48 protein-coding genes and 1 pseudogene are annotated in these 51,549 nt (G+C 73.2%); 13 read left to right on the forward strand and 36 right to left on the reverse strand.

Annotated elements, in window-relative coordinates; all coding sequences use genetic code 11:
* Nucleotides 1–285 precede the first annotated feature (285 nt).
* Nucleotides 286–840, forward strand: a complete 555-nt coding sequence (locus tag ACSNOG_RS08910; protein ID WP_436752017.1) for a F0F1 ATP synthase subunit B — start codon at nt 286–288, stop codon at nt 838–840.
* A 129-nt stretch (nt 841–969) separates the two neighbouring features.
* Here the strand turns inward: ACSNOG_RS08910 and pepN are convergent, their stop codons facing one another.
* From pepN to ACSNOG_RS08930, 4 genes are all read right to left on the reverse strand, one after another.
* Entirely contained in the window at nt 970–3,519 is a 2,550-nt protein-coding gene (pepN, locus tag ACSNOG_RS08915; RefSeq protein ID WP_436752018.1) for an aminopeptidase N, read from the reverse strand.
* Nucleotides 3,520–4,342: 823 nt separating this feature from the next.
* Complete coding sequence (locus tag ACSNOG_RS08920) at nt 4,343–4,648, reverse strand: chorismate mutase (RefSeq protein WP_436752019.1); 306 nt, start codon at nt 4,646–4,648, stop codon at nt 4,343–4,345.
* A gap of 11 nt (nt 4,649–4,659) precedes the next feature.
* A complete protein-coding gene (locus ACSNOG_RS08925; RefSeq protein WP_436752020.1) occupies nt 4,660–5,550 on the reverse strand; it encodes a helix-turn-helix domain-containing protein in 891 nt (296 codons plus the stop codon).
* 61 nt (nt 5,551–5,611) lie between these two features.
* Nucleotides 5,612–8,746, reverse strand: a complete 3,135-nt coding sequence (locus ACSNOG_RS08930; protein WP_436752060.1) for an endo-alpha-N-acetylgalactosaminidase family protein — start codon at nt 8,744–8,746, stop codon at nt 5,612–5,614.
* A gap of 241 nt (nt 8,747–8,987) precedes the next feature.
* Here ACSNOG_RS08930 and ACSNOG_RS08935 point away from each other — a divergent pair, with 241 nt between their 5' ends.
* Entirely contained in the window at nt 8,988–9,368 is a 381-nt protein-coding gene (locus tag ACSNOG_RS08935; RefSeq protein ID WP_436752021.1) for a VOC family protein, read from the forward strand.
* A gap of 55 nt (nt 9,369–9,423) precedes the next feature.
* Here ACSNOG_RS08935 and ACSNOG_RS08940 read toward each other — a convergent pair whose 3' ends face one another.
* From ACSNOG_RS08940 to ACSNOG_RS08955, 4 genes are all read right to left on the reverse strand, one after another.
* Nucleotides 9,424–10,575 carry a sensor histidine kinase gene (locus tag ACSNOG_RS08940; protein ID WP_436752022.1) on the reverse strand — a complete coding sequence of 384 codons (1,152 nt, stop codon included), beginning with the start codon at nt 10,573–10,575 and terminating at the stop codon, nt 9,424–9,426.
* Nucleotides 10,572–11,249 carry a response regulator gene (locus ACSNOG_RS08945; RefSeq protein ID WP_436752023.1) on the reverse strand — a complete coding sequence of 226 codons (678 nt, stop codon included), beginning with the start codon at nt 11,247–11,249 and terminating at the stop codon, nt 10,572–10,574. The genes ACSNOG_RS08940 and ACSNOG_RS08945 overlap by 4 nt, the downstream gene beginning before the upstream one ends.
* A 113-nt stretch (nt 11,250–11,362) precedes the next feature.
* The gene (locus ACSNOG_RS08950; protein ID WP_436752024.1) at nt 11,363–12,106 is read right to left on the reverse strand and encodes a hypothetical protein; all 744 of its coding nucleotides are present in this window, start codon (nt 12,104–12,106) and stop codon (nt 11,363–11,365) included.
* A gap of 266 nt (nt 12,107–12,372) precedes the next feature.
* Complete coding sequence (locus tag ACSNOG_RS08955; RefSeq protein ID WP_436752025.1) at nt 12,373–13,176, reverse strand: S1 family peptidase; 804 nt, start codon at nt 13,174–13,176, stop codon at nt 12,373–12,375.
* A gap of 233 nt (nt 13,177–13,409) precedes the next feature.
* On the opposite strand from ACSNOG_RS08955, the gene ACSNOG_RS08960 reads away from it, so the two are divergent.
* Nucleotides 13,410–14,300 (forward strand): hypothetical protein, encoded by an 891-nt coding sequence (locus ACSNOG_RS08960; protein ID WP_436752026.1) that lies wholly within the window; start codon nt 13,410–13,412, stop codon nt 14,298–14,300.
* Between the two features lie 37 nt (nt 14,301–14,337).
* Here ACSNOG_RS08960 and ACSNOG_RS08965 read toward each other — a convergent pair whose 3' ends face one another.
* Nucleotides 14,338–15,393, reverse strand: coding sequence for a glycoside hydrolase family 113 (locus tag ACSNOG_RS08965; protein ID WP_436752027.1), 1,056 nt, complete (start codon nt 15,391–15,393; stop codon nt 14,338–14,340).
* A gap of 23 nt (nt 15,394–15,416) precedes the next feature.
* On the reverse strand, nt 15,417–17,231 hold the full coding sequence (locus tag ACSNOG_RS08970; RefSeq protein WP_436752028.1) for a DUF2334 domain-containing protein: 1,815 nt from the start codon (nt 17,229–17,231) through the stop codon (nt 15,417–15,419).
* Nucleotides 17,232–17,554: 323 nt separating this feature from the next.
* Between ACSNOG_RS08970 and ACSNOG_RS08975 the strand changes: the two genes are divergently transcribed.
* The 4 genes from ACSNOG_RS08975 (at nt 17,555) to ACSNOG_RS08990 (ending at nt 20,977) form a co-directional block, all read left to right on the forward strand.
* On the forward strand, nt 17,555–17,788 hold the full coding sequence (locus ACSNOG_RS08975) for a hypothetical protein (protein ID WP_436752029.1): 234 nt from the start codon (nt 17,555–17,557) through the stop codon (nt 17,786–17,788).
* A complete protein-coding gene (locus ACSNOG_RS08980) occupies nt 17,785–19,044 on the forward strand; it encodes a glycosyltransferase family 2 protein (protein WP_436752030.1) in 1,260 nt (419 codons plus the stop codon). The genes ACSNOG_RS08975 and ACSNOG_RS08980 overlap by 4 nt, the downstream gene beginning before the upstream one ends.
* A gap of 80 nt (nt 19,045–19,124) precedes the next feature.
* Nucleotides 19,125–20,315: a non-hydrolyzing UDP-N-acetylglucosamine 2-epimerase gene (gene wecB / locus ACSNOG_RS08985; protein ID WP_436752031.1), complete on the forward strand. Its 1,191-nt coding sequence runs from the start codon at nt 19,125–19,127 to the stop codon at nt 20,313–20,315.
* On the forward strand, nt 20,312–20,977 hold the full coding sequence (locus ACSNOG_RS08990; protein ID WP_436752032.1) for a family 16 glycoside hydrolase: 666 nt from the start codon (nt 20,312–20,314) through the stop codon (nt 20,975–20,977). The genes wecB and ACSNOG_RS08990 overlap by 4 nt, the downstream gene beginning before the upstream one ends.
* A 78-nt stretch (nt 20,978–21,055) precedes the next feature.
* Here ACSNOG_RS08990 and ACSNOG_RS08995 read toward each other — a convergent pair whose 3' ends face one another.
* From ACSNOG_RS08995 to hisI, 14 genes are all read right to left on the reverse strand, one after another.
* Nucleotides 21,056–22,516, reverse strand: coding sequence for a glutamate synthase subunit beta (locus tag ACSNOG_RS08995; protein WP_436752033.1), 1,461 nt, complete (start codon nt 22,514–22,516; stop codon nt 21,056–21,058).
* Nucleotides 22,509–27,074, reverse strand: a complete 4,566-nt coding sequence (gene gltB / locus ACSNOG_RS09000; protein ID WP_436752034.1) for a glutamate synthase large subunit — start codon at nt 27,072–27,074, stop codon at nt 22,509–22,511. The genes ACSNOG_RS08995 and gltB overlap by 8 nt, the downstream gene beginning before the upstream one ends.
* Before the next feature lie 353 nt (nt 27,075–27,427).
* Nucleotides 27,428–28,159 carry a VIT1/CCC1 transporter family protein gene (locus tag ACSNOG_RS09005; RefSeq protein WP_436752035.1) on the reverse strand — a complete coding sequence of 244 codons (732 nt, stop codon included), beginning with the start codon at nt 28,157–28,159 and terminating at the stop codon, nt 27,428–27,430.
* Between the two features lie 241 nt (nt 28,160–28,400).
* On the reverse strand, nt 28,401–29,318 hold the full coding sequence (gene lgt, locus ACSNOG_RS09010; protein ID WP_436752036.1) for a prolipoprotein diacylglyceryl transferase: 918 nt from the start codon (nt 29,316–29,318) through the stop codon (nt 28,401–28,403).
* A 79-nt stretch (nt 29,319–29,397) separates the two neighbouring features.
* Nucleotides 29,398–30,177, reverse strand: coding sequence for a DsbA family protein (locus ACSNOG_RS09015; protein ID WP_436752037.1), 780 nt, complete (start codon nt 30,175–30,177; stop codon nt 29,398–29,400).
* 65 nt (nt 30,178–30,242) lie between these two features.
* The gene (trpA, locus tag ACSNOG_RS09020) at nt 30,243–31,058 is read right to left on the reverse strand and encodes a tryptophan synthase subunit alpha (RefSeq protein ID WP_436752038.1); all 816 of its coding nucleotides are present in this window, start codon (nt 31,056–31,058) and stop codon (nt 30,243–30,245) included.
* Nucleotides 31,058–32,299, reverse strand: coding sequence for a tryptophan synthase subunit beta (gene trpB / locus ACSNOG_RS09025; RefSeq protein ID WP_436752039.1), 1,242 nt, complete (start codon nt 32,297–32,299; stop codon nt 31,058–31,060). Before trpB ends, trpA begins: the two co-directional genes overlap by 1 nt.
* Before the next feature lie 47 nt (nt 32,300–32,346).
* On the reverse strand, nt 32,347–32,499 hold the full coding sequence (trpM, locus tag ACSNOG_RS09030; RefSeq protein WP_436752040.1) for a tryptophan biosynthesis modulator TrpM: 153 nt from the start codon (nt 32,497–32,499) through the stop codon (nt 32,347–32,349).
* 7 nt (nt 32,500–32,506) lie between these two features.
* A complete protein-coding gene (trpC, locus tag ACSNOG_RS09035) occupies nt 32,507–33,316 on the reverse strand; it encodes an indole-3-glycerol phosphate synthase TrpC (protein WP_436752041.1) in 810 nt (269 codons plus the stop codon).
* A 172-nt stretch (nt 33,317–33,488) separates the two neighbouring features.
* The gene (locus tag ACSNOG_RS09040) at nt 33,489–33,908 is read right to left on the reverse strand and encodes a DUF2752 domain-containing protein (protein WP_436752042.1); all 420 of its coding nucleotides are present in this window, start codon (nt 33,906–33,908) and stop codon (nt 33,489–33,491) included.
* 118 nt (nt 33,909–34,026) lie between these two features.
* Nucleotides 34,027–34,260: an HGxxPAAW family protein gene (locus tag ACSNOG_RS09045; protein ID WP_436752043.1), complete on the reverse strand. Its 234-nt coding sequence runs from the start codon at nt 34,258–34,260 to the stop codon at nt 34,027–34,029.
* 109 nt (nt 34,261–34,369) lie between these two features.
* The gene (locus tag ACSNOG_RS09050) at nt 34,370–34,957 is read right to left on the reverse strand and encodes a TIGR02234 family membrane protein (protein WP_436752044.1); all 588 of its coding nucleotides are present in this window, start codon (nt 34,955–34,957) and stop codon (nt 34,370–34,372) included.
* A gap of 47 nt (nt 34,958–35,004) precedes the next feature.
* A complete protein-coding gene (locus ACSNOG_RS09055; RefSeq protein WP_436752045.1) occupies nt 35,005–36,546 on the reverse strand; it encodes an anthranilate synthase component I in 1,542 nt (513 codons plus the stop codon).
* Nucleotides 36,547–36,557: 11 nt separating this feature from the next.
* Entirely contained in the window at nt 36,558–36,926 is a 369-nt protein-coding gene (gene hisI / locus ACSNOG_RS09060) for a phosphoribosyl-AMP cyclohydrolase (protein ID WP_436752046.1), read from the reverse strand.
* 74 nt (nt 36,927–37,000) lie between these two features.
* On the opposite strand from hisI, the gene ACSNOG_RS09065 reads away from it, so the two are divergent.
* The 3 genes from ACSNOG_RS09065 to ACSNOG_RS09075 are packed head-to-tail and all read left to right on the forward strand — an operon-like array spanning nt 37,001 to nt 39,110.
* Complete coding sequence (locus ACSNOG_RS09065) at nt 37,001–37,840, forward strand: hypothetical protein (RefSeq protein ID WP_436752047.1); 840 nt, start codon at nt 37,001–37,003, stop codon at nt 37,838–37,840.
* 46 nt (nt 37,841–37,886) lie between these two features.
* The gene (locus ACSNOG_RS09070) at nt 37,887–38,519 is read left to right on the forward strand and encodes a TIGR03085 family metal-binding protein (RefSeq protein WP_436752048.1); all 633 of its coding nucleotides are present in this window, start codon (nt 37,887–37,889) and stop codon (nt 38,517–38,519) included.
* Between the two features lie 39 nt (nt 38,520–38,558).
* Nucleotides 38,559–39,110 carry a DoxX family protein gene (locus ACSNOG_RS09075; RefSeq protein ID WP_436752049.1) on the forward strand — a complete coding sequence of 184 codons (552 nt, stop codon included), beginning with the start codon at nt 38,559–38,561 and terminating at the stop codon, nt 39,108–39,110.
* Between the two features lie 29 nt (nt 39,111–39,139).
* Here the strand turns inward: ACSNOG_RS09075 and hisF are convergent, their stop codons facing one another.
* Genes hisF through hisD form a run of 8 tightly spaced genes read right to left on the reverse strand, consistent with a single transcriptional unit; the run spans nt 39,140 to nt 44,871 of the window.
* Nucleotides 39,140–39,895: an imidazole glycerol phosphate synthase subunit HisF gene (hisF, locus tag ACSNOG_RS09080; protein WP_436752050.1), complete on the reverse strand. Its 756-nt coding sequence runs from the start codon at nt 39,893–39,895 to the stop codon at nt 39,140–39,142.
* Nucleotides 39,892–40,293 (reverse strand): RidA family protein, encoded by a 402-nt coding sequence (locus ACSNOG_RS09085; RefSeq protein WP_436752051.1) that lies wholly within the window; start codon nt 40,291–40,293, stop codon nt 39,892–39,894. The genes hisF and ACSNOG_RS09085 overlap by 4 nt, the downstream gene beginning before the upstream one ends.
* Complete coding sequence (gene priA, locus ACSNOG_RS09090; protein ID WP_436752052.1) at nt 40,290–41,015, reverse strand: bifunctional 1-(5-phosphoribosyl)-5-((5-phosphoribosylamino)methylideneamino)imidazole-4-carboxamide isomerase/phosphoribosylanthranilate isomerase PriA; 726 nt, start codon at nt 41,013–41,015, stop codon at nt 40,290–40,292. Before priA ends, ACSNOG_RS09085 begins: the two co-directional genes overlap by 4 nt.
* On the reverse strand, nt 41,012–41,656 hold the full coding sequence (gene hisH / locus ACSNOG_RS09095) for an imidazole glycerol phosphate synthase subunit HisH (protein ID WP_436752053.1): 645 nt from the start codon (nt 41,654–41,656) through the stop codon (nt 41,012–41,014). The genes priA and hisH overlap by 4 nt, the downstream gene beginning before the upstream one ends.
* A complete protein-coding gene (locus tag ACSNOG_RS09100; protein ID WP_168091272.1) occupies nt 41,653–41,820 on the reverse strand; it encodes a hypothetical protein in 168 nt (55 codons plus the stop codon). Before ACSNOG_RS09100 ends, hisH begins: the two co-directional genes overlap by 4 nt.
* Nucleotides 41,817–42,410, reverse strand: coding sequence for an imidazoleglycerol-phosphate dehydratase HisB (gene hisB, locus ACSNOG_RS09105; RefSeq protein WP_436752054.1), 594 nt, complete (start codon nt 42,408–42,410; stop codon nt 41,817–41,819). The genes ACSNOG_RS09100 and hisB overlap by 4 nt, the downstream gene beginning before the upstream one ends.
* Complete coding sequence (locus ACSNOG_RS09110; protein ID WP_436752061.1) at nt 42,407–43,522, reverse strand: histidinol-phosphate transaminase; 1,116 nt, start codon at nt 43,520–43,522, stop codon at nt 42,407–42,409. The genes hisB and ACSNOG_RS09110 overlap by 4 nt, the downstream gene beginning before the upstream one ends.
* A 5-nt stretch (nt 43,523–43,527) precedes the next feature.
* Nucleotides 43,528–44,871, reverse strand: coding sequence for a histidinol dehydrogenase (gene hisD / locus ACSNOG_RS09115; RefSeq protein ID WP_436752055.1), 1,344 nt, complete (start codon nt 44,869–44,871; stop codon nt 43,528–43,530).
* A gap of 146 nt (nt 44,872–45,017) precedes the next feature.
* Here hisD and ACSNOG_RS09120 point away from each other — a divergent pair, with 146 nt between their 5' ends.
* From ACSNOG_RS09120 to ybaK, 3 genes are read left to right on the forward strand one after another with little or no spacing between them, the layout of a single operon-like run.
* Nucleotides 45,018–46,619, forward strand: coding sequence for an oxidoreductase (locus ACSNOG_RS09120; protein ID WP_436752056.1), 1,602 nt, complete (start codon nt 45,018–45,020; stop codon nt 46,617–46,619).
* A 44-nt stretch (nt 46,620–46,663) separates the two neighbouring features.
* Nucleotides 46,664–47,401, forward strand: coding sequence for an LON peptidase substrate-binding domain-containing protein (locus ACSNOG_RS09125; RefSeq protein ID WP_436752057.1), 738 nt, complete (start codon nt 46,664–46,666; stop codon nt 47,399–47,401).
* 17 nt (nt 47,402–47,418) lie between these two features.
* Nucleotides 47,419–47,919, forward strand: coding sequence for a Cys-tRNA(Pro) deacylase (gene ybaK, locus ACSNOG_RS09130; protein ID WP_436752058.1), 501 nt, complete (start codon nt 47,419–47,421; stop codon nt 47,917–47,919).
* A gap of 402 nt (nt 47,920–48,321) precedes the next feature.
* Here ybaK and ACSNOG_RS09135 read toward each other — a convergent pair whose 3' ends face one another.
* The 4 genes and pseudogenes from ACSNOG_RS09135 to ACSNOG_RS09150 all read right to left on the reverse strand — a co-directional run.
* Complete coding sequence (locus tag ACSNOG_RS09135; RefSeq protein ID WP_436752059.1) at nt 48,322–48,942, reverse strand: ABC transporter permease; 621 nt, start codon at nt 48,940–48,942, stop codon at nt 48,322–48,324.
* 56 nt (nt 48,943–48,998) lie between these two features.
* On the reverse strand, nt 48,999–49,835 hold the full coding sequence (locus ACSNOG_RS09140) for an ABC transporter permease (RefSeq protein WP_436752062.1): 837 nt from the start codon (nt 49,833–49,835) through the stop codon (nt 48,999–49,001).
* A gap of 67 nt (nt 49,836–49,902) precedes the next feature.
* The gene (locus tag ACSNOG_RS09145; protein WP_436752063.1) at nt 49,903–50,874 is read right to left on the reverse strand and encodes an ABC transporter ATP-binding protein; all 972 of its coding nucleotides are present in this window, start codon (nt 50,872–50,874) and stop codon (nt 49,903–49,905) included.
* Nucleotides 50,875–50,983: 109 nt separating this feature from the next.
* Nucleotides 50,984–51,549 (reverse strand): annotated as a pseudogene (locus ACSNOG_RS09150) (NYN domain-containing protein); the annotation flags it as partial.

Below are 51,549 nucleotides of genomic sequence, written 5' to 3' on the forward strand. Positions count from 1 at the left end.
GGGCGGGGGTGCGGTCTGCGGCGTCGTGGGGGGAGGCGACGGTGGGGCCGGCGGGCGCAGGCATCTGACTTTGCCCCTTTTGGGTTGACTTCGAGCGCGTGCTGTGGTGTCGGACCGGGCTGTGACGAGCGGCAACTGCAACAAGTTACGTGGAGCGCACGTTCGGTGACCGGCAGAGGGGCGGGGTTCGCTCGATGGTGGTACGGCGGCGCAACGGGGGTGAGATGTGTCTGCTAATGGGGTCCGGGGCGGACGCACCCCGTTCCGTCGACTAATCTGCACCCCATGGCCATGAACTTTCTCGCTCTCGACGTAGGGCCGCTCAAGCCCGAGCCCGCGCCGCTCGTGCTCGGCGCCGTGCTGTTCTTCATCGTCTTCGCCGTGATGGCGAAGGTGCTGCTGCCCCGGATCAACAAGGTCCTCAACGAGCGTGAGAAGGCCACCGAAGGCCGCTTCGACGAGGCGGAGGAGATCCGCGCGGAGGCCGCGCGCGTCCACGCCGAGTACCAGGAGCTGCTGGCCGAGGCCCGGCACGAGGCCGCACGCCTGCGCCAGGAGTCGCTCGAGCAGGGCACGGCGATCGTCGCCGAGCTGCGTGCCGAGGGCCAGCGCCAGCGCGAGGAGATCATCTCCGCGGGTCACGCGGTGATCGACGCCGAGCGTGCGGTGGCCGAGGCCGAGCTGCGCGAGCAGGTCGGCGTGCTGGCCACGGAGCTGGCCGGCCGCATCGTCGGCGAGGACGTCGCCCAGTCCGCTCGTGACAACGGCACGGTGGACCGCTTCCTGGAGGAGCTGCGCACCGCGCAGGCCTCCGACGCCGCCCGCGAGTCGCGCGGCTGACAGCGGCGGGCCGCAACCGGCGGCTGCCGCCGGGACCCATCTCGGACGCCGAAGGCTCCGCACCCTTTCCGGGTGCGGAGCCTTCGGCGTTCTCCGGGTTTTCCCGAGCGGGTTACCCCAGCGCGCGGGTTACCCCAGGCTTTCCCTGATGCGCAGGGCGCGGCGCAGGTCGTCGAGCTGGTCGTCGAGACGGCGGCGCAGGGCCGGGGTCGGGCCGGTGGTGCGCAGGCACGCTTCGCCGAGGTCGAGGGTGTGCTGCTCGACGTGGGGCCGGGGGAAGCCGGCGGTGCCGGCGGCCGCGGCCAGGGCGGGGCCGCGGCGGGCGGCGAGGGCGACGGCGGCGGGGTGGTAGCGGTCGAGGTAGGGGCGGGTGAGATCGAGCTGCTCGGGCTGCCAGAAGCCTTCGGCGGTGGCGGTGAAGAGGTAGTTGGAGAGCTCCGGGTGGTGCTCGGGGTCGTACATGGCCCGCCAGGCGGCTTCCTTGGCCGCCGGGTCGGGGAGGGCGGCCTTGCAGCGGGCGGCGCCTTCCTGTCCGGTGGCGCTGGGGTCGCGGGCGAGCTCGGCGTCGACGGCTTCGGCGGTGGTGGCGCCGAGGACGGCGAGGCGGGCGAGGGCGCGCCAGCGCAGTTCGGGGTCGAGGGCGGGGCCGCCGGGGACGGTGCCGTCGCGGAGCCAGGCGTCGAGGGTGTCCGGGGTGGTGGCGCTGTCGATGAGGGTGCGGACGGCGGTCAGGCGCAGGCCCTGGGCGGCGCTGCCCTCTTCGTGGTCGCGGGTGCGGTCGAGGAGGTCCTGGGCGAGGGCGGTGAGGCCCTCCAGGGCGGCGGGGCGGTCGGCCGGGGCGAGGTAGCGGTCGGCGATCTGGCCGCGGGCGAAGGCGAGGACGGCCCGGGTGAGGGCGACGTCGCTCTCGCGGGGCAGGTGGGTGCGGGCGGCGTCGAGGTAGCCGGCGGGGGCGAGTTCGCCGTCGCGGACCATGTCGCGGGCGGCGTTCCACAGGACGGCGCGGGTGAGGGGGTCGGGCAGTGCCGACAGCGAGCCGAGGGCGGTCCGCCAGGAGGCGGGGTCGAGGCGGACCTTGGCGTAGGTGAGGTCGCCGTCGTTGAGCAGGAGCAGGTCGGGGCGGGTGCCGGGGAGGACCTTGACGTCCCTTCCCTGCGGTACGTCCAGCTCGAAGCGGTCGCGGAGGACCAGGCGGGCGGGGTCGGCGGGGTCGCGGTCGTAGGCGCCGGCGGCGATGCGGTGGGGGCGGGTGCCGTCCCGGTCGACGGTGAGGTGCCAGTAGCCTTCGGCCTCGCCGATCGCCGGGGTGAGCGTGTCGACGCCGCTGGTGCGCAGCCAGCGGTCGGCCCAGGCGTGGACGTCGCGGTCGGTGTGGCGGGCCAGGGAGTCGAGGAAGTCGGCGAGGGCGGCGTTGCCGAAGCGGTGGCGGGCGAAGTGGTCGTTGATGCCGGCGAGGAAGGCCTTCTCGCCGAGCCAGGCGACGAGCTGGCGCAGGGCGGAGGCGCCCTTGGCGTAGGAGATGCCGTCGAAGTTCAGCAGCGCGGAGGCGGTGTCCGGGACGGCGTCGGGGTCGGGGGCGACGGGGTGGGTGGAGGGGCGCTGGTCGGCGTCGTAGCCCCAGCCCTTGCGGGCGCAGGCGAAGTCGGTCCAGGCGCCGTCGAAGCGGGTCGCTTCCGCGAGGACCTGGTAGCCCATGTACTCGGCGAAGGACTCGTTCAGCCAGATGTCGTCCCACCAGCGGAGGGTGACGAGGTCACCGAACCACATGTGGGCCATCTCGTGGGCGATGGTCACGCCGCGGGACTGGCGTTCGGTGTCGGTGACGGCCGAGCGGAAGATGTACTCGTCGCGGAAGGTGACCAGGCCCGGGTTCTCCATGGCGCCGGCGTTGAACTCGGGGACGAACGCCTGGTCGTAGGAGTCGAACGGGTACGGCTCGTCGAAGATCTCGTGGAAGCGGTCGTAGCAGCGGCGCGTGATGTCGAGGAGCTCCTCGGCGTCGGCGTCGAGGTGCGGGGCGAGGGAACGGCGGCAGTGCAGGGCGAAGGGCAGGCCGGCGTGCTCGGTGCGTACGGAGTGCCAGGGGCCGGCGGCGAAGGCGACGAAGTACGTGCTGAGCGGCTGGGTCGTGGCCAGCTGCCAGTGGCCTGCGGCCGGCTCGCCGGTGGTGGTGGGGGTGGCGAGGGCGGTGCGGGTGGCGACGGCGTTGCCGAGGACGGTCCAGTGGGGCGGGGCGGTGACCGTCGCGTCGAAGACCGCCTTGAGGTCGGGCTGGTCGAAGGCGGCGAAGACGCGCTGGACGTCGTCGATGAAGGTCTGGGTGTAGACGTAGGTCTCGCCGTCGGCGGGGTCGGTGAAGCGGTGCATGCCCTCGCCCGTGCGGGAGTAGCGCATGTCGGCCTCTATGAGCAGCTCGTGCTCGCCGGGCGTGAGGGCGAGGGCGAGACGGTTGTCGGCGAGGGCGGCCGCGTCGAGGGGGTGGCCGTCGAGGACGGCGCGGTGCAGGGCGGCGGGCCGGAGCTCGACGAAGGTGTCGCCCGCGTGGCGCGCGGTGAAGTGGATGCGGGTGGTCGACCCGAACAGCTCGTCACCACGGGTGAGATCGAGGTCGACGGCGTACCGGTGAACGTCGAGGAGACGGGCGCGGGCCTGGGCTTCATCGCGTGTGAGTACGGGCATGGGCCTCATGCTGCCGTATCGCCGGCGCTGTGCCGAAGCGGGTTTTGGGCGGTTCGGGGTGCGGTCCGATGCGAGCGCATCACCCGGGGGTCTCCCCCGCCACGGAAGCCGGCGGTGCCGGGGCGGCCTGCAGGGCGGTACGGCACCGCCGACACGCACCGTCCCGGCTGAGCACCGCCGCGGCGGAAAGAAAGGCGCGGGCTGATCCCAGGCCCGTCCGCGCGCGGCCCGCGGCTCTCCCCGCCGCAGCAGTGAGCCACCCCCACGGCGGACACCGGCAGCCCGGGACGGCCCGCAAGGCAGTACGGCACCGCCGGCACGCACCGCCCCGGCTGAGCACCGCCGCGGCGGAAAAGAAACGCGGGCCGCCCCCTAGGCCCGTCTGCGCGCGGCCCGCGGCTCTCCCCCGCCGCGGCGGTGAGCAACCCCCACGGCGGACACCGGCGGTGCCGGGGCGGCCTGCGAGGCAGTACGGCACCGCCGGGACGCGTCGCCCCGGCTGAGCACCGCCGCGGCGGAAAGAAAGGCGCGGGCTGATCCCAGGCCCGTCCGCGCGCGGCCCGCGGCTCTCACCCACCGCGGCGGTGCCGGGACGGCCCGCAAGGCAGTACGGCACCGCCGGCACGCACCGTCCCGGCTGAGCACCGCCGCGGCGGAAAAGAAACGCGGGCCGCCCCCTAGGCCCGTCTGCGCGCGGCCCGCGGAGGCTCTCCCCGCGGCGGACGCCCGCGGTGCCGGGGCGGCCCGCAGGGCGGTGCGGTGCCGCCGGGACGCGGCCTCCCGGCTTACCGGGGCGCCGTGTGGGGCGGCCCCGCTGGGAGGGTTACGTGCGGGCGATCGTTTCGTGGTGGCGGATGACCTCGGCGATGATGAAGTTCAGGAACTTCTCGGCGAACGCGGGGTCGAGTTTGGCGTTCTCGGCCAGTTCGCGGAGGCGGGCGATCTGGCGGGCCTCGCGGGCCGGGTCGGCGGGGGGCAGTTTGTGGGCGGCCTTGAGGTGGCCGACCTGCTGGGTGGCCTTGAAGCGCTCGGCGAGCATGTGGATCACCGCTGCGTCGATGTTGTCGATGCTGTCGCGCAGCCGGCCCAGCTCGGCCCGTACGGACTCGTCCATGGAACTGTTGCTCATGGTCACCGAGCCTATGCGGAGGGGCGGGGTGCGATCACCGGTGGGTGGTCCGGGTCGGGGATGCGCGCGCTCCAGCCGCCGGGCACGGTGCGCTCCTGGCGGGCGCGGAAGCGGACGGGCGCGGTGCCGACGCGGCGGGTGAAGAGGCGGCTGAAGTAGGCGGGGTCGGTGTAGCCGACGCGGCGGGCCACGGCGGCGACGGGCAGTTCGGTGGCGGCGAGGAGTTCCTTGGCGTGGCCGAGGCGGATGCCGAGGAGGTAGTCCTTGGGGCTGCAGCCGGCGCCGCGGCGGACGGCGACGCGCAGTTCGGCGGTGGTCATGCCGTGCCGGGCGGCGTGCTGGGTGACGGTCAGGGGCAGGAAGGCGTCCCGGGCGAGGGCCTGCAGTATCGGTTCTCCGCCGTGTGTGGTGTCGGCGCGCGCCCGGCGCAGGGCGACGAGCAGTTCGTGGACGGCGGCGGAGGTCTCGAGTTCCAGGAGCGGATTGGCGCGGCGGGCGGCGCGGGCGATGCGGTGGACGACGGCGCGCACGGCGGTGGTGTCCGTGAGGGGGACGAGGGGCCGGTGGGGTTCGATGCAGCCCAGTTCCGTGTAGGCGGTGACGGCGGGGCCGGTGAAGTCGACGAAGCTCTCGTCCCAGCCGGTGCCGTCCGCGGCCCCGTAGTGGTGGGGGATTCCGGGGGCGAGCCACAGGAGCGCGGGCCCGGTGACGGTGCGGGTGTGCCCGTCGGGTGTGCGCAGCCAGCCGGTGCCGGCGTGGACGACGACGGCGACGTGGTGGTCGAGGGTGCGGGGGCCGACGGCGGGGAGCGCTCCGTGTTGCAGGCCGACGCCGAGGCAGACGAGGCCGAGGCGGTGGTGGACGGGGCCGGGGGTGAAGTAGCGCATCCATGTCTGGTACATGGGTCCCGGCCTCCCGCGGTGTCGGCCCCGTGTGCCGATCTTCGCGTATGGCGGCGGGCTTTCACCAGGGGGCGGCGGCACCCCCATCCGCCTCGTCCGCCCTGTCCGCCTCGTACACCGTGAACCCGTCGAGGACGAACTCCGCCGTGCCGCTGCCGCCCGTCTTGCGCAGCCCCACCCACGCCTCCCCCGCCCCCGCTTCCGGCGCGGTGAACTCGTACGTGTGCGTGGCGGGCGCGTGGGCGGCGGGCAGCGGGGTGCGCTGCAGTTCGCGGGGCTCCGGCGTGTCGGCGGCGGTGATCCAGGCGTACTGCCCGGCGGCCTCGTTCTCGTAGCGGAAGGAGACGCGGTAGCGGTGCCCGGGCCGGAAGCGGACGGTGTGCGGCACGGTGCGGTAGACGACGCCGGTGTTCTCGCCGCGCGATTTGAGGGACTGGGTGCCGTCGATGACGTCGTCGACGGCCTTGCCGTTCCAGCCGCGCTGGGTGAAGGGCGCGTGCCGCTGGGCGATGTGGGTGCGCGGGTCGGTGGCGCCGCCCGCGTCGCCCTTGACGAAGGGGCCCCACCCCTGGGGGACGTGCTCGAAGTCCTCGAAGACGAGCGCGCCGGCGCGCCCGGCCGGGGTGCCCGCGGGGACGACGCGCAGCGCGTCGAAGCGGACGCGCGCGCCGCCCTCGGCGACGGTCAGGGTGAGGGTGACGGGGCCGCCGCCCGGCGGCACGGTGAACCGGGTGAACATGCGCTGGAAGCGGGTGCCGTGCTTGCGGTCGGCGCCCACGTAATTGACGGCGGTGGAGGTGTCCGTCCAGTTGGCGGCCGTGATGCCGTCGGCGGTACGGACTTCCAGGCCGGCCCGGCGCCGCTCCCCCGCGGTGTCGCCGACTTCGACCTGGACGGACGCCGCGTAGGTGCCGGGCGCGAGCCGGGCGAGCCGCTGGCCCACCGTGGCTGCTGCCCCGGCGCGTACGACGAGTTCCCAGTCGCCCAGGGCGCTGCGCTCGACCCCCGCGGGTCCGGTGACCTGCCATCCCCCGAGGCCGCCGGAGTGGAAGCCGGGGTCGTACACGGGCGTGCCCTCGCCCCAGGCGGGCTGCGGTGACCGGCCGTGGCCGCGGGTGAGGACGTAGGGCTGCCCGGCCGCGGCCTCGATGGTGACTTCGCCGCTGCGGACGGGCAGGGCAAGGGCGTCGGCGCGGCCTTGGTCGGTGAGCCGGTGGAGGACGACGGTGCGCCGCCGCGCCCAGCCGAGCGGCAGGCGCCAGCGGGTGGTGCCGCCCTGCGGGTTGTAGTGGTAGAGCTTGGCGGGGTCGCGGGCCTCGCGCGGCTCCCAGGGCAGGAGGTAGGTGCCGCCGCGGTAGACCGTGCGCCCGTCGGTGGTGATGGTGCGCGTGCCGTCGGCGTCGCTCACGGCGGTGCGCTCCGGCCCCTCGAAGGTGATCTCGTGCTCGCCCCAGGTGCGGACGGGGCGCGCCTGCAGGTATTTGGCGGGGAGGTTCTCGGTCCACAGCAGGCGGTGGAAGGCCTCCCAGTCGGTCTTGCCCTGCCAGCCCTCGAACGTGCCGAGCTTCGCGGTGCCGAGGAGCGGCCATTTGTCGGCGAAGACGTCCTTGCGGTGGTGGTGGACGAAGCGGATGAGGCGGGAGTTGATGCCGCGCGAGGTGTCGGGCCCGTAGTCGGTCTCGCTCGCCCAGTGCGACCAGAGGCTGGAGCGCTCCAGGCCGTGGCCCCATTCGCTGGTGATCTGCCAGCCCTGCTCGCGCAGGGCGCGCTGGAGCCGGTCGGAGGTCCAGCCGGATTCGCGGAAGACGTCGATGTAGAGGGTGGTCAGGGCGGGGTCGGTCTCGTCGCGCAGCTGCCGGAAGCGGCGGACGACGTCGCCGGAGAGCAGGTCGCGGCGGGCGTCGATCTTGTACGACTGGTCGAGCCAGTCCCACTGTCTGTCGTTCTTGTCGACGAGGGTCTCGGAGAAGGCGTGGGCCACGGGGTAGGACTCGGTGGCGTTGACGTGCACGGCGAAGTCGCTGTTCCAGCGCTTTCCGGCGCGCAGGAGGGTGTTGAGGTCGGCGAGGCCGCCGGCGCGGGTGTTGTAGTTGCCGCCGTAGTCGGGGTGGGCCGAGTCGTGGCCTTCGGACTGGTAGCCCTTGAGGAGGGTGAACTGCCGCAGTCCGTCCGTGGCCAGGGCGATGCGCTTGACGTTGTCGAGGGTGGCGAGGAAAGGGTTGGTGGCCTGGCTCGCGAAGTTGAACGCGATGTGGGGGACGACGCGCAGGTGCTGTTCGCCGGCCCCGAGGGGCTCGGTGGTGATCTCGCGCAGGGCGATGGCCCCGTCCTGCCAGTCGGCGTCGCCGTCGCCGTTGCGGTCGGGGGTGAGGACGACGGTGGCGCGGGGCAGGGGTTCGGTGTCGGTGAGGGCGGCTCCCGCGGCGCGGTGGGTCCACTGGCCGCAGGTGAGCTCGGTCTTGGTGTGGCCGGGGCGGGTGAGGGTCTGGTGCCGGAGGCGGCCGTTCTCCCAGGCCGTGGCGGCGTCGGGCCGGTCCTGGACGGTGTTGGTGTCGACGGCGGCGGCGAGCCGGCCGGTGCTGACGACGGCGTAGGCGCAGCCGATGGGCGCCTCGTCGGCGGGCGTGTCCGGGCCGGGGCGGACGAGGGTGTCGCCACTCTTGGCCTTGTCGAGCTGGATGCGGGCGGCGAGGAGGGCGCCGCCCGGCCGGCTGCTGCGGACGCTGAGCAGGGCCAGGCCGGGGATGCGCAAGGTGCCCACGCGCAGGGCGGGGGTGTCGGCGATGCGGGTGATGCGCCAGTGGACGAGGAGGCCGTCGACGTGGATCTCGGCGTCGATGCGGGTGCCTCCGGGGAGGGTGAGGACGTAGGCGGCGCGGTCGTCGTGGACGGTGGAGGTGACGTGGGGGGTGTGTTCCTCCTCGTTCACGAGCAGGGTGGTGACGGGGTCCTCCTGGGCGTGGACGACGTCTCCGGTGGGGCGGTGGGTGTAGGAGAGGATGCGGGGGAAGCCGGTGTCGACGCGTACGTCGAGGTCGGCGGAGCGCAGGACGGCTTCGGCGGACGCGGCGGGGGTGGCGGCCTGGGCCGTCCCGGCGAGCCCGGTCGGACCGGCGGCTCCGGCCGCCGCCAGGCCTGCGATTCCGGTGATTCCGGCGATGCCCGCGATTCCCGCGAGGGCGCCGGTCGTGACCACGGCACGCCGGGTGGGCGCTGCGCTGCCGTCGTGCGAGCTGTACGGCTCGCACGGTTCGTACGTCTCGTGCGCCTGCGGCCTGTGCGGGGGCTGCTGCCGCGCCCCGGGGTCGGTGTCCACGCCGCGTTCCTCCTCCGTACCGGTGGTCACGGCCACACAGTGGAGGGCGGGGGCCGCGGCGCCCATGGACAAAAGTGCGGCGGCTCTTGGACTCCTGTCCGGGAGGAGGCAGGATCGTTCCATGATCGCAAAACTGATGTATCCCGTGATCGACTGCCCGGACCCGGCCGCTCTGGCCGGTTTCTACGCCGGGATCCTGGACTGGGAGGTGGACGCCTCCGACCCGTCGTGGGTGTGGCTGACGTCCCCCTCGGGCGAGCGGATCGCCTTCCAGGAGGCGAAGGACCACCGCCCGCCGCGCTGGCCGGACCCGGAGCACCCGCAGCAGTTCCACCTGGACTTCGAGGTCGACACGATCGAGGACGTGGAGCGGGCGCAGCGTGAGGTGATCGGGCTGGGTGCGACGTTCCTGCACGACAGCGGGGGCAAGCAGAAGGGGTTCCGGGTGTTCAACGACCCCGCCGGGCACCCCTTCTGCCTCTGCTACGGGCAGTGGCTCTAGGCCGCCCGCAGGCGGGGCCGGGCCGGTGCGGGCCCGCGCCGGCCCGGCCCCGCCCCTACCGCCTGCGGTCCGCGGGGAAGAGCGCCGTGACCTCCCAGCCGCCCTCCGGCGCGGGTCCCGCGCGCAGGATGCCGCCCATGGCCTTGGCCCGTTCGCTGAGGCCGACGAGTCCGAAGCCGCCGCCGCGGGCCTTGTCGGAGAGGACGGCCGCGTGCTTGCCGTCGTCGGCGATGCGCAGCTCGACGCCGGCCGGGACCCCGCGGACGCCGATCCGTACGGCCGTGGCGTCGGCGGCGTGTTTGCGGATGTTGGTGAGGGCCTCGCGGACGACGCGGTGGACGCCGGCGGCGACCTCGGCGGGGATCCACGTCTCCATCCCCTTCTCGATGTAGAGGGTGACGGGCGGCCCGGTGCGGGCGAAGGCCTCGGTGAGGGAGCGGACCTCCGGCAGGCCGGCGACGGGTTCGGTCTCGGCGTCGCCTTCGCGCAGGATGCCCACCAGGCGCCGCATGGCGCTGAGGGATTCGCCGGCCGAGAGCTCGATGCGTTCGAAGGCGGCCGCCGCCGCGGGCCCGTCGAGGGCGGTGAAGCGGGCGGCCTGGGCCTGGACGACGATGCCGGTGACGTGGTGGGCGACGAGGTCGTGGAGTTCGCGGGCGAGTTCGAGGCGCTCGGCGGTGCGGACGGCGGCGAGGTCGCGGACGCGCTGCCCGGACTGGTTGCGCAGCAGCACCGAGTAGACGGCGACGACGACGGTGAGGGCGCAGAAGACGGCGGTGAAGGGCCCGGGGTCGAGGTCGCGCATGGGGGCGGCGAGGCAGGCGAGGGCGAGCAGGGGGCCGAGGATCGCGGCGGCGCGCGGGGAGGCGGTCTGGAGGACGGAGGTGAGGAGGGCGAGCAGGGCGATGGCCTCGCCCATGCCCCACACGGTCTGCGGGTGCTGTCCCGTCATCAGGATGAGGCTGGTGCTCCAGGACACGGCGACGGCGACGGAGGCGCGGACGGTGAGGGGGATCCACTTGTAGGGGACGGCGCACAGGCAGACGGCGATGCCGGAGGCCAGGACCATGGCGTGGGGGCGGCTGGGCTGCCGGGCCAGGACGATGCTCTCGGAGACGACGAGGCACAGCAGGGCGACCGCGAGGCCGGCTTTCGCGACGGCGGCGCGGCGGGGGTGCCGGGCGGCCCACCCGGCCACTCTGTTCATGCGCTGCCCGTGGCCAGTCCGCTCTCCCAGGCCCATGCCGCGATCTCGACGCGGTTACGGGCGTCGAGCTTCAGCTGCACGTTGGCCAGGTGGGTCTTGACCGTGGACAGCGAGACGAAGAGCTCGGCGGCGATCTCGGCGTTGGTGGCGCCGCGGGCCAGGCAGCGCACCACGTCCGCCTCGCGGTCGGTGAGCGGCTCGGCGGGGGTCCTGGCGGAGCCCGCCGGGCCGGCGGGGGCCATGTCGCGCAGGAGGCGGACGGTGATCGCCGGCGAGATGAGGGAGTCGCCGACGGCGGCGGCGTGCACGGCCTCGACGAGCATGGCGGGGCTCGCGTCCTTGAGCAGGAAGCCGGAGGCGCCGTTGCGCAGCGCGGTGTGCACGTACTCGTCGAGGTCGAAGGTGGTGACGATGACGATGCGGGGGCGGCGGCCGAGTTCAGGGCGGGCGGCGGCCCGCTCGGAGAGGCGGCGGGTGACCTCCAGGCCGTCGAGCTTGGGCATGCGGATGTCGAGGAGGAGCACGTCGGGTTCGTGCTGCTCGACGGCGGCGAGGGCGGACTCGCCGTCCACGACGTCGGCGACGACCTCGATGTCGGGCTGGCTCTCCAGGATCATGCGGAAGCCGGTGCGGACCATCTCCTGGTCGTCCGCGATGACCACGGTGATCGCCATACTCGTTCCTTGCGCTGTGCCGGCCGTACGGGGCCTGCTGTGTACGGGTGACGGGCCGGTGGGTCCTCCGCCCTTCCATGTCAGCGGGGGCGCGGGGCCGCCGCAACCGCGGGTCAGGCGCCGGTGCGCGTGGCGCGGCGGGCGGCGAGGCGCCGCATGCCGTAGGCGCCGCCGCCGAGGGCGAGCAGCCCGGCGCCGCCCGCGAGGGCGGGGGTGCCGATGTCGTGGCGGCCCTTGATGACCTCGCCGGCCTCGACGACGCGCTTGACGGGGTTGCTGGAGGCGGCGTGGAGAGTGCGCGCAGGGGGCGTGGGCCGGTGGTCGCGGTCCTCGGCGGGGCCGTTGCGCACGGTGGTGACCACGCCCTGGGCGGCCGCGGCGCGCTGGTCGCCCTTGCCGCCCTTGTCGTGGCCGGCACCGCTGCCCGTGACCGTCGCGCCCTCGGCCCCGTCGGGGGTGTGCCGCAGCTTGCCGGAGGCGAAGTCGTAGTAGTTGGTCAGGCCGGTGCCGTCGAGGGAGGCGCGCAGGGTGGGCTTTTGCGTGTGGCCGCCGAGGATGCGCAGGTGGAGCCGGTCGAGGTCGGCCGTGGGGCGGGCGGCGTCGAAGGTGTGGCGCTGCCGGCCGTGCTTGCTCACGGTGACGGTGGTGCCGCGCTCGCCGGAGGTCAGCCGGGCGCGGCTGCCGTCGGGCAGCTGGACCTGCTGGACGACGACGGTGCGGCCGGTGGGGGCGGCGCCGCCGTCCGTGCCGGCGTGGATGCGCGGGTCCGCGGCGAACGCGCTCGCCGTGGGCCAGGCCACTGCGCCGACGGCTGCGGCGAGGACGGTGGCGGCGGCGATGCGGGTCTTGGCGGACACGGAAGTGGTCCCTTTCCGTAACGGACGGCTCGGTCTGCGGCCGCCCGGGCGCCCCGGATTCGTGTCGCTCTCCGGGGCCGGCGGGCCACGCTCCTCACGTTACGGGCCTTTATCGCGCCCACACCTCGACTGTCCGACCATTCTCGCCTCGGCCGAAAGGATGACGGGGGCCCGCCCGACTCCGGTAGGACGCGGGCGGGCCGGGGAGGGACCGTACCGGACTGGTCCGTACGGGGGCCGCAGGACCAGCCGGACGGCCCAGCGGGTCAGCCGCCCAGGCTCGCGGCGGCGCTCTTGATGTTCGCCGCGAACGTGCTCACCTCGGTGTAGACGCCGGGGTAGTGCGGCCGGGCGCAGCCCTCGCCCCAGCTGACGATGCCGACCTGGATCCAGGCGCCCGCCGCGTCCTTGCGGAACATCGGGCCGCCGGAGTCGCCCTGGCAGGTGTCGACGCCGCCCTGGTCGAGGTATCCGGCGCAGATCTCCTCGCCGGGTATGAGGTTGCCGTAGGCGTTCCGGCAGGCGGTGTCGTCGACGAAGGGGACGGTGGCCTTGAGGAGCTGCCGCTGCTGGCTGCCGCCTTCGCGGTCCGCGCCCCAGCCGGCGATGGTGAAGGTGCCGTTGTTGTAGGCGGTGGTGTCGGCGGTCTTGAGGGTCGGCAGGTTGACCGGCTGGGCGAGCTTGATCAGCGCCCAGTCCTTGCCGGAGCCGTTGTAGCCGGGGGCCTGGAGCACCCGGGTGGACTTGACCTTGATGGCCTGGGAGGAGCCGAGGTCGGCGACGCCGGCCGTGGCGGTGATCGAGGTGTTGGCGCCGCTGCCGCTGACGCAGTGGGCGGCGGTCAGGACGATCTGCTGGGTGTAGAGCGAGCCGCCGCAGCCCATGGACAGCCGCACCATCCAGGGGAACTCGCCTTGCTGAGCGGGGGTGCCGCCGACGACGCCCGGGCGGGGGCCGGGGTCGTCGGCCAGTGCGGCGCCGGCGGTGAGGGCGAGCGTGGCGACGGTGGCGGCGCCGACGGCGACAGTCCTTCTGAGGGTGCATCTGAGCGTGGAGAGGAAGGAGCGCAAGGGTCTTCCTTTCGTGGGAGGTTACGCGTCGAATGTCAGGCTCATGACAATCCCGGCCGTCCGATTACCGGAATCGAGCCTTCGATGCGCGGTGTGATTATGAGGATCGGACGTACGTGCGACAAGCACCCCGTTTCGGCCAGTCCGGCGCACTGCCCGGCGGCAGGGCCGCGCCCGTACAGTGGGGACAGGGGCGCAGCGGCCGGCAGGGGGACCCCAGGGGGTGGTCACGCGTGGGCACCGGCATCGAGATCGTGCACGGCTTTCCGCACGTCGAGACCGTGCGCGCCGCGATCACCGCGCTGTACAAGCGCCTCTCCTACGACACCGTGCACAGCTTCGAGCTCAGCGTGCCCCCGTCCGACGTCGCCTTCTCCGACGAGGAGAACCCCTATCTCGGCGTGCAGCGGGTCGCCGGGGCGATGGTGCGGCACCTGCGGCTGCCGGACGCCCGGATGATCGTCAGCTTCCGCGACATGCGGCACGCCGGGAGCGTCGAGCTCGCCGCCGGGCCGGAGTACTTCATCGAACTCAACTCCCGCTTCAAGACCCACCGCCGGGACATCGGCGCCGCCCTCTCGCACGAGGTCATGCACGTCTACCTGCACCGGCTCGGCCTCGCCTTCCCCGGCACCCGGGACAACGAGATCCTCACCGACACCGCGGCGGCCTACCTGGGCGCGGGGTGGCTGCTGCTCGACGCCTACCGCGAGTCGTCCGTCTCCACGCAGAAGCTCGGCTACCTCACCCCCGAGGAGTTCGGCTACGTCATCGCCAAGCGGGCGCTGGCCTTCGGGGAGGACCCCGCCCCCTGGTTCACCAGCCCCCAGGCCTACGAGGTCTATGTGAAGGGCCTCGCGGAGGCCCGGCGCGACGGCCGGCGGCCCCCGCTCGCGGCGGCCGGGCGGCTCGGCCGCCACCGCTACGCCCGCGACCGGCGCGCCGTCCGCGACGCGCGGGGCGGGGCGCCGCCGGCCGGCCGGGACTACGCCTTCGAGGGCCACGACCCGCTCCGGGTCAGCTTCCCGTGCCCGACGTGCCATCAGCGCATCCGCGTACCGGTGCGGGGGAAGGTCCGCGCGCGGTGCGGGCTGTGCCGGACGGTGCTGGAGTGCGACACGTAGTTCTTCCGGGCGCGCGCCCGCGTGGTGCGGGTCCGGCTCAGCCGGTGTCCGTGCCGCCGGTGCGCCAGCGGCGGCGCAGTACGTCCTCCGCCGGCTTGCCGTGCGGGGTGTAGGCCAGGCGGCGCGGGGTTTCGCCGGTGTCGGGCCAGTCGTCCCACATCCACCAGCAGACACCCGCCCACCAGGGCTTTCCGTCCAGGGCCGTGAGCAGTGCCTCGTAGGCGGCGGCCTGTTCGTCCTCCGCGGCGCTCTTGCTGACCGTCCAGGAGTAGGGCGCGGTGGTGGCGCCGCGCTGGCTGACGTAGCCGGCTTCGGTGAAGAGGATCTTGCGGTGGTGGCGGGCGGAGAAGGCCGCGAGTTCCTCGGTGATGGGTTTCCAGGCGTCGCGCAGCCGCGCGGCGTCGGCGGTGGGGCGGTCGGCCAGGGGCCAGTAAGCGTCGATGCCGATGACGTCGAGGTCGTCCCAGAAGGGGACGGTGCGGTACTCGTCGTAGTTGGCGGCGTAGGTCAGCGGCCCGCGGTACGCCGCGCGGACGGCCCGGACGACCTTGCTCCAGCGGGTGCCGTCGCGGGAGGTGCCCGCCAGCTCGGTGCCGACGGCGAACTGTTCGGCGCCACTGTCCGCGGCGAGCTGCGCGTAGTGGGTGATGAAGCGCTCGTACGCGGTGAACCAGGCGCCGGCGTCGCGCGGGCGGATGCCCGACCGGTCGCCGCCTCCGGTGAGGTCGACGTGGGGCTTGAGCATGACCTTCAGGCCGGTCCGGTGGGCGAGGCCGATGACGTGCCGGAGGGCGTCGTCGCCGGCGGTCTCGCCGGTGGTGTGCATGCCCGCGTCGGCGACGCCGTCCTGGTACCAGGTGGGCGTGAAGGTCACCCAGCGCGCGCCGGTGGCGGCGATCTGCCGCAGGTAGGCCGCGGCCTCGGGGCTGCTGTAGTCGCCGGTGTTCCAGGAGGGAAGCGTGATGCCGCGCAGTGCGGCCGCCTTTCCGTCGCCGGGGCGGGTGCTCGGACCCGGCGCGGGCCGCTCTTCCCCGTCCTCCCCGCCCGGGCCGGAGGAGCACCCGGCGAGGAGGAGGGCGGCCGCGAGCAGCACGCCGGCCGCCCTCCTCCGGGCGTTCACTGGCCGAGGGCCGCGGGGCCGACGAAGGTGTAGCCGAGGGCCTTGATGCCCTCGATCGTCTGCTTCAGCGGCGCCACCGGGTAGTAGGGGTGGTAGAAGAAGCTCGCCACGCCGTCGCGGACGGCCAGGTTGGCCTTGGCCGAGGCGATCAGGTCGGCGGGGAGCCGGGGCGGGTGGTTGTTGTACGCGTCGGGCTCGTAATTGCCGATGTTCTCGGGCAGGACGGTCGTCCCGTAGACGTCCTTGACCGCGTACGGGAAGAACTGGCCGATGTAGCGGCTGTTGTCCGGTGTGCCACCGGTGAGCGTGCCGGCGAAGTACAACGAGCGCTCCAGGCGGGCGGAGTAGTTCTGGCCCAGGACACGGTAGTCGGTGGCGGACGCCGCGTAGTGCGGAGTGGTCCAGTAGGCCGGTTTCGGCAGCCCGGCGGTGGCGAAACCGGCCAGGGCCTGGGTGACGCGGCTCTGCGCCCAGACGGTGGAGTCCTCCGCGGGCGGCCCGTCGAGGATCACGTTGTCGGCGGTGTCGACGTGGGCGCGGAAGAACTCGAAGTCGTCGCCGGTGACGCCGTTGTACGGGTTGTTCGCGGTGCCGTACTGGTGGGTGTAGCCGTGGTTCATCAGGACGGCGCCATTGGCGAGCATGTTCTTCAGCTCGGTGACGACGGCGGGGACCTGGGCGAGGGTGAGGGTCTCGGGGACTCCGTTGTTGTAGGTGCCCTTGGGGTCCTTGTAGACGGGGATGACGTTGATGCCGTACGGGATGTTCTGCGACTTGAGGTAGGTGGCGATGGCCCGCAGCTCGCTCGGCTCGGACTTGGGGCTGATGTCCTCCAGCCGCACGAAGGCCCGGTGGCGCTCGGCCGTCTGGGGGGCGAGGGCGTCGAAGAGGAGGTCCTCGAAGGCGATGACGCGGTCGCTCTCGGAGACATAGGCGAAGGGGATCTCACCGAGGTAGGTGAGGTTGGAGGAGCGGATCGCCCAGGGGCTCGTGGCCCCGGAGGTGCCGTCCTTGGCCTCGGCGAGGCGGGTGACCGCCGGATAGCCGGGCCCGGTGAGGATCGCCGGGTGGAGCACTCCCCCGTCCTGGCCCGCGGGGATCTTCCGGGTCAGCTGCTGTCCCTTGTACGTGACCTGGTTGATGTTGCCGACGGAACCGCCCGTCTCGTAGAAGGAGTTGGTGGGGTCCCAGCCGTACTTCTGCTTGAACTGGGCGAGCCCGACCGCATTGGCCATGTTCCAGATGTTGTCGCCGATCCAGGTGACGGGCCGGGTGGTGGCCAGCGCGTCCTGGTAGAAGGCGGCGGGGACGGCGTCGGGGATCGTGCCCCCGTAGTAGGTCGAGCCGAGGTAGACCGTGGCGGTGTACTGGTTGACCATGCCCGCGGTGTAGGCCGAGACGGGTTTGGCGGTGACGGTGCCGAAGTGGCCCGCGAGGTTGGCCGTCGCCATGGCGTAGAGCTCGCCCAGCTGCCCGTAGGGGCCGGCGTTGTCGTAGAGGACGAGGGCGGAGGTGCCGGCCGGGGCGGCGGCCGCCTCGGCGGCGGCGGTCTTCGCCAGGGGCGCGAGGGTGAGGGCCAGCTTGCCCGCACGGCGCAGCCGGTCCGAGGAGATCCGCGCCTTCGCCGCGGCGGCGAGGTCCTTGACGCTCTTCGGGGAGAGCGAGACCGGGTTCACGGCGTCGGTGGCGCGCGGCCGGGATATCGCGCCCTCGGCGCTCCGGGAAAGGACGAAGCCGCCCAGCAGAGCGGCGAGGAGCATGACGACGGCGGAGATCCGGAGTTTCCTGGATCTCCCACGCTTGTTCTGCATGGAAATTCCCCCTGGTAATGCAGCGGCCGTGACACCCGTTACCTCGGGGCCCGGCAGTGGCCAGATTCTTCTGGCCGGGAAGGATGTATGTCAATAGACAACTTCGGTCCCGAATGCGCAGTTCCGGGCAAGCCCCCTGGTGCAGACCAGAAGTCACATCCGTCACAGCTCCACGATCACCAGGCATAATTACCGGTACGTTCACCGAATTTGAGATTCCGCTCCAACAATTCTCATCAAGTCCGACAGTAGTACCGGTCCGATCTGATACCTTCCCTGCGCATGCCTTGCCTCGCATCGAGGCGACATACGGGGGAGAACTCATGTACGGAAAACCCGCTCTGGGATCCGTCCTGCCCATGGCCGGGCTCACCGCGGCACCGGAAGTGCTGCCGGGCATTCCCTACGCCAGGGGATTGCAGGAGGCCGCGGGGGCCGGATTCCTGCTCTACTGCGCGAGCGCCTTCGTCATCATCGCCGTCAAACTCTGGTTCGCCGCCCGCGCCGTCATGGACCGCGGCGCCGTCATGGACCGCAGCGCCGGCGGCCGGTCTTGACCGGCGAGATCCTCCTGGGATCCGCCATCGCCATCATCGTGATGGCGGGCTGCTACAACACCACCCTCTTCCTGCTTTCCCGGCGCCGCGTGCGCCGGGTCCGCGGACCCCGCCAGCAACGCCTGTACGTCTTTCTCCTCGCCTGTCTGAACGAGGAAAAAGTCCTCGCGGAAAGCCTGGCCCGCATCTCTGCCCTGCCCGCCGGTAATTTCCTCGCACTGGTCATCGACGACGCCTCCGACGACGGCACCGCGGAAGTCGCCCGCGCCGCCGACCCCGAGCGCGTCCGGCTCCTCCAGCGCACCCTGCCCGACGCCCGGCGCGGCAAGGGCGCCGCCCTCAACGCCGGAATACGGCACCTGCGCGAATCGGGCCTGCTCGACGGCTATGACCCGCACGACGTCATCGTCTGCGTCGTCGACGCCGACGGCCGGCTCGACGAACACGTGGTCCAGTCCGTCGACCCTTTCTTCGACAATCCGCGCACCGGCGCCACCCAGATCGGCGTGCGGATGTACAACCGCCACCAAGGTTTGCTGGCCCGGCTCCAGGACATGGAATTCGTCATCTACGGCGATATCTTCCAGTGCGCCCGGCGCTATATCGGAAGCGTCGGAATGGGCGGCAACGGCCAGTTCATGCGGCTCGCCGCGCTGGACTCCCTCGCCGAACCCGGCCGGGCGTCCGCCGGCCCCTGGAGCGACTCCCTGACCGAGGACCTCGACCTCGGAGTCCGCCTCATCGCCCGCGGCTGGACCAATCAGCACTGCACCGCGGCCGCGGTCTCCCAGCAGGCCGTGCTCGACGTCCGGCGCCTGGTGCGCCAGCGCTCCCGCTGGTTCCAGGGCCACCTGCAGTCGGCGGGGCTGGTGCCGCTGATCCTGCGCTCCGTGCCCACCCGCGCCGCCGTCGACCTGCTCTACCACCTCTCCAGCCCGGTCCTGATCCTGCTCACCTCCCTGCTGCCGCTGTCCTTCCTGGTCGCGGTGGCCGGCACCGTCATCGGCTCCGTGCAGGCCGGGCGCGCCCTGATCTCCCCCATGTGGATCATCGGCCCGTACCTGCTCTCCTTCACCGCCGCCTACGCGTACGGATTCGTCTACCGCCGGCGCGAACGCGGCCTCGGGCTCGTGCGCTCGATCCTGCTCTCGCACGTCTTCGTCTTCTACGGCTACATCTGGTTCGCCGCCGGCTGGTGGGGGCTGTGGCGGATGCTCACCGGCAAGCAGACGTGGCTGAAGACCGCGCGCACCTGAGCGGGCCGCGCGCACCCGAACCTCCTCTCTCCACCCGCCCGTCGGGCCTGCACCGCGACAGGCCTTTCCCAGGGAGATCCATGTCCACTGACCTCATCACCGCGCCCGTACGCGCCATGCTCGTGCTGGGCACCCGACCCGAGGCCATCAAACTGGCGCCCGTGGCCCGGGCCATGGCGCACTCCCCGCTCTTCGAACCGCTCGTCGTCACCACCGGCCAGCACCGCGAGATGCTCGACCAGATGCTGGACCTGCTGCGCGTGCCGGTCCACACCGGGCTCGACGTCATGCGCGAGCGCCAGCAGCTGTCCACCCTCACCGCCCGCCTCGTGGACGGCCTCGGCGACGTGGTCCGCGCCGAGCGCCCCGACCTCGTCGTCGTCCAGGGCGACACCACCACCGCCCTGACCGGCGCCCTCGCCGCGTTCTACGAGCACATCCCCATCGCCCACGTGGAGGCCGGCCTGCGCACCGGCGTCCTCGACAACCCCTTTCCGGAGGAGCTCAACCGCCGCCTCATAGGGCGCATGGCCCGCTGGCACTTCGCGCCCACGGAGCGCGCCGCCGGCCACCTGACGGCCGAGGGCGTCCCCGAGGCCGAGGTGTTCACCACCGGCAACACCGTCATCGACAACCTGCTGTGGGTGCTGGCCGAGGGCACCGGCCGCTGCCTCTTCCGCACCGGTCTGCGGCGCGTACTGGTCACCCTGCACCGCCGCGAGAACCAGGGCACCGTGATGCGCTCCATGGGCAGGGCCCTGTGCCGGCTCGCCGACCGCGGTGACGTGGAGATGGTGCTGCCGCTGCACAAGAGCCCCGCCGTCCGCGAGGCCCTCCTGCCGGAGCTGACCGGGCACCCGCACATCGAGGTCACCGAGCCGCTCGGCTACCTCGACTTCTCCGCCACGCTCGCCGGCTGCGACCTGGTCCTCACCGACTCCGGGGGCATCCAGGAGGAGGCGCCCACCCTCGGCAAGCCCGCCCTCGTGCTGCGCACGACCACCGAACGCCCCGAGGCGGTCGAGGCCGGCGCGGCCCGGCTCGTGGGCACCGAACCGGAGGCCATCCTGGAGGCCGCCGTCCACCTTTTGGATGATCCTGCCGCCTACGAGCGGATGGCCACGGCGGGCAATCCCTTCGGGGACGGGCACGCCACCGAGCGCATCATCGCCCAGCTCGCGGAGGACTTCGGCGCCGACGCGGACGAGGGCGGCGGCCCCGAACTGGTCGCCTCCCGCACCGAGGGGCCGGGGTCATACTCGACGGCATGACGAGAGTTCAGCGGCTGCTCGGTCTCGCACTGCTCGCCGCCCTCGCGGTGGCGGGCGCCGCCCTGGCGGCGAGCAGCCTCTGGTCCGGCGACGAGGAGCCGGACCGGCCGTGGGCCGAGGGCTCGGTCCACGGCCCGTGGCGGTCGGTCTTCGACGGCCACGGCGAGAACATCGGCCGCCACGACGGCCTCTTCCTGGCCCCCCTGCCCTCCCGGGTGCCGGACGAGACCCACGCCGGGCTGATCGTCTCCACGGAACGCTTCGCGGACGTGGACTACGAGGCGCGCATGCGGACCATCGCCCAGCTGCGCACGCCCGAGCCCAATCCGTGGGAGGTGCCGTGGCTGCTGTGGGCGTACACCGACCCCGAGCACTTCTACTACGTCACCCTCAAGCCCAACGGCTGGGAGCTCGGCAAGCGCGACCCGGCCTACGAGGGCGGGCAGCGCTTCCTGGCGACCGGCCAGGGGCGCTTCCCCGTCGGCGAGTGGTCCTCCGTGCGGGTCGCGCAGCGCGGCGCGCGCATGGAGGTCAGCGTCGACGGCCAGGGGCTGGTGGCCTACGAGGACCGCGAACGGCCCTACCGGGAAGGCAGCGTGGGGGTGTACACGGAGGACGCGAAGGTGGAGTTCCGCGACCTGCTGGTGCGCCGGACCGGCTAGGGCGGGGGAAGGGAACAGCGCGGCGCCTGCCACCTGTGGTCGGGGTGGGGCAGGCGCCGCGAGCTCTTTCCGGGCGGGTCAGACCGTCAGGGCCCGGTCCGTGGGGCGGACCGGGGCCGGCAGGGTGCTGGTGCCCGTGAGGTAGCGGTCCACGCCGCGGGCGGCGGAGCGGCCCTCGGCGATGGCCCAGACGATGAGGGACTGGCCTCGCCCGGCGTCACCGGCGACGAAGACGCCGGGGACGTTGGTGGCGTAGTCGGCGTCGCGGGCGACGTTGCCGCGCGCGTCCAGCTCCAGGCCGAACTGCTCGACGAGGCCGTTCTTCACGTCGGTGCCGGTGAAGCCCATGGCGAGGGTGACCAGCTGGGCCGGGATCCTGCGCTCGGTGCCGGGCTTCTGCGTGAGCTTGCCGCCGGCGAACTCCACCTCGACGAGGTGCAGCCACTGGACGTTGCCGTCCTCGTCGCCCTCGAAGTGGGTGGTGGAGACGGAGTAGACGCGCTCGCCGCCCTCCTCGTGGGCCGAGGTGACCTTGTAGAGCATGGGGAAGGTCGGCCAGGGCTGGCCCTCGCTGCGCTCCTCCCCCGGCCGGGGCATGATCTCCAGCTGGGTGACGGAGGCCGCGCCCTGGCGGTGGGCGGTGCCCACGCAGTCGGCGCCGGTGTCGCCGCCGCCGATGACGACGACGTGCTTGCCCTCGGCGGTGATCGGGGAGACTGTCAGGTCGCCCTCCTGCACCTTGTTCGCCATGGGCAGGTACTCCATCGCGAAGTGGATGCCCTTGAGGTCACGGCCGGGCACCGGCAGGTCGCGGGAGGTGGTGGCGCCCGCGGCGATGACGACGGCGTCGTAGCGCTTGCGGAGCTTGGCCGCGTCGATGTCGCGGCCGATCTCCACCTCGGTGCGGAACTTGGTGCCCTCCGCGCGCATCTGCTCGATGCGGCGGTTGATGTGCCGCTTCTCCATCTTGAACTCGGGGATGCCGTAGCGCAGCAGGCCGCCGATGCGGTCGGCGCGCTCGTAGACCGCGACCGTGTGGCCGGCCCGGGTCAGCTGCTGGGCCGCGGCCAGGCCGGCGGGGCCGGAGCCGATGACGGCGACGGTCTTGCCGGAGAGCCGCTCGGGCGGCTGGGGGGTGACGTCGCCCGCGGCCCAGGCCTTGTCGACGATGGTGACTTCGACGTTCTTGATGGTGACGGGCTGCTGGTTGATGCCCAGCACGCAGGCCGCCTCGCAGGGCGCGGGGCACAGGCGGCCGGTGAACTCGGGGAAGTTGTTGGTCGCGTGCAGGCGCTCGCTCGCCGCCTGCCAGTCGTCGCGGTAGGCGTAGTCGTTCCACTCGGGGATGAGGTTCCCCAGCGGGCAGCCGTTGTGGCAGAAGGGGATGCCGCAGTCCATGCAGCGGCTCGCCTGCTTGCTGATGATCGGCAGGAGGGAGCCGGGGACGTAGACCTCGTTCCAGTCGCGGACGCGCTCGGTGACGGGGCGGGTCTGCGCGACCTCGCGCCCGGTGGTCAGGAAGCCCTTGGGGTCAGCCATGGGTCGCCGCCTCCATCATCTTCTCGTGGGTCTCCGTCTCGGAGAGACCCGCTCGCTCGGCGGCGTCCTTGGCGGCGAGCACTGCCTTGTAGGTGGCCGGGACGACCTTGCGGAAGCGGCCCGCGGCCGTGTCCCAGTCGGCGAGGAGCCCGGCCGCGACGGTGGAGGCCGTCTCCTCGTGGTGGCGGCGCACGACGTCGTGCAGCCACTGCCGGTCGTCGGCGTCGAGGCTCTCGACGGCGCCGGCCAGCTCCTTGTTGACGTTGTCGGGGTCGAGGTCGACGACGTAGGCGACGCCGCCGGACATGCCGGCCGCGAAGTTGCGCCCGGTCTCGCCCAGGACGACGGCCCGGCCGCCCGTCATGTACTCGCAGCCGTGGTCGCCCACGCCCTCGGAGACGACGGTGGCACCGGAGTTGCGGACGCAGAAGCGTTCGCCGACCCGGCCGCGCAGGAACATCTCGCCGCCGGTGGCGCCGTAGGCGAGGGTGTTGCCGGCGATGACCGAGTACTCGGCGAGGTGGTCGGCGCCGCGGTCGGGGCGGACGACGACGCGGCCGCCGGAGAGGCCCTTGCCCACGTAGTCGTTGGCGTCGCCCTCCAGGCGCAGGGTGACGCCGCGGGGCAGGAAGGCGCCGAAGGACTGGCCGGCGGAGCCCGTGAAGGTGATGTCGATGGTGTCGTCGGGCAGCCCGGCGCCGCCGAAGCGCTTGGTGACCTCGTGGCCGAGCATCGTGCCGACGGTGCGGTTGATGTTGCGGATGGCCACCTGGGCGCGGACGGGGCGGGCGCCCTCGGCGGAGGAGACCTCCAGGGCGTCGGCGGCGAGCTTGATGAGCTCGTTGTCGAGGGCCTTGGCCAGGCCGTGGTCCTGCTCGGTGGTGCGGTGGCGGGCGGCCCCGGCGGGCAGCTCCGGCACGTGCAGCAGCGGGGCGAGGTCCAGGCCCTGGGCCTTCCAGTGGGACACGGCCCGGCCGGTGTCGAGGAGCTCGGCGTGGCCGACGGCCTCCTGCAGGGTGCGGAAGCCCAGCTCGGCGAGGAGCTCGCGGACCTCCTCGGCGATGAACTCGAAGAAGTTGACGACGAATTCGGCCTTGCCGGAGAACCGCTCGCGCAGCACCGGGTTCTGGGTGGCGATGCCGACCGGGCAGGTGTCCAGGTGGCACACGCGCATCATGACGCAGCCGGAGACGACCAGCGGGGCGGTGGCGAAGCCGAACTCCTCGGCGCCGAGCAGGGCGGCGATGATCACGTCGCGGCCGGTCTTCAGCTGGCCGTCGGTCTGCACGACGATGCGGTCGCGCAGGCCGTTGAGCAGCAGCGTCTGCTGGGTCTCGGCGAGGCCGAGCTCCCAGGGGCCGCCGGCGTGCTTGAGGGAGGTCAGCGGCGAGGCGCCCGTGCCGCCGTCGTGGCCGGAGATCAGGACGACGTCGGCGTGGGCCTTGGAGACGCCCGCCGCGACCGTGCCGACGCCGACCTCGGAGACCAGCTTCACATGGATGCGGGCGGCCGGGTTGGCGTTCTTCAGGTCGTGGATGAGCTGGGCGAGGTCCTCGATGGAGTAGATGTCGTGGTGCGGGGGCGGCGAGATCAGGCCGACGCCCGGGGTGGAGTGCCGGGTCCTGGCGACCCAGGGGTAGACCTTGTGGCCGGGCAGCTGGCCGCCCTCGCCGGGCTTGGCGCCCTGGGCCATCTTGATCTGGATGTCGTCGGAGTTGACGAGGTACTCGCTGGTGACGCCGAAGCGGCCGGAGGCGACCTGCTTGATGCTGGAGCGGCGCTCGGGGTCGTAGAGGCGCTCGGGGTCCTCGCCGCCCTCACCGGTGTTGGACTTGCCGCCCAGCCGGTTCATGGCGATGGCGAGGGTCTCGTGGGCCTCGCGGGAGATGGAGCCGTACGACATGGCGCCGGTGGAGAAGCGCTTGACGATCTCGCTGACGGGCTCGACCTCGTCCAGGGGCACCGGGGTGCGGTCGGCGGCGAAGCCGAACAGGCCGCGGAGCGTCATCAGCCGCTCGGACTGCTCGTTCACGCGCTCGGTGTACTGCTTGAAGATGTCGTAGCGGCGGGCGCGCGTGGCGTGCTGCAGCCGGAAGACGGTGTCGGGGTCGAAGAGGTGCGGCTCGCCCTCGCGGCGCCACTGGTACTCGCCGCCGATGTCGAGGCGGCGGTGGGTGGCCGCGATGCCGGTGGCCGGGTAGGCCTTGGCGTGGCGGGCGGCGACCTCGCGGGCGACGACGTCCAGGCCGGCGCCACCGATCTTGGTGGTGGTGCCGTGGAAGTAGGTCTCGACGAAGGCCTCGTCCAGGCCGATCGCCTCGAAGACCTGCGCGCCGCGGTAGGAGGCGACGGTGGAGATGCCCATCTTGGACATGACCTTCAGGACGCCCTTGCCGAGGGCCTTGATGAGGTTGCGGATCGCGTCCTCGGGCTCGATGTCCTGCAGGAACGTCCCTGCGCGGACGAGGTCCTCGACGGACTCCATCGCCAGGTACGGGTTGACGGCCGCCGCGCCGTAACCGATGAGCAGCGCGACGTGGTGGACCTCGCGGACGTCGCCGGCCTCGACCAGCAGGCCCACGTGGGTGCGCTGCTTGGTGCGGATGAGGTGGTGGTGGACGGCGGAGGTGAGCAGCAGCGAGGGGATCGGGGCGTGCTCGGCGTCGGAGTGGCGGTCGGAGAGGACGATGAGGCGGGCGCCGCCGGCGATGGCGGCGTCGGCCTCGGCGCAGATCTCCGTGAGGCGGGCGGCCAGGGACTCCCCGCCGCCGGTGACGCGGTAGAGGCCGGAGAGGGTGACGGCCTTCAGGCCCGGCATGTCGCCGTCGGCGTTGATGTGGATGAGCTTGGCGAGCTCGTCGTTGTCGATGACGGGGAAGGGCAGGGTGACGCTGCGGCAGGAGCCCGCGGTGGGCTCCAGGAGGTTGCCCTGCGGGCCGAGGGAGGAGATCAGCGAGGTGACGAGCTCCTCGCGGATGGCGTCCAGCGGCGGATTGGTGACCTGCGCGAACAGCTGCGTGAAGTAGTCGAAGAGCAGCCGGGGGCGCTCGGAGAGCGCGGCGATCGGCGAGTCGGTGCCCATCGAACCGATCGGCTCGGCGCCGGACTTGGCCATCGGCGCGAGGATGACGCGCAGCTCCTCCTCGGTGTAGCCGAAGGTCTGCTGGCGGCGGGTGACCGAGGCGTGGGTGTGCACGATGTGCTCGCGCTCGGGCAGGTCGGCCAGGTCGATCAGGCCGGCCTCCAGCCACTCCCCGTAGGGCGCGGCGGCGGCGAGCTCGGCCTTGATCTCGTCGTCCTCGATGATGCGGTGGCGCTCGGTGTCGACCAGGAACATCCGGCCGGGCTGCAGACGGCCCTTGCGGACGACCTTCGCCGGGTCGATGTCGAGGACGCCGACCTCGGAGGAGAGCACGACGAGGCCCTCGTCGGTGACCCAGTAGCGGCCGGGGCGCAGGCCGTTGCGGTCGAGGACGGCGCCGACGAGGGTGCCGTCGGTGAAGGTGACGCAGGCCGGGCCGTCCCAGGGCTCCATCTGGGTGGAGTGGTACTGGTAGAAGGCGCGCCGGGCCGGGTCCATGGAGGCGTGGTTCTCCCAGGCCTCCGGGATCATCATCAGCACGCTGTGCGGCAGCGACCGGCCGCCGAGGTGGAGCAGCTCCAGGACCTCGTCGAAGGAGGCCGAGTCGGAGGCGTCGGGGGTGCAGACGGGGAAGACGCGCTCGATGCCGCCCTCTCCGAAGAGGTCGCTGGCCAGCTGCGACTCGCGGGCCCGCATCCAGTTGCGGTTGCCCTGGACGGTGTTGATCTCACCGTTGTGGGCCACGAAGCGGTACGGGTGGGCGAGCGGCCAGCTGGGGAAGGTGTTGGTGGAGAAGCGGGAGTGGACCAGCGCGATGGCGGTGGCGCAGCGGCGGTCGGAGAGGTCCGGGAAGAACGGCTCCAGCTGGCCGGTGGTCAGCATGCCCTTGTAGACGATGGTGCGGGCGGAGAGCGAGGGGAAGTAGACCCCGGCCTCGCGCTCGGCGCGCTTGCGCAGCACGAACGCCTTGCGGTCGAGGGCGAGCCCGGTGTTCCCGCCGTCGGCCGTGCTGCGCCGGTCCGAGACGAAGAGCTGGCGGAAGTCCGGCATGGTGGCGCGGGCGCTGGCGCCGAGCAGCTCGGGGGCGACGGGGACGGCGCGCCAGCCGAGGACGGCGAGGCCCTCCTCGCGGGCGATCGTCTCGATGGACGAGACGGCGGCGTCCGCGTCCGCGGTGTCCGCGGGGAGGAAGGCGATGCCGACGGCGTAGGCGCCGGGCTCGGGGAGCGCGAAGCCGGCGGCCTCGCGCAGGAAGGCGTCGGGGATCTGCATCAGGATGCCGGCGCCGTCGCCCGAGTCGGGCTCGGAGCCCGTGGCGCCGCGGTGCTCCAGATTGCGGAGGACGGTGAGCGCCTGCTGCACGAGCGCGTGGCTCGCCTCGCCGGTGAGGGTCGCGACGAAGCCGACGCCACAGGCGTCGTGCTCGTTCCGCGGGTCGTACATACCCTGCTGGGCGGGGTGGGATGCGGATCGCATCGGCGGCTCCCGTCGTCGTCTTGGCAGTCCCGGCCGGTGCGGCCGGTGCATGTGCCGAGGGACGACGTTGGCCCTCTGCGGAAGAAGTTGGTGCAGATTACATGATGGGGCGCTTCTCAAAAAGCGGAAGCACCGGTCCAGCATGTGGACACTGCGCGTAAAGGTACTGCGGGTCCGGGCACTGCGGTAAAGGCGGCGAGCTGCCGGAAGCACGGGGGATCGCCCGGCCCGGCCCCGCCGGACACAGCACAGAGCGGGCGGCGTTGCCCGCTGCGCTTCCGGATTGTGCCCGGCCGTCGAGGGCTTGAAACCGCGATGTCATCCGTACGTTATGCGGGAGCCCGCATAAAGCATCACCCCAGGGCGGTGCCGAAGGCAATACCGAGGGCGTAAGTCACACCCGCCGCCGCGGCGCCCAGGACCAGCTGGCGCAGGCCGCTGTACCACCAGGAGCGGGCCGTCACCCGGGCCACGACCGCCCCGCAGGCGAAGAGACCGGCCAGCGCGAGCAGCACGGCGGGCCACAGCGCGGTCGCGCCCAGCAGGTACGGCAGCAGGGGCAGGAGGGCGCCCAGGGCGAACGAGCCGAACGACGACACGGCGGCGACCGCGGGCGACGGAAGGTCGGAGGGGTCGATGCCGAGCTCCTCGCGGGCGTGGATCTCCAGCGCCTGCTCGGGGTCGCGGGAGAGCTGCATGGCGACCTCGAGCGCGAGCTTGGGCTCGACGCCCCGCGACTCGTAGAGCGCCGCCAGCTCCGCCAGCTCGTCGGCCGGGTGCTTGTGCAGCTCGCGGCGCTCGACGTCCAGCTCGGCGAGGACGAGTTCGCGCTGCGAGGCGACCGAGGTGTATTCGCCGGCGGCCATGGAGAACGCGCCCGCGGCAAGGCCGGCCAGGCCGGCGATGACGATCGTCTGCGCGGAGGCGGAACCGCCCGCGACACCGGTCATCAGGGCGACGTTGGAGACCAGCCCGTCCATGGCGCCGAACACCGCGGGGCGCAGCCAGCCGCCGTTCACGTCGCGGTGCGTGTGGTTGTCGCGGTGCGCGGCGTGCGGTGCGGCAACGGCTTCCAGGACAGACATGTGCGGTGGGCTCCCTTCCCCTTGGGGCCGGCCCTTCGTCCGCCGCCCCCGACACGTTCGAAGGTACGCACGAACACGATGATCCGCTAGCAAGGAAGGCCTGGCTGACCTGGGCTTACGGGGCGCTTCGCGGGGGGGCGCAAGCCCCTGGGGCCCCTCGGTTCGTCCGTGCCGCGGGCACGAAAAACCCGCCGCAGCGGCGCTCGGCCACTGCGGCGGGTTCCGGCGGGCAGCGCCGCGCTCAGACCTTCTTCGGTTTGGGGGAGCCGTCCGCCGCGGACGGCTCACCGTCACCCGCCGGCTTCGCCGGGGGCGCGGGCTCCTCGGCCACGTCCGTCACGGCCGCCGGTTCCACCACGAGCTCCCGGCCGGGAACCCGCTTCGCGGAGACGATCATGTACGCGACGGCCGCGATGAAGAGCACGATCGACGTCCAGCCGTTGAGCCGCAGGCCCAGCACGTGGTGCGCGTCGTCCACGCGGAGGTACTCGAACCAGAAGCGGCCGACGGTGTACGAGGCCACGTACAGCGCGAACGCGCGCCCGTGCCCGAGGGTGAAGCGCCGGTCGGCCCAGATCACCAGTCCCGCGATCAGCAGGCACCACAGCGACTCGTACAGGAACGTCGGGTGGTAGGTGCCCGCCACCCGCCCGATCGCCGGGTCGGCGTCGATCTTCAGCGCCCACGGCAGGGTCGTCGGCTTGCCGTACAGCTCCTGGTTGAACCAGTTGCCCCAGCGGCCGATCGCCTGGGCGACCGCGAGGCCGGGGGCGAGGGCGTCCGCCCAGGCCGGCAGGGGGATGCCGCGGCGGCGGCAGCCGATCCACGCGCCGACCGCGCCGAGCGCGACCGCGCCCCAGATGCCGAGGCCGCCCTCCCAGATCTTGAAGGAGTTGACCCAGTCGCGGCCCTCGCCGAAGTACAGCTCGTAGTCGGTGATGACGTGGTAGAGCCGGCCGCCGACGAGCCCGAAGGGGACCGCCCAGACGGCGATGTCGGCAACCGTCCCGGCCCGCCCGCCGCGGGCGATCCAGCGCCGGTTGCCCAGCCAGACCGCCACGAAGACGCCGATGATGATGCAGAAGGCATAGCCGCGCAGCGGGACCGGTCCGAGGTGGAGCACGCCGGTCGACGGGCTGGGAATGTATGCGAGTTCCATGACGCCCCCGACGCTACCCTGCCGGGGCGACGGAACGGCAACCCGCCCGGCGCAACAGCTGCGTAACGCCCCCGGGCCCTCAGCCCTTCGCGGCTTCGGCGACCATCTGCCGCAGCTTGTCCGGGGTGAGCGGGTTCTTCGGGTCGCCGAAGATGCTCTTGCCGTTGAGCAGGACGGTCGGGGTGGCGCGGTAGGAGGACTTGCCGAAGGCCTCGTGGGACTTCTTCACCCAGCTGTCGTGCGTGCCGTCGTCCACACAGGTGCGGAAGGCGGGCGTGTCCAGGCCGGGCACCTGCCCGGCCAGCTCCAGCAGGCGCGCCTTCTTGCCGAAGGCGTCGTCCGTCTCCTGCGGCTGGTTCTTGTAGAGCAGGTCGTGGTACGCGGAGAACTTGCCGGCGTCCTGCGCGCACGCCGCGGCGTTGGCCGCGTTGAGCGAGCCGCTGCCGCCGAGGTTGTTGTCGATCAGGGTGACCAGGTGGTACTCCGCCTTGAGCTGACCCTTCTGCTCCAGCTCGTTGACCGTGTCGCGGAAGGCGTTCTCGAATCCGCCGCAGCCGGGGCAGCGGAAGTCCTCGTAGACCGTGAGGGTCGCCTTGGCGGCGGGCTTGCCGACCGGGATGGTGACGCTGTCCTTGCCGGTGGCGCCCTGCGGGGCGACCAGCGGTCCGGCGGACTCCTTCTTGCCGCCGCCCGAGCTCGCCACGAGCGCCGCGATGCCGGCGCCCGCGCCGAGGACGGCCACGACGACCACACCGGCGATCAGCGTCCGCCTGCGCTTGGCCCGGGCCTCCTCGCGCTCCCGCTGTTCCTGCAGCCGCTCACGGGCGCTGCGCTTCCCATCCGAGTTCTTCTGGCTCACATCCCCCTACAACGAACCGGGGGCACGGCCATGCGCGCCCCCGGTCGCCGGTTCCTTCAAAAGAGTTACGGGCGCTTGCGCACGCCTTCGGCCAGTTCACCCGCGAGGGCCCGGACGGCGGCCAGGCCGGCCTCCGTGTCGGGGGCGTCCAGGAGCCGCTTGACAAAGGCCGAACCGACGATCACACCGTCGGCGAAGGCTGCCACCTCCGCGGCCTGGGCGGCGTTGGAGACCCCGAGGCCGACGCAGACCGGCAGGTCGGTGACGGCGCGGGTGCGGCGCACCAGGTCCTGCGCCTCGTTGCCGACGGACTCGCGGGTGCCCGTGACGCCCATCAGCGAGGCCGCGTACACGAAGCCGCTGCCCGCTGCCGTGATCTTGGCGAGGCGCTCGTCGCGGCTGCTGGGCGCGACCACGAAGACCGTGGCGAGCCCGTGCTGCTCGGCGGCCTTGCGCCAGGCCTCGGACTCCTCGACCGGCAGGTCGGGCAGGATGCAGCCCGCTCCCCCGGCCGCGGCGAGGTCGGCGGCGAAGCGCTCGGGGCCGTAGGCGTCGACGGGGTTCCAGTAGGTCATGCACAGCACGGGCGCACCCGTGATCTCGTGCGCCTCCTTGACCGTGCGGATGACGTCGACGATCTTGATGCCGCCGCGCAGGGCGATGTCGTCGGCGGTCTGGATGACCGGGCCGTCCAGGACGGGGTCGCTGTGCGGCAGGCCGATCTCGACGACGTCGCAGCCGCCGTCGAGCATGGCGGTGACGGCGCGCACGCCGTCGTCCACGGTGGGGAAGCCCGCGGGAAGGTAGCCGACGAGCGCGGCGCGGTTCTCCGCCTTGGCCGCGGCCAGGACGGAGCTGAGCAGTGCGATGTTGCCGGCCATTACTTCTCCCCCGCGGTCTCGTCGTACAGCCCGAAGTAGCGGGCTGCGGTGTCCATGTCCTTGTCGCCGCGGCCGGAGAGGTTCACCAGGAGCAGGCCGTCCTCGCCCAGCTCCTTGCCGACCTCCAGCGCTCCGGCCAGCGCGTGCGCGCTCTCGATGGCCGGGATGATGCCCTCCGTGCGGGAGAGCAGCCGCAGGGCCTGCATGGCGTCGTCGTCGGTGACGGCGCGGTACTCGGCGCGGCCGGTGTCCTTGAGGTAGGAGTGCTCCGGGCCGATGCCGGGGTAGTCCAGGCCGGCCGAGATGGAGTACGGCTCGGTGATCTGGCCGTCCTCGTCCTGCAGGACGTAGGAGCGCGAGCCGTGCAGGATGCCGGGCGTGCCGGCGGTGAGGGTGGCCGCGTGCTCGCCGGTGGCCAGGCCGTGGCCGCCGGGCTCGCAGCCGATGAGGCGGACGCCGTCGTCGGGCAGGAAGGCGTGGAAGAGGCCGATGGCGTTGGAGCCGCCGCCGACGCAGGCCACGGCGGCGTCCGGCAGGCGGCCGGCGCGCTCCAGGATCTGCCGGCGCGCCTCGACGCCGATGACCCGGTGGAAGTCGCGGACGAGGGCCGGGAAGGGGTGCGGGCCCGCGACGGTGCCGAAGAGGTAGTGCGTGCGGTCGACGTTGGCGACCCAGTCGCGGAACGCCTCGTTGATGGCGTCCTTCAGGGTGCGGCTGCCGGACTTCACGGCGATGACCTCGGCGCCGAGCATCCGCATGCGGGCGACGTTCAGCGCCTGCCGCCGGGTGTCGACCTCGCCCATGTAGATGGTGCATTCGAGGCCGAAGAGGGCGCAGGCGGTGGCGGTGGCGACGCCGTGCTGGCCGGCGCCGGTCTCCGCGATGACGCGGGTCTTGCCCATGCGCTTGGTGAGCAGGGCCTGGCCCAGCACATTGTTGATCTTGTGCGAGCCGGTGTGGTTGAGGTCCTCGCGCTTGAGGAAGACCCGGGCGCCGCCGGCGTGCTCCGCGAAGCGCGGCACCTCGGTGAGGGCGCTGGGACGGCCGGTGTAGTTGACCATCAGGTCGGCGAGCTCGGCGGCGAAGGCCGGGTCGGCCTTGGCCTTCTCGTACTCGGCGGCGACCTCGTCGACGGCGGCGACGAGGGCCTCGGGGATGAACTTCCCGCCGAACGCGCCGAAGTAGCCTTCGGGGCTCGGAACTTGACCCTCCGGGTCCGGGACGAAGAATTCAGAGGACACGTACGTACTCCTCGGACGGCTGTGAGGTGGGTGACGGGTGGTGCGGGCTAGAGCGCGGAGCTCCGGCGCCATCGCATCCCGTTGATCTGACCCGGCTCACAGCCGATGTGGTACCGCACGCGGCGTCCGAGGACGCGGCGCGCGGGCGCGCGGCAGCCCCGGGGGCGGCACCCCCGGGCCAGTCGCGCGTACGCCCTCATGGCCCGGTCAGCCCCGGCCGTGCCGCAGGGCGGGGTGGGCCCCGGCCGCCACCAGGTCGGCGACGGCGCCCTTGGGGTCGCGGCCGGTGACCAGGGACTCGCCCACCAGGACGGCGTCGGCGCCGTCGTTCGCGTAGGCGATGAGGTCGTGCGGGCCGCGCACGCCGGACTCGGCGATCTTGACGATGCCGTCCGGGATCTCGGGGGCGACCCGGGCGAAGGTGCCGCGGTCGACCTCGAGGGTCTTGAGGTTGCGGGCGTTGACGCCGATGATGCGGGCGCCGGCGTCGACCGCGCGCTCGACCTCCTCCTCGTCGTGCACCTCGACCAGCGGGGTGAGCCCGATGGACTCGGCCCGCTCGATGAGGGAGACGAGGGCCTCCTGCTCCAGGGCGGCGACGATCAGCAGGGCCAGGTCGGCGCCGTAGGCGCGGGCCTCCCACAGCTGGTAGGCCGTGACGATGAAGTCCTTGCGCAGGATCGGGATGTCGACCCGGGCGCGAACGGCTTCGAGGTCGGCGAGCGAGCCGCCGAAGCGCCGCTGCTCGGTCAGCACGCTGATCACGGATGCGCCGCCCGCCTCGTAGTCGGCGGCGAGGCCGGCGGGGTCGGCGATGGCGGCCAGGGCGCCCTTGGAGGGGCTGGAGCGCTTGACCTCGCAGATCACGCCGACGTTCTCGCCGCGGAGGGCGGCGGCGCCGTCCTTGGCCTGTGGCGCCTTGGCGGCCCGCTCCTTGAGCTCGTCGAGGCTGACGCGCGCCTGCCGCTCCGCGAGGTCGGCACGGACGCCCTCGATGATCTCGTCGAGCACACTCACGCGAGCGGCCCCCTTCCGGACTCGGATGGTCTGGGCTGGTGCGGCAGGAATCCTCCCCCACCAGGCACTGCGATGGTATCTGCCACGGGGCGAAGGTTTCGCATCCGGTTGACGCGGGTCCCACCCCGTGGACGTTCCCGGGACACCGCTCCCTGCCGGTCCGCCGGTCCCGCTAGGGGGTCAGGAAGGCGCCGAAGGGCAGGTTCCGCACGATCGTGAAGAGCAGCACGAGGGCGCCGAGGGCCCACCAGTGGCGGGCGCGCGGGGACAGCGACACGCCCGCGCGGCCCCGCAGGGCCCCGGCGATCCACACGCACCACAGGACGGCGAAGGCGGCGTAGCCGGCGACGGCCAGGGCGTTCGCGCCGAGCGCGGCCGGCAGGTCGCCGTGGGCGAGCGCGTGGACACCGCGCAGCCCGCCGCAGCCCGGGCAGTACAGGCCCGTCCAGCGCAGCAGGGGGCAGGCGGGGTAGTGGCCGGGGCGGCCCGGGTCCACGGCGCCGACGTAACCGAAGGCCGCGGCGAGGCCGGCCGCGACGCCCAGCGGGGCGGCCAGCCGGCGCGCGCAGTCGGCCACACCCACGACCCTCACACCGGAAGTCTCCGGCGGAACGCACGAAGGCGCAGCTCAGGGCCGTCGTACGGAGGACCGTACCGGGGCCCGGGGCCGCGCCTCGGGGCGATGGAGGGCGTGGGGGACGCGGAGGGCGTCAGCTCCGGGTGGCCTCGCCGGCCATCTTCAGGGGAGCCCGCTTGGGCATGCCCATGCCCATCATGCTCATGACGCCGCCCACGACACCGCCGACCGCGATGATGGCGATGCCGGCCCAGAAGCCGACCGGCTTCGCGGCCACCGTGAAGGCACCGGAGACGCAAAAGCCGATGAAGGCGATCGTGACACCGGTCCAGGCGGCCGGGGTGTGTCCGTGGCTGCTACCCGCCATGACTAAGACTCCTCGTTGCTGTGGCGCGCCCGCGGGCGCGGAGAACGCTCATGGTCATTGTCCCCGACGGCCGGGGCCGCCTCGATCCGGGGGGCGCCGCCGGGGCGTGTCACGCCCTGGTCGGGTCCTCGCCGCGGTCGAGGGCCTTCCACAGCTCCTCGGGGCGCTCCGGGTCGGGGGCGGTGCGCGTGCGGCGCGGGCGCGGGGTCCCGTCGCGCTCGTACCGCCCGGACATGGCCGGCCAGTGACGGCCGTACCGCAGGGCGAGGAGCCCCGCGAGCAGCAGCAGGACGCCGCCCGCGAGGGCGACCCACGGCCAGGCCGTATGGGTGACGTTGTCCATGGCGCCGCTGGTGAGCCCGCTGGCCTTGGCGGCCTGCTCGTCCAGGGCGGAGGTGTCCCCCGCCCCGGTGACCGCGGCGGCCACGACCCCGGCTCCCGCGAGGGCGAGCCCGGCGGACACCACGGTGCGCCAGACGCCGCGGACGGCGAAGACCGCGACGAGGGCGGCGAGGCCGACGACGGCGAGCGCGCCGGGCAGGCCGGTGACGTCCTGCCCGCTGACGTGCTTGGTGACGGTGCTCCCGGCGACGGCGGTCGTCCCCTCGGCCCAGGTGCGGCCGCCCGCGAGCAGGGCGAGGGCGGCGCCGGCCGCGCCGAGGAGCAGGGCGGTGCCTACGGTTCTTCCTGTGCTCACGGGTCCACTATCCCTTGTGGGTGGTTTGTCGGCGCCGCCGGGGGCGGCTAGGCGAGGCGGTTCGCCGTGTGCACGGCGCGCAGGACGGCCGCGGCCTTGTTGCGGCACTCGGCGTCCTCGGCCGCCGGGTCGGAGTCGGCGACGACGCCGGCGCCCGCCTGCACGTAGGCGGTCCCGTCCTTCAGGACGGCGGTGCGGATCGCGATGGCCGTGTCGGAGTCCCCGGCGAAGTCCAGGTAGCCGACGCAGCCGCCGTACAGGCCGCGGCGCGACGGCTCCAGCTCCTCGATGATCTGCATGGCGCGCGGCTTGGGCGCGCCGGAGAGCGTGCCGGCGGGGAAGCAGGCGGTGAGCACGTCGAAGGCGGTGCGCCCGGCGGCCAGGCGGCCGGTGACCGTGGAGACGATGTGCATCACGTGGCTGTAGCGCTCGATCGACATGAAGTCGACGACCTCGACGCTGCCGGGCTCGCAGACCCGCCCGAGGTCGTTGCGGCCGAGGTCGACGAGCATCAGGTGCTCGGCGCGCTCCTTGGCGTCGCCCAGGAGCTCCTCGGCGAGTGCGGCGTCCGCCTGCGGGGTGGCGCCGCGCGGGCGGGTGCCGGCGATGGGGTGCACCATGGCCTGCCCGTCCTCGACCTTCACGAGCGCCTCCGGGCTGGAGCCGACGATGTCGAACACGCCGCCTTCCCCGTCGGGGACCCGGAACAGGTACATGTACGGACTCGGGTTCGTCGCCCGCAGCACGCGGTAGACGTCGAGCGCGGTGGCCGTGCAGGGCGTCTCGAAGCGCTGCGAGGGCACGACCTGGAAGGCCTCGCCCGCGCGGATGCGCTCCTTGATGTCCTCGACGGCCGCCATGTAGTCCGCACCGCCCCAGCGGGCGGTGTACTCGGGCAGCTCGGAGGGCGGCAGGGCGGTGGGTGCCGAGGGCGCGGGCCGGTGCAGGTCGGCGGCCATGGCGTCCAGGCGGGCGACGGCGTCGGCGTACGCCTCGTCCACGCCGGTGTCGAGGTCGTTGTGGTTGATCGCGTTGGCGATCAGCAGGACGGTGCCGTTCCAGTGGTCGAGGACGGCGAGGTCGGAGGTGAGGAGCATGGTGAGCTCGGGCAGGCCGAGGGGGTCGCGGTCCTCTCCGCCGTGCTCGCCGATCTTCTCCAGGCGGCGGACCACGTCGTAGCCGAGGTAGCCCACCATGCCGCCGGTGAAGGGCGGCAGTCCGGCACCCTCTATGAGGTCGCGCGGGGTGTGCAGGGCGGCCACGGTGGCGCGCAGCGCCTCCAGCGGGTCGCCGTCGGTGGGGACGCCGACGGGAGGGGTGCCCAGCCAGTGTGTCCGGCCGCCCTGCGCCGTGAGGGTCGCGGCGCTGCGGACGCCCACGAAGGAGTAGCGCGACCAGGTGCGGCCGTTCTCCGCGGACTCCAGCAGGAAGGTGCCGGGCCGTTCGGCGGCGAGCTTGCGGTACAGGCCGACGGGGGTGTCGCCGTCGGCGAGGAACCGCCGGGTGACCGGGATGACCCGGCGGTCCTTCGCGAGCGTGCGGAAGGTCTCGGCGTCCGGGGTGATGTCACCGGAGGTCGTGGCAGCCATGGCAGCGGAGCCTACTTGCCCAGCGGGAGGACGTCGGCATCGAAACAGGTGCGGTCGCCTGTGTGGCAGGCGGCGCCCACCTGGTCGACCTTGACGAGGAGGGCGTCCTTGTCGCAGTCGAGGGCCACGGACTTCACGTACTGGACGTGTCCGGACGTGTCGCCCTTGACCCAGTACTCCCCGCGGCTGCGGCTCCAGTAGGTGCAGCGGCCGGTGGTCAGGGTGCGGTGGAGCGCCTCGTCGTCCATCCAGCCGAGCATGAGCACCTCCCCGGTGTCGTACTGCTGGGCGATGGCGGGGATCAGCCCGTCGGCGCTGCGCTTGAGGCGCGCGGCGACGGCGGGGTCGAGGGAGGACGCGGGGGCGGTGTTGCCGGTCATGGGTCCATTCTGCCGCGCGGACCGGCCGGGACCCCCCGGACGGGCCTGTCAGTGGCGTACGGCATGCTTCGCCCATGAGTACTCCGCCCTCGAACTCCCCGCGGCCCCCCGGTGGCGGCGGTGGGTTCGGCCCGCCGCAGCAGTTCGGGCCGCCGTCAGCCCAGCCGCCCGCCCAGCCCTACGGACAGCCGCAAGCACCGCAGGGATACGGCCAGCAGCCCGGCTACGGTCAGCAGCCGGGTTTCGGCCAGTACGGTCAGCAGCAGTACGGACAGCAGTTCGGACAGCCGATGCCGCCCCCGCCCCCGCCCTCGGGCGGCAACGGCGCGAAGGTCGCCGCGATCGTCATCGGCTGCGTCCTGGTGGTCGGCCTCGTCGTGGGCGGCATCATGCTGACCGCCGGCGGCGACAAGGACGACAAGCCCGTCGCCAAGCCGAAGAGCTCCTCCACCCCGTCGGCGGCGCCCTCCGCGCCGGCCGTGGACCCGAGCGGCCCGGGCACCGACCCCTCCAACCCGGATCCGTCCTCTTCCTCCTCCTCGCCGTCGGTCTCCCGCGTGCCGTACGTGGTGCTCAAGCCCGGCCAGTGCTTCGACCACCCGCGCATGAGCATCGGGCTCACCGAGGTGAAGACGAAGCCGTGCAGCGGTCCGCACGACGGCGAGGTCATCGCCAACGAGACCCTGACGGGCAAGTTCGACTCCGAGCTGGACATCCAGACCAAGGCCCGGGAGCTGTGCAAGAAGAGGGCGCAGGACCGCATGCGCTCCATAACCGACGGCAAGAACTACTACTCGTACGTGCTCTACCCGACCCCGGTCACCTACGCCCGCGGCCAGGACCAGATCACGTGCTCGATGACGCTGAGCGTCTCGCAGGGCGGCCAGAAGATGGACAAGCCGCTGCCCGAGTAGTCGCGGGGGCGTGGCACGGGTGGCGGGACGGCCTTAGGGTGGCGCCATGTCGACCCACGCCCAGCGCGAACGCCTGTTCCTCGCCGACCTGTTGGAGTCGGCGGGCCCGAACGCCCCGACGCTCTGCGCCGGCTGGCGGGCCCGTGATCTCGCGGCCCACGTCGTCGTGCGCGAGCGCCGCGCCGATGCCGCCGCCGGGATCGTGCTCAAGCCGCTGGCCGCGCGTCTGGAGCGGGTGCAGGCGGAGTTCGCCGCCAAGCCCTACGAGGAGCTGATCCAGCTCATCCGCACCGGGCCGCCGCGGCTCTCCCCGTACGCCCTCAAGCAGATCGACGAGGCGGCGAACACGGTGGAGTTCTACGTGCACGCCGAGGACGTGCGCCGGGCCCAGCCGGACTGGGCCCCGCGCGAGGTCGACCCCGTCTTCGCGGACGCCCTGTGGGCCCGGCTGGAGCGGGTGGCGCGGATGCTCGGCCGCAGATCGCCCGTCGGCCTGGTCCTGCGTCGCCCCGACGGCCGCACCGCGGTCGCGCAGCGCGGCACGCCGGTGGTGACCGTCACCGGGGAGCCCGGCGAGCTGACCCTCTTCGCCTTCGGCCGCCAGACGGCCGCCCGGGTGGAGCTGGAGGGCGAAAAGGACGCGGTGGCCGAGGCTGAGGCGGCAAAGCTGGGAATCTGAGGCTCCGTGCCGGACCCGACCCCGAAGAGGTGCCCTGCGATGGCGTACACCAGCAGATCCGCCCACTCCGTCCCGTCGTCCGGACCGTACGCGCCCTACGCGCCACCCCCGGCCTCCTTCTCGCTGGGGATCCTGCTGCTCCGGATGATGATCGGCCTGATCATGATGGGGCACGGAACGCAGAAGCTGTTCGGCTGGTTCGACGGGCCGGGGCTCGACGGGGTCGCGAAGGGCTTCGGGGCCTGGGGCTATCCCGCGCCCAAGGCCATGGCCGTCATCGCCGGCCTCAGCGAGACCCTGGGCGGCGCCGGCCTCTTCCTCGGCCTCCTCACCCCGCTGGCCGCGGCCGCCGTGCTGGGCACGATGGTCAATGCGCTCGGGGTGACGTGGGACGCGTTCTTCCTCCCCAAGGGCATCGAGTTCACCCTGCTGATCGCCGTCACGGCGGCGGCGCTCGCGCTCACCGGCCCCGGCAGGTACTCGGCGGACGCACACCTGCCGGTGCTGCGGCAGCACCGGCTGTCCTACGGGATCGCAGCGATCGCCCTCGCCCTGGTGACGGGGGCGGTCTTCCTGCTCATCCGTGACTAGCGGCCGGCCGTGACCGGCGGGCCGCGCGGCTAACGGACCGGGTGACCCGCCTCGCGGAGGGCGCCCTTGACGTCGGCGATCCGCAGGTCGCCGAAGTGGAAGACCGACGCGGCCAGGACCGCGTCCGCGCCTGCCGCCACCGCCGGAGCGAAGTGCTCCAGACGTCCCGCGCCGCCGCTCGCGATGACCGGAACCGTGACGTGCTTGCGCACGGCCTCGATCATCTCGGTGTCGTAGCCGTCCTTGGTGCCGTCGGCGTCCATGGAGTTCAGCAGGATCTCCCCGGCGCCCAGCTCCGCCGCGCGGTGCGCCCACTCGACGGCGTCGAGGCCGGTGCCGCGGCGGCCGCCGTGGGTGGTGACCTCGAAGCTGCCGGACGGCGTGCGGCGGGCGTCGACGGACAGGACGAGGACCTGCCGGCCGAAGCGCTCGGCGATCTCCTGGACGAGCTCCGGCCGCTCGATGGCCGCCGTGTTGACGCCCACCTTGTCGGCGCCGGCCCGCAGCAGCTTGTCGACGTCGGACGCGGTGCGCACGCCCCCGCCGACGGTCAGCGGGATGAAGACCTGCTCGGCCGTGCGGCGGACCACGTCGTAGGTGGTCTCGCGGTTGCCGGAGGAGGCGGTGATGTCGAGGAACGTCAGCTCGTCGGCGCCCTCCCGGCCGTACACCTTGGCCATTTCCACCGGGTCGCCCGCGTCGCGCAGGTTCTGGAAGTTGACGCCCTTGACGACACGGCCGTTGTCCACGTCCAGGCAGGGGATGACTCGGACCGCCAGGGTCATGTGCTCGTTGCTCCTCGGTACGCTTCCAGCTCTACTTCGACCAGCACGCGCGAATCGACGAAGCCGGAGACGACGACCAGGGTCGCCGCCGGGCGGACCGCGTCGAAGAGCTCCTTGTGGGCACGGCCCACCTCGTCCACGTCTCGCGCGTGGGTCAGGTACATCCGGGTGCGGACGACGGCCTCGGGGCCGAGGCCGAACCGCTCCAGCGCGGCGAGGGCATTACCGAAGGCCGACCTGGCCTGCTGGTACGGATCGCCCTCGCCGTTCAGCACGGTGCCGGTGAACGGCATCGTGCCGGACACCAGCACCCGGTCTCCCGCCGCGACGGCGCGCGCACAACCGAAGGCCTCTTCCCAGGGACTGTCGCTCTGCACGCGCTGCACGGCTTCGGTCATACGGACACAGCCTCCAGGGCCTCTTCCAAGGTGAACGCCTTGGCGTAGAGGGCCTTTCCGACGATGGCGCCTTCGACACCCTCCGGTACCAGGTTGGCGATCGCGCGCAGATCGTCAAGGGAGGAGACTCCGCCGGAGGCCACGACCGGCTTGTCGGTGGCCGCGCAGACGTTCTTCAGCAGCTCCAGGTTGGGGCCCTGGAGAGTGCCGTCCTTGGCGATGTCGGTGACGACGTAGCGGGCGCAGCCCTCGGAGTCGAGACGGGCGAGCGTCTCGTAGAGGTCGCCGCCGTCACGGGTCCAGCCGCGGCCGCGCAGCGTCGTGCCGCGGACGTCCAGGCCGACCGCGATCTTGTCGCCGTGCTCGGCGATGACCTTGGCGACCCACTCGGGGGTCTCCAGGGCGGCGGTGCCGAGGTTGACGCGGGTGCAGCCGGTGGCGAGGGCCGCGGCGAGCGAGGCGTCGTCGCGGATGCCGCCGGACAGCTCGACCTTGATGTCCATGGCCCCGGCCACCTCGGCGATGAGCTCGCGGTTGTCACCGGTGCCGAAAGCGGCGTCCAGGTCGACCAGGTGCAGCCACTCGGCGCCCGAGCGCTGCCAGGCGAGGGCCGCCTCCAGCGGGGAGCCGTACGACGTCTCGGAGCCGGACTCGCCGTGGACGAGGCGCACGGCCTGGCCGTCGCGGACGTCGACGGCGGGGAGGAGTTCGAGCTTGCTCACAGGGTTCCGATCCAGTTGGTGAGGAGCTGGGCTCCGGCGTCGCCGGACTTCTCGGGGTGGAACTGGGTGGCCCACAGGGGGCCGTTCTCCACGGCGGCCACGAAGGGCTCCCCGTGCGTGGCCCAGGTGACCTTGGGCGCGCGGATGTTGGGGTTGGTCACCTCCAGGCTCCACTCGCGCACCGCGTAGGAGTGCACGAAGTAGTAGCGGGTGTCCGCGTCGAGGCCGGCGAAGAGCTGCGAGTCCCCGGCGGGGGTGACGGTGTTCCAGCCCATGTGCGGGACGACGTCCGCCTTGAGGGGCTCGACGACGCCGGGCCACTCGTCCAGGCCCTCGGTCTCCACGCCGTGCTCGATGCCGCGCTCGAAGAGGATCTGCATGCCGACGCAGATGCCCATCACCGGGCGGCCGCCGGAGAGCCGGCGGCCGATGAGCCAGTCGCCGCGGGCGGCGCGCAGGCCCTGCATGCAGGCCGCGAAGGCGCCGACGCCGGGGACGAGGACGCCGTCGGCGTTCATGGCCGTCTCGTAGTCGCCGGTGATCTCGACGTCCGCGCCGACGTGGGCGAGGGCGCGCTCGGCGGAGCGGATGTTGCCGAAGCCGTAGTCGAAGACGACGACCTTCTTCTTCGGGGCGCTCATGACCACAGTCCTTCGATCCGGAGGGTGCCGGCGGTCAGGCACATCGCGGCGCCTATCCCGAGCAGCACGACGATGCTCTTGGGCATGCCCTGCTTGAGGAAGGAGATGATGCCGCCGACGAGGAAGAGGCCGACGACGATGAGCGTGGTGGAGAGGCCGTTCACAGGGCGCCCTTCGTGGAGGGGAGGATTCCGGCTGCGCGCGGGTCGCGCTCGGACGCGTAGCGCAGGGCCCGGGCGAGGGCCTTGAACTGGCACTCCACGATGTGGTGGGCGTTGCGTCCGTACGGGACGTGCACGTGCAGGGCGATCTGCGCCTGCGCGACGAAGGACTCCAGGATGTGCCGGGTCATCGTCGTGTCGTACGTGCCGATCATCGGCGCCATGTTCTCGGGCTCGGTGTGCACGAGGTAGGGGCGGCCGGAGAGGTCGACGGTGACCTGGGCGAGGGACTCGTCCAGGGGGACCGTGCAGTTGCCGAAGCGGTAGATGCCCACCTTGTCGCCGAGGGCCTGCCGGAAGGCGGCGCCCAGCGCGAGGGCGGTGTCCTCGATGGTGTGGTGGGTGTCGATGTGCAGGTCGCCGTCGGTCTTGACGGTGAGGTCGAAGAGGCCGTGGCGGCCGAGCTGGTCGAGCATGTGGTCGTAGAAGCCGACCCCGGTCGACACGTCGACCTGCCCGGTCCCGTCGAGGTCGATCTCGACGAGGACGGAGGTCTCCTTGGTGGTGCGCTCTACGCGGCCCACGCGAGTCATTGCTTGTTCTCCTTCAGTACGGCGCGGACCGCGTCCAGGAACGCGTCGTTCTCCTCGGGCGTGCCGGCGGTGACCCGCAGCCACCCCGGTACGCCGTTGTCCCGCACCAGCACGCCGTGGTCGAGGATGGCCCGCCACGCGGCGTGGCTGTCCTCGAACCGGCCGAACTGGACGAAGTTGGCGTCGGAGTCGGTCACCTCGCAGCCCGCCGCGCGCAGCTCGGTGACCAGACGGTCGCGTTCGGCCTTGAGCTGCTCGACGTAGCCGAGGAGCGTGTCCGTGTGCTCCAGGGCGGCCAGCGCCGTGGCCTGGGTGACGGCCGACAGGTGGTACGGCAGGCGGACGAGCTGGACGGCGTCGACCACGGCCGCGTCCGCGGCGAGGTAGCCGAGCCGCAGCCCGGCCGCGCCGAAGGCCTTGGACATGGTGCGGGAGACGACCAGGTTCGGGCGGCCCTCGATGAGCGGCAGCAGCGAGGCGCGGTGGCTGAACTCGCCGTACGCCTCGTCGACGACCACCAGCGAGGGCCGGGCCGCCTGCGCGGCCTCGTACAGCCGCAGGACCGTCTCCGCGTCGACCGCCGTGCCCGTGGGGTTGTTGGGCGAGCAGACGAAGACGACGTGCGGGCGGTGCTCGGCGATGGCGCGCTCGGCCGCCTCCACGTCGATGGTGAAGTCGTCGCGGCGGGGGCCGGAGATCCAGCCGGTGCCGGTGCCGCGCGAGATCAGGGCGTGCATCGAGTACGACGGCTCGAAGCCGATCGCGGTGCGGCCGGGTCCGCCGAAGGTCTGCAGCAGCTGCTGGAGGACCTCGTTGGAGCCGTTGGCCGCCCACACCTGCGCCGTGGTGACCTCGTGCCCGGCGGTGCGGGTGAGGTACTTCGCCAGCTCGGTGCGGAGCTCGACCGCGTCCCGGTCGGGGTAGCGGTTGAGGTGCCGCGCGGCCTCGGCGACGCGCTCGGCGATGCGGGCGACGAGGGGCTCGGGCAGCGGGTAGGGATTCTCGTTGGTGTTCAGGCGGACGGGCACGTCCAGCTGGGGGGCGCCGTACGGGGACTTGCCGCGCAGTTCGTCCCGGACGGGAAGGTCGTCGATACGGGTTTCGTGCGTCATGTGCGTCACTTGCCGTCCGGCACCTTCCGGTCACCGGCGAACCGCGCCGTGACCGCGGCGCCGTGCGCCGGCAGGTCCTCCGCCTCGGCGAGCGTCACCACGTGGCCCGCGACCTCGGCCAGGGCCTCGCGCGTGTAGTCCACGACGTGGATGCCGCGCAGGAAGCTCTGGACGGACAGGCCGGAGGAGTGGCAGGCGCAGCCGCCGGTGGGCAGCACGTGGTTGGAGCCGGCGGCGTAGTCGCCGAGCGAGACGGGGGCGTACGGGCCGACGAAGATCGCGCCGGCGTTCTGCACGCGGGCCGCGACGGCCGCGGCGTCCGCGGTCTGGATCTCCAGGTGCTCGGCGCCGTAGGCGTCGACGACGGCGAGGCCGTGGTCGACGGAATCGACCAGGACGATGCCGGACTGGCGGCCGGAGAGCGCGGGCGCGATGCGGTCCTCGACGTGCCGGGCCAGGGCGACCTGGGCCTCCAGCTCCTTCTCGACCGCGTTCGCGAGGTCCTCGGAGTCGGTGACCAGGACGGCGGCGGCCAGCGGGTCGTGCTCGGCCTGGCTGATCAGGTCGGCGGCGACGTGCACGGGGTCGGCGGTGGCGTCCGCGAGGATCGCGATCTCGGTGGGGCCGGCCTCGGCGTCGATGCCGATGCGGCCCTTGAGCAGCCGCTTGGCGGCCGCGACCCAGATGTTGCCCGGGCCGGTGACCATGTTGACCGGGCGGCACTCCTCGGTGCCGTAGGCGAACATGGCGACGGCCTGGGCGCCGCCCGCGGCGTACACCTCGTCGACGCCCAGCAGTGCGCAGGCGGCCAGGATCGTCGGGTGCGGCAGGCCGCCGAAGTCCGCCTGGGGCGGGGAGGAGACGGCCATGGAGCCGACGCCGGCCTCCTGGGCCGGCACCACGTTCATGATCACGGACGAGGGGTAGACGGACCGGCCGCCCGGCACGTACAGCCCGACGCGCCGGACGGGCACCCAGCGCTCGGTGACCGTGCCGCCGGGCACGACCTGGACGGTCTTGTCGGTGCGGCGCTGCTCGCGGTGGACGATCCGGGCGCGGCGGATGGACTCCTCCAGCGCGGCCCGCACGGCCGGGTCGAGCTCGTCGAGGGCGCGGGTGATCGCCTCGGCGGGGACCCGGATGCGGTCGAGCGTGACGCCGTCGAACCGATGCGCGTAGTCGATCAGTGCCGCGGTACCGCGATGATGCACGTCCTCGCAGATGGGCCGCACCTTCTCCAGGGCGGCCTCGACGTCGAGTTCGGCTCGGGGCAGCAGGTCGCGGTCGATGCCGGCCTCGGGGGATCCCGGGGCGGGGGCGGAGCCGCGCAGATCGATTCGGGAGATCACACGGTAATTGTCTCAGACCCGTCCCGTCGCACGGCGCCCCGTACCACTCAGTGGTACGGGAGTTTCACTGAGAGTGTTCAATCGGTCACGCGTTTGGGAATGAGAACGGTACACAGGGGTGTACGGGACGGGAGGGGGTACGCAGCGTGACCGACCCGACGGACGGCGGCCCTCCCGCGGAGCTGGAGCTGACGGCCCCCGAGCGGGCGATGTGGGAGGCCTTCCGCCAAGGCGCGCCCTATGACCTGCGCACCCCCCGCCCCGAGTGGAACGATCCGCGCGCCCCGCACGCGTGGGGGCCCGAGCGGAGCGTGCGGGCCCGCTTCGTGGCCCTCCTCCTGCTGGACGGCCCGCCCCCGCTGCCCGGCCGCGTCTGCGCCCTCAAGCTCAACGGCGTGCAGATCACCGGCCAGCTCGACCTGTCGGGCGGCACCGTCGTGCCGTACGTCGAGATGCACAACTGCCGCTTCGAGCAGGAGGTGCTCCTGCCCGAGAGCCACTTCACGACGCTGCGGCTGATCGCCTGCTCCCTGCCCCGGCTGGAGGCCGCCCGGCTGCGCACCGAGGGCGACCTGCACCTGCCGCGGTGCGTCGTCCAGCGCGGCATACGGCTGACCGACGCCCAGATAGGCACCGACCTGCTGCTCAACCAGCTGGTGGTGCGCGCGGACCGGCGCGGGGTCTCCGTCGCCGCCGACGGCATCTCCGTCGGGCAGGACCTGCAGGCCGAGATGATGCGCTCGTACGGCGAGCTGAGCATGCGGGCCGCCACGATAGGGGTCTCGCTGAGCCTGCGCGGCTCCACGCTGAGCAATCCCCAGGGACGGCGCGCGCTCAACGCCCCGCAGATGACCGTGGAGCGCACGCTCTATCTGACCGGGGCCGGGGTCGGCGGCTATCCGTTCGCCACCGGCGCCACTCCCCCGTACGGCATCACCACCACCCCGCAGCACGGCATCCGCACCCAGGCCTTCGAGTGCCGCGGCGGGGTGCGCCTCGACGACGGCCGGTTCGGCGACGCCGTCGACTTCAGCCAGGCCCGGTTCGTCCTGGAGTCCGACCAGGAGCTGTCGCTGCGCCGCGTCCAGACCCCCGAGCTGCGCTTCCTCGGCGAATGGGTCCAGCGGGGGCGGGTCGTGCTCTCCGGGGCCCGCGTCTCGAACCTGGTCGACCGCTACGCGAGCTGGCCCGGCCCGGGCAGCCTGGTGATGGCCGGCTTCTCCTACGAGACGCTGATACCGCTCGGCCACTTCCCCCTGGCCCTGCGCCTGGAGTGGGTCGCCGCCGCCACCCCCGAGTACGCCCCCGAGCCCTACGAGCAGCTGGCGAGCGCCCTGCGCGACAGCGGCGAGGACGCCGACGCCCGCGCCGTCCTGCTCGCCAAACAGCGGCGCCGCCGCGAGACCCTCCCCCCGGCCGGCAAGGCCTGGGGGTACCTGCAGGACTGGACCGTGGCCTACGGCTACCGCCCCGGGCGGGCGGCGGTGTGGATGGCCGTGCTGTGGGCGGCCGCCACGGTCTACTTCACCTGGCGGCCCGTACCGCCGCTGAAGGAGGGCGAAGGGCCCGCCTGGAGCCCGGAGCTCTACGCCCTCGACCTGCTCGTCCCCGTCATCGACCTGGGGCAGGGCGGCGCCTGGCGCCCCACCGGGGCGACGCAGTGGGTCGTCACGGCGCTCATCCTGCTGGGCTGGGTGCTGGCGACGACCGTGGCGGCCGGGGCGTCCCGGCTGCTGCGCCGGCAGTGAACGCCGGGGCGGCATCGCTGCACAGGCCATTAGGCTTACCGGCTGTGACCACCGCGCGCCTGCCCCTCTTCCCGCTGAACTCGGTGCTGTTCCCCGGACTCGTCCTGCCCCTGAACGTCTTCGAACAGCGGTACCGCGCGCTGATGCGCGACCTGTCGGCGCTCCCCGAGGAGGAGCCGCGCCGCTTCGGCGTCGTCGCCATCCGCGACGGCAGCGAGGTCGCGCCCACGGCGCCCGGGCTGCCCGAGGGCGCCCGCCCCGAGCCCGGCCCCGCCTCCGGCTTCGGCCCCGACCCCCGCAAGGCGTTCCACGCCGTGGGCTGCGTGGCCGAGGCGGCGACGATCCGCGAGCGCTCCGACGGCACGTACGAGGTCCTCGCCACCGGCACCACCCGCTTCCGCCTGCTGTCCGTCGACGCCTCCGGGCCCTATCTGACCGGTGAGGTCGAGGACGTCGAGGAGGAGCAGGGCGAGGGCGCGGGCGCGCTCGCCTCCGGGGTCGTGCGCGCCTTCCGCGCCTACCAGAAGCGGCTCGCCGGGGCCTCCGAGCGCACGCTCGCCGGGCAGAGCGACCTGCCGGGCGAGCCGTCCGTCCTCTCCTACCTCGTCGCCGCCGCGGCCATGCTCGACACCCCGGCCAAGCAGCGGCTGCTGGAGACGCCGGACACGGCGACGCGGCTCGCGCGCGAGCTGAAAATGCTGCGCACCGAGACCGCGGTGATCGCTAAGCTCCCCTCGCTGCCGGCCGTCGACTTCACCCGGCGGCCCACGAACCCCAACTGACCCGACGGGACGGACCCTTGGCACGCAAGGCCGGCAAGCAGCAGCCGGGCTCGACCCCGGCGATCGTCGCCCTGGAGAAGGCCGGAGCCGTCTTCTCCGTGCACTCCTACGCCCACGACCCGGCGGCCCCCTCCTACGGCGAGGAGGCCGCGGAGGCGCTCGGGCGCGATCCCGCCCAGGTCTTCAAGACCCTCGTCGCCGAGGTCGACGGCGCCCTGACCGTGGCCGTCGTGCCCGTCTCCGGCTCGCTCGACCTCAAGGCCCTGGCGGCGGCGGTCGGCGGCAAGCGGGCGGCGATGGCCGACCCGGCGGCCGCGGAGCGCACCACTGGGTACGTACGGGGAGGCATCTCCCCGCTCGGGCAGCGCCGGCGCCTGCCGACCGCCCTGGACGCCTCCGCGCGCTCCCACGCCACCATCTGCGTCTCGGCGGGGCGCCGCGGCCTGGAGGTCGAGCTCTCCCCCGCCGACCTGGCGGCCCTCACCGGCGCGGTGGTCGCACCGATCGGCCGCGCGTGACCCCGCGGGTGCGGGGGTCTGGACGGCCGCGCGTCCCTCGGCTACGACCTTCAGGAGCGGGCCGCCGCGCGTGCGGCCCGCGCCCCGGGAGGGACGCCCATGTCGAAGCGCACCCGCAAGCGCCGCTGGCGCCTGAAGAAGAACCGCGCCAACCACGGCCGCAGGCCGGCGTAGCCCCTTGCCGGGCCGGCCCGGAATCCGGCCCCCGGCCGGCCCGGCACCGCCGGACCGCGCCGCGGGGGTTGCTCTCCGCCGCGGCGGGGATTTCCTGACCGGCGCGGACAGGGCCGGGCCTCGGCTCTCCGCAGGAGGAAACGGCGAAAGGGTGGGGCCGGGGTGCCTCCTCCGCCGCGACGGCGGCGAGCCACCCGCATACGCATCCGGCGCGGTGCCGGAGCCGGATCAGGCCGGGACGTCGTGCTCCCCGGCCGGCCAGTGCGGCTCCGGCTCCGGATCGCGGGGGCCGAAGAGGGCCGTCAGGGCCAGGTGGACCGCCATCGCCGCCAGCGGCCACGCCAGCAGCGCCCCCTTGGCGGCGAGCTTGAGCGGCGCGTCGAAGACGACGCCGCGCCCCGCCGCGCGGGCCGCCGCGACCACGTCCGACGTCGGGCCGAGCGCGATGCCCACCCGCCAGGCGATCACGGAGGCGACCAGGGAGCCGGCGGCGAGGCCGGCGACCAGCGGAACGCCCCCGCGGCGGCGCAGCAGGAAGACGACGGCGGCGCTCACCGCGCCGAAGCCGAGCGCCAGCAGCACGAACATGCCGTCCGCGCCGATCGCCTGCTCGCCCTCGCTGTTCCTGAGGTAGACCGCCTTGCCGTCCGAGATCAGCGGCACGCGCGGCGCCAGCCACACCCACAGCAGCCCGAGGAGCACTCCGGCGACGGCCACCGCCGCGGCGATCACCGCGGCCTGCCGCAGCTCGGTGTGCAGTTCCTCCCGCCCGGCGGAGGCAGCGGCGGGGACGCCCCCGGCGGGCTGCTCGTCGGCGGGCGGGTCATGCGGCGTCAGCGGTGCGGTCACCCTGTCATCGTGCCAGGTCGCGGCCGCAGTCCCGGCGGCAGGACCGTCCTGGCGCGTCACCGCACGGCCGCCCGGCGGTACGCCCAGGTGGCCACGGCCAGCGACACCACGCCGACGGCGGCGCACACGCCGAGGTCGGCCGCGACCACGGCCCAGTCGGGGTTCGCGTCGAAGGTGCGGGCCAGCGCCTCCACGCCGTAGGTGGAGGGCAGCAGGTCGCGGGCGTAGGCGATCGGCGCGGGCATGTGGGCGGCGGGGAGCACGCCCAGCAACAGCGCCGCCGACATGCCCAGCTGTCCGCAGAGCGTCGCCAGCTCCTGCCGGGGCGCGAGCAGCCCGAGGGCCGCGCCGAGCCCGGCGAGGGCGGCGCCGGACAGCGGGACCACTGCCGCGAGCACCCACAGGTGCCCCATCGGCAGTTTGAACAGGACGCTGCCCACGACCGCGGTGACGGCCGTGCCGGGCACGGTGAAGGAGGCGTACGCGCCGGCCGCGCCGAGGACCACGGCCGCGGGCGGCACCGGCAGCGTCGCGTAGTGGTCGAGGCCGCCGCCGGCGCGCAGCTGCCCGAAGTACTGGGCGAGGAGGTTGAGGGCGACGAAGGCCACGACGAGCACGCTGGAGCCGGCCACGACGGCCCGCGCCTCGTCGCCGCCGTCCACCACGCCACGCATCATGATCATGATGCCGACGGACTGGAACGTGGCCACGAAGAGCAGCGGGATCCGCGCCACCTTGGCCCGCGAGAGCTGCGCGCGGTACACGGCGGCCAGGGCGGGCAGCAGCTTCGCCCTGGGCGCGAGCGGCGCGGCGTCCTGACCGCCGGACCGGGGCCGGGATTCGCTCCCGGTCCGGACCGTCCCGGACACCGCCTCTGCGGATACAGCACTCACCCGGCACAGCTCCTGTTCGGGGACGACGAGGGCGACGGAGGCAACGGGGACGACGGGCACGGCGGCGTCACGCCTTCACCAGCCCGTCCGCGCGGCCGCCGAGCGCCAGGTAGACGTCCTCCAGGCTCGGCGTGGTCAGCGTGAAGTCGTCGAGCGCGGCGAAGGCGGGCCCGCCGGTCACGGCGGCGACGGCCGCGCGCGCCTCGGCGGGGGCGAGCCGCAGCGTCCAGCGGCGCCCCGCGGCGTGCGCGGCGTCGCGCAGCGCGGCGACCTCGGGGACGCCGAGGGGGGCCTCGTCGCGCCAGACGAGCTCGACGCGGACCTCGTCGCCGACGAGCTCCTTCAGCCCCGCGGGGGTGTCGCAGGCGATGATGCGCCCGCGCTCCAGGACGGCGACGCGGTCGAGGACGGTCTCGGCCTCGATGACGTTGTGGGTGACGAGCAGGACGGTCGCGCCGCGCTCGGCGCGCCGCCGGTCGACGGCGGCCCAGACGGCGCGGCGGGCCACGGGGTCCATGCCGGCGGTGGGCTCGTCGAGGACGAGCACGGGCCGGTCGCCGGTGAGCGCGGCGGCGAAGCAGGCCAGCCGGCGCTGGCCGCCGGAGAGCTTCTTCAGCGGGCGGCCGGCGAGGGCGGTGAGGCCCAGCTCTTCGAGGACGGCGTCGCGCTCGGCGCGCGCGGCGCGCAGGCCGAGGCCGCGCAGCCGGCCGGTGGTCTCGGCGGCGAGGGAGACCGTCAGCTCGTCCAGCGCGGTCGACTCCTGGCCGAGGTAGCCGACGAGCCGGGCGGCGCGCTCGGGGTGGCGCACGAGGTCGTGGCCGAGCAGCTCGACGCTGCCCTCGTCGGGGCGGAGCAGGCCGGTCAGCTGGCGCACCAGGGTGGACTTGCCGGCGCCGTTGGGGCCGAGCAGCCCGAAGATCTCGCCGCGCCGGACCTCCAGGTCGATGCCGTCGCTGGCGCGCACGGCCGCGGTGCCGGGCGTGCCGCGGCGGCCGCGCGCGGCGGGATAGGTCTTGACCAGGCCGCGCACGGTGCACACCGTGGCGGCTGCCGCCGCCTCTTTCACGCCCGTCCTCACGAGCTATGAGGGTACGCGGTTGGACTCGCGCCCCGGCCGTTGGGGCGCCCGAAGGCGGGGCGTGGTGCCGTCAGTCGCCCACCGGAGCCTTCTCCGCGGCCGTGCGCGCGTCGATTTCACGCCAGAACCCGGCACGGATCGCATAGCGGTCGTGCTCGTCGATCTGGTCGTCCTTGTGGGCGAGGAGCCCGAAACGGGCGGCGTAGCGCAGCAGCTCGCCGTCGATGCGGTGCGGGATGCGGGGGTACTCCGAGGAGAGGTGCTGCAGGTGGACGGCGTCGGCGAGCCGCTCGGCCCAGCGCCGGGCGAAGACCTGGCCGACCTCGAAGGGGTCGCCGCCGACGGTGGTGATGTCCTCCTCCCGGTCCGCCCAGCGCTGCTCGGCGCTGGTGAGCTGGGCGAGCATCGGCAGGGCGGCGGTTTCGGGGGGCTCGCCGAGCCCGGTGCCGGTGCCGCGCTCGATCCAGCCCTTGTCGGAGGACCAGCGCAGGGTGGCGTTGGCCGCGAGGGGGGCGCCCTGGCCGCCGCCCTGGCCGGGTTGCCCGGCGGGGCCGGACTGGGCCGCGGCGGGCTGGCCGGCGGGGCCGCGGCCGAGGATGGCGAGGTCCTTGGGGGTGGGCACGCCCCGGGTGGCGG

Origin of the sequence: Streptomyces sp. URMC 124, from assembly GCF_051386455.1 — a bacterium.
In the GTDB taxonomy this organism is placed as follows: domain Bacteria; phylum Actinomycetota; class Actinomycetes; order Streptomycetales; family Streptomycetaceae; genus Streptomyces.

What these genes read in the sequence shown, in the direction of transcription:
- ACSNOG_RS09070 (WP_436752048.1), top strand. Translation starts at nt 37,887, where the DNA reads ATGTCGACCCACGCCCAGCGCGAACGCCTGTTCCTCGCCGACCTGTTG.
- wecB (WP_436752031.1), top strand. Translation starts at nt 19,125, where the DNA reads ATGTCCACTGACCTCATCACCGCGCCCGTACGCGCCATGCTCGTGCTG.
- ACSNOG_RS08935 (WP_436752021.1), top strand. Translation starts at nt 8,988, where the DNA reads ATGATCGCAAAACTGATGTATCCCGTGATCGACTGCCCGGACCCGGCC.
- lgt (WP_436752036.1), bottom strand. Translation starts at nt 29,318, where the DNA reads ATGGAACTCGCATACATTCCCAGCCCGTCGACCGGCGTGCTCCACCTC.
- ACSNOG_RS08920 (WP_436752019.1), bottom strand. Translation starts at nt 4,648, where the DNA reads ATGAGCAACAGTTCCATGGACGAGTCCGTACGGGCCGAGCTGGGCCGG.
- gltB (WP_436752034.1), bottom strand. Translation starts at nt 27,074, where the DNA reads ATGCGATCCGCATCCCACCCCGCCCAGCAGGGTATGTACGACCCGCGG.
- ACSNOG_RS08995 (WP_436752033.1), bottom strand. Translation starts at nt 22,516, where the DNA reads ATGGCTGACCCCAAGGGCTTCCTGACCACCGGGCGCGAGGTCGCGCAG.
- hisH (WP_436752053.1), bottom strand. Translation starts at nt 41,656, where the DNA reads ATGAGCGCCCCGAAGAAGAAGGTCGTCGTCTTCGACTACGGCTTCGGC.
- ACSNOG_RS09075 (WP_436752049.1), top strand. Translation starts at nt 38,559, where the DNA reads ATGGCGTACACCAGCAGATCCGCCCACTCCGTCCCGTCGTCCGGACCG.
- ACSNOG_RS08910 (WP_436752017.1), top strand. Translation starts at nt 286, where the DNA reads ATGGCCATGAACTTTCTCGCTCTCGACGTAGGGCCGCTCAAGCCCGAG.
- trpM (WP_436752040.1), bottom strand. Translation starts at nt 32,499, where the DNA reads ATGAGGGCGTACGCGCGACTGGCCCGGGGGTGCCGCCCCCGGGGCTGC.
- ACSNOG_RS09110 (WP_436752061.1), bottom strand. Translation starts at nt 43,522, where the DNA reads ATGACGCACGAAACCCGTATCGACGACCTTCCCGTCCGGGACGAACTG.
- ACSNOG_RS08975 (WP_436752029.1), top strand. Translation starts at nt 17,555, where the DNA reads ATGTACGGAAAACCCGCTCTGGGATCCGTCCTGCCCATGGCCGGGCTC.
- ACSNOG_RS08925 (WP_436752020.1), bottom strand. Translation starts at nt 5,550, where the DNA reads ATGTACCAGACATGGATGCGCTACTTCACCCCCGGCCCCGTCCACCAC.
- ACSNOG_RS08940 (WP_436752022.1), bottom strand. Translation starts at nt 10,575, where the DNA reads ATGAACAGAGTGGCCGGGTGGGCCGCCCGGCACCCCCGCCGCGCCGCC.
- ACSNOG_RS08945 (WP_436752023.1), bottom strand. Translation starts at nt 11,249, where the DNA reads ATGGCGATCACCGTGGTCATCGCGGACGACCAGGAGATGGTCCGCACC.
- hisB (WP_436752054.1), bottom strand. Translation starts at nt 42,410, where the DNA reads ATGACTCGCGTGGGCCGCGTAGAGCGCACCACCAAGGAGACCTCCGTC.
- ACSNOG_RS09045 (WP_436752043.1), bottom strand. Translation starts at nt 34,260, where the DNA reads ATGGCGGGTAGCAGCCACGGACACACCCCGGCCGCCTGGACCGGTGTC.
- ACSNOG_RS09005 (WP_436752035.1), bottom strand. Translation starts at nt 28,159, where the DNA reads ATGTCTGTCCTGGAAGCCGTTGCCGCACCGCACGCCGCGCACCGCGAC.
- ACSNOG_RS09085 (WP_436752051.1), bottom strand. Translation starts at nt 40,293, where the DNA reads ATGACCGAAGCCGTGCAGCGCGTGCAGAGCGACAGTCCCTGGGAAGAG.
- pepN (WP_436752018.1), bottom strand. Translation starts at nt 3,519, where the DNA reads ATGCCCGTACTCACACGCGATGAAGCCCAGGCCCGCGCCCGTCTCCTC.
- hisF (WP_436752050.1), bottom strand. Translation starts at nt 39,895, where the DNA reads ATGACCCTGGCGGTCCGAGTCATCCCCTGCCTGGACGTGGACAACGGC.
- ACSNOG_RS08990 (WP_436752032.1), top strand. Translation starts at nt 20,312, where the DNA reads ATGACGAGAGTTCAGCGGCTGCTCGGTCTCGCACTGCTCGCCGCCCTC.
- ACSNOG_RS09055 (WP_436752045.1), bottom strand. Translation starts at nt 36,546, where the DNA reads ATGGCTGCCACGACCTCCGGTGACATCACCCCGGACGCCGAGACCTTC.
- hisI (WP_436752046.1), bottom strand. Translation starts at nt 36,926, where the DNA reads ATGACCGGCAACACCGCCCCCGCGTCCTCCCTCGACCCCGCCGTCGCC.
- trpA (WP_436752038.1), bottom strand. Translation starts at nt 31,058, where the DNA reads ATGGCCGGCAACATCGCACTGCTCAGCTCCGTCCTGGCCGCGGCCAAG.
- ACSNOG_RS09065 (WP_436752047.1), top strand. Translation starts at nt 37,001, where the DNA reads ATGAGTACTCCGCCCTCGAACTCCCCGCGGCCCCCCGGTGGCGGCGGT.
- ACSNOG_RS08970 (WP_436752028.1), bottom strand. Translation starts at nt 17,231, where the DNA reads ATGCAGAACAAGCGTGGGAGATCCAGGAAACTCCGGATCTCCGCCGTC.